Source organism: Gottfriedia solisilvae (assembly GCF_002128405.1).
GTDB classification, from domain to species: domain Bacteria; phylum Bacillota; class Bacilli; order Bacillales; family Bacillaceae_G; genus Gottfriedia; species Gottfriedia solisilvae.
The window spans coordinates 634388-692058 of sequence record NZ_NETJ01000001.1; the positions used below are offsets into that span (position 1 = coordinate 634388).

Here is a 57671-nt window from a genome sequence, read left to right on the forward strand (position 1 = left end):
ATGATATCTGGATTAATTTTCATCTATTTATTCTATCGGGGGAATTGCTTCTTGGAAACATGGGAACTTTTTAGTATTATTGGAACTATTTCCTTTGCCTTAAGTGGTGCAGTCGTTGCTATGGAAGAAGACTACGATTTATTCGGCGTTTATATATTGGGCTTTGCTACTGCCTTTGGAGGCGGTGCGCTTCGTAATTTATTAATAGGTTATCCAATTAACTTTTTATGGAACCAAACAACCAATTTTACGATAGCACTTATTGCTATGACAATCATATTTTTCTTTCCACATCTTTCAATTAAACCATTCAAAAAATTAGAAATACTTTTTGATTCAATTGGATTATCAGCTTTTGCTATTTTAGGTGCGAACTACGCTATGGAATTAAGCCTACCTGTTAGCGCAGTCATTGTTGCTGCAGTTTTAACAGGAATTGGTGGCGGAATCGTTCGAGATTTACTTGCAAAAAGAAAACCAATGGTATTACATTCAGAAGTATATGCATTTTGGGCAATTATTGTCGGTGTATTAATTGGAAATGAGTATATAACAGGTAATCTTCAACAATTATTATTATTTTTTGCAATATTTATATTGAGACTACTGTCAGTACATTATAAATGGAGTTTACCAAAACGATCTAACTTTCAAAATACTAGTGTAAACACAGACAGTCACCTTTAGAGGTGACTGTCTTTTTAATATGAGTTATTTCTAAAAAGCAAAATCTTTTAGATAATTGCCTCTTATATTAACTAAATACTTTCTTTTTTATCGCTAACCGTTAAATCTTTTTCTTCAATTCTCATTAAGATCTCACGATTAAATTCAGATTCTAAAACCAATCTTGTTGCTTGAGATCGTATGGATTTTTCAACTATATTTCGAACGAAACGACCATTACTAAAGTGCTGTCGGTTCTCAATTTTTGCTTTTGAAATAAAATCCCTTAAACGAAATTCTGCTTCTCGAGATAATATATATTCTCGATCAACAAACATCTTTTTAGAAATATCCATTAATTCTTTTACATTATAATCTTGGAATTCTAATATAAAAGGGAATCTTGATTTCAACCCTGGATTAAGACTTAAAAAATAGTCCATTTCAGAAGAATAACCGGCTAATATTAATACAAAGTCACCGTGTTTATCCTCCATATGCTTTACAAGCGTATCAATAGCTTCCTTACCAAAGTCCTTTTCTCCGCCTCGGCCTAACGAGTATGCTTCATCAATAAAAAGGATTCCACCATTTGCTTTTTTGACTAAATCACGTGTTTTTTGAGCAGTATGTCCTATATACTCTCCAACCAAATCCGCTCTTTCTGCCTCTATTAAATGCCCTTTTGAAAGAACGCCCATTTTAAGAAATAATTGACCAATGACTCTCGCAACAGTAGTTTTTCCTGTACCTGGATTTCCTTTGAACAGCATATGCAACACTTGTTTTTCAGCCTTTAAATTCAATTCTTCCCTTTTTTTATTAATAAAGATCCAAGCATATATTTCATGAATCATTGTTTTAATTTCTTCCATTCCAATTAAATGTCTTAGTTGTTCATCGATTTCAACCAATAATTCATGTTTAGGCTTTTGGACTGTTTCAACGATGGAATTTGGAGAAACCTCTCCTCTTTTCATTGTATTTAGCACAACATTTATTTGACCGTTATCCTTCAAACGAATAGGTTGCTCCAAACATGACACCTCTCTTTATTCTGCCGACAAAATCTGATTTTGTTTATGATAATTTCTCGAAATAACTCATAAAGTATCGTATTTTGCGCTTTCCCGAGAAATTTCCTATTTACGTTTTTACTATTATATGTATGAAAATTACGTTTCAAGACAATTTTTCTCTCAAACAATGAGATTTATTGGATAAGTTTTCTAAACTTTACTAAATGTTCCACATAATTTGTTATAATTAAGCAAAAAGAGAAGAGTTGATTCATTTGGCGTTGACAAAACAATTAAAGTTAAACAGTAAAGATGTCATCTTGCAATTTGCCTCTCACTTAAATAGTAAAGGTAGGAAAGAATCTACAATTAAACGCTATTGTTATGATTTAGAAGATTGTTTTCGATATTTTAGAAAAAAAGAGATAAGCCTTGATGCCCTTACAATTAGCAATTTTAATGAATACTTTCAATATTTGACAACTGATCGTAACTATAACGAAAAGACAATGCATCGGATCTATGTTGTATTAAATCAGTTTTATAAGTTCTTACAATTAAATGATCCATCCATTCAAAACATTATTCCCTTCACAAACTATTCTGCTGGACCATCTAGAGCCCTTTCAACGGACGATTTTATTTCCGACAGTGAAGAAAAACAATTACTTTCAATTCTCAAGTCATCAATAGATTTATCAGACAAACAGTTAAAAGCAAGACCTTATTTAATGGATCGAAATGATATTATGATTCGACTTATGCTCTATTACGGATTATCGTTAAAAGAATGTATCGACCTCCAAATGAGAGATATAAATTTTGCGCAAAATGAATTGACTGTACATAGTAAAGATGGCATAAAGAGGTTAATTCGTTTAGAAAAGGAAGATCGCATCCGCTTGTATGAATATTTTGTGACGATTCCAGAGCCAGTAAGACCTCATTACCATTCAACTCATCCACTTTTTGTGGCATTTGATTTTAACCGGATGACTTTTCACTGGGTATATGATGATGATTCCCCGAAAGCACTTACTGAAATTGCTTTTCAAAAAATGCTAAGACTTGAAGTGAAAAGAGCAGGTCTTAGGAAAGGATTATGTTCGCAGCACCTTCGTAATACGTTTATTCTCCGTAAAATGAAGGAAGGTCTGCAGTTAGAAGAACTAAAACAATTAGTTGGATTTAAAACGTCAGTATCATTAAAGCGATTCTTTCAATATTTAGAAGACGATAAATTAATAAACTAATAAAAAGAGTTATGAATATTAAATGGTTCTTTTCCCATCAGTATATTCATAGCTCTTTTTCAACATTAAAGTCTTTCTTTCATTAATTCTGCAATTTCTTTTGATTGGTATTTCTTTTCATTTTCTAAAGCAGAAATTACTTTTTCTCTACGATCAAATGAATGATTTTGACTTAATTTCTTCTTTCCAAGACATTCAGTTACTTCGATTTTCAAACATACAATGCCCGATAATAATTTTTCAACATATTCTTGGTGTTCTTCATATTGCCATTTTTCAGCAAAGTCTTTTTCGAAATAATCAGTAGTATGTAAGACGATTTCTCTCATTTTATTCACTTCATTAATAACACTAACTTTCCCATAAACATGAATCGCTGTGTAATTCCATGTAGACACTGTATTCTTTTCCTCATACCAAGATGCAGAAACGTATGCATGTGGTCCTTGAAAAATGACTAAGCATTCTTCACCTTCTAATGTCTTCCATTGAGGATTCGGTTTTGCTAAATGAGTAATCAAATATAATTTACCTAACTCTTCTTGAACGATAAATGGTAAATGTGTAGCAGCAATTCTATTTCCTTGATCTTGACTATTAGATAGTAAAATTCCAAATCCTGCTTGTTTTATTTCCTTAATCATTTGCTTCATATCTTCTTCTTTAAATTCTTTTGGAATATACACCCATTAACCCCCTGTCTTTTTTTAGTTTACATAATAATGTTATCAATCTACTTGTTCATAAATTAATAAAAATGTTGAGCGAGGCAATCAAAACTTTTTTTTGATTTTAAACGAAATCCTGGAATCAACAAATAAAAGCATTGACCATAGGATCAATGCTCTTTTTTGTACAATTTATATTACATTTCAATTTGTACGTTTTTTGAAGGTACAAACGTTGAAATTGCGTGTTTATATATTAATTGTTGTTTTCCTTCAACATCTAACAATACCGTGAAGTTATCAAAGCTTTTTACTTTCCCTTTAATTTGGAAACCATTTAGTAAAAATACTGTGACTGCTAGATTGTCTTTACGCAATTGGTTTAAGAACTGATCTTGAATATTGATTGATGTTTTCATGTCCTTTTCCTCCTCTTCTACCTCTACCTATATTTATTCGAGATAAAATAACCCTTTCCTTCAAGTAGAGCGAAAATTTCCTGTTTTTTTATATTAAAATTATGTTCATCCATATCAAACCAATGAATGTTCATTTTATTTCTAAACCATGTCATTTGTCTTTTTGCATATCTTCTAGAACTTTGTTTAATTAAATTAATGGCTTCATCCTCAGTTAGAATACCGTCAAAATAATCATAAAGCTCCTTATATCCAATTGCTTGAACAGATTGACAATTTTGAATACCCTTTTCATAAAGCATTTTTGCTTCATTCATTAAGCCAGCATCCATCATCATATCCACTCTTAAATTAATTCGACTGTAAAGTAATTCTCGGTCCATTGTTAAGCCAATCATTATAGCATCATATAAATATTCTGGTTCTTTGTTAAAAGCCGTATCCGAAAATTTTTGACCTGTTAATTTAAAAACTTCAATCGCTCGAATCACTCTTCTAACATTATTCATATGTATTTGTTTAGCACTTTCTGGGTCAACCTCTTTTAACTGATCATGCAATGCTCGATTTCCATATACCATTGCAAAACTTTCAAGTTGATTTCGAAGGTGCTCATCGCCTTCTTGCTCTGCAAATTCATAATCCGTTAGAACGCTTTGAATGTATAAACCAGTACCACCAACGATAATTGGTGTTTTCCCTCTTTTTGTAATTTCATCTATTTTTTCTCTTGCTAAAGTTTGAAAGTCTGCAACTGTAAAAGAAGCTTTTGGATCTAGAAAATCAATTAAATGATGTGGAATACCTTCCATTTCTGCTTCGGAAATTTTAGCAGCTCCTATATCCAATTCTTTATATACTTGTGTTGCATCTCCATTAATAATCTCACCATTAATAGCTTTTGCTAATTCAATACTTAATTTAGTTTTTCCTACAGCAGTAGGTCCTACGATGACTATTACTTTTTGCATATTTACCATTGTAATCACATATACGCCTTTCTATACAACCTATTGCATTATACCCTTGATCATTTTTTTAAATACATAACTTACTTTAGTTATACCATATTTATACAAAAACTCCAAATATTTGTGAAATATATCACATTATTTAAAATTACGTAATATTTGGAGCGTATACACAAATTAATGACATAACCTATCGACAATTTCATCATAGTTTCATTGATTGGTAATTTATAGAATGTTCAAAAATTAGTATAATATAAATAAACAAAATCATAATGTTAGAGGAGATTTACAATGGAAATCAAGAAAGCTAATCCTAATAATGTTTCGCCACCAATTGCTGCATATCATCATGTAACTGTAATACCAAAAGAAGCTGATTTAATTGTACTATCAGGACAAATCGGCAATGACAAAGATGGAATTTTACCTAAAGATATTGAAAATCAGTTTGCAAATGCATTAGAAAATATTAAAGCTATACTTGAAAGTGAAGATGTTGATGTAAAAAATATCTTTAAAATTAATTTTTGGTTGACTGAAACTATTGACCGTACATTTTATATTGAAAAATGGAATGAATTCCATAATGGAAATCCGCCTGCTACAACATTAGCCTACGTTACTGCGTTAGCTAATCCTGACATTAAAATTGAAATAGAAGCTTGGGCTGCACGTTAATGGAAAAAGAAGATCTTTCAGACTGTAATTGAATTTTTTTTACATAGAGATGTATTAGGGGGAAATTGAATGATTGTAAAAACTTTAAAAGGAGTTATGTATTTAATTCTTAGTTTTACATTACTATTCGTCGGTTTTTTAACATATGTAACTTTCACAGATTATAAGCCATCTGAAGTTATACCGCTTAATATCAAAAAAAATAAAGAACAGGTTTTAAAAAAAGGGGTACCATTTTCAATAACTACATTTAACATCGGATATGCAGGATTGGATAAAAATCAGGACTTTTTTATGGATGGCGGAACGATGTCTAGGTCTAGTAGTAAAAAGCAAACATCGAAAAATTTAAAGGCAATTACTTCATTTATTAAAAATGAAGCATCTGATATTAATTTAATTCAAGAGATTGATATGAACTCTTCTCGTAGCTATCATATTAACGAAGTAAACTACCTTACAAAGAAATTACCAGACTACAGTAATACATTTGCAGTAAATTATCAAGTTCCTTGGGTTCCTGTTCCAATATTGCGCCCTATGGGTTCAGCAAATAGTGGTTTATTAACTTTATCTAAGTTCAACATTAAAAATAGCCATCGGTATAAACTAGCAGGTCAAGAAAGTTGGCCTCGTCAGCAATTTGAATTAGATCGTGCTTTTATTGAAAGTAGAATGCCAGTAGAAAACGGAAAAGATCTGATTCTAATCCACCTTCACTTATCAGCGTATGATAAAGGTGGAAAAGTTCGTAAGCAACAATTGAAGTATTTATCTACTTACCTAGAGAAAGAAATAAAAAAAGGCAACTATTTTATTTTAGGTGGAGATTGGAATCACGAAATTCCAACAACAGACCCTACCATATTTGAATCAACAGAAAAATGGCCTGATTGGCTACAAATCTTCCCTTCTAGATTTAAACCAGAAGGCTTCCAATGGGTTACAGATAAAACGATTCCTACCTCTCTTTCAAATGACTTCCCTTTTAAAAAGGGACGAAATTTCCAAGCCATTATTGATGGATTCTTAGTTTCTCCTAATATTACAGTTAAAAATGTAAAAGGACATGACCTAGGATTTGAGAATAGTGACCATAACCCAGTAACTGCAGAGTTAGTATTAAAATAACTATAATAAAACATACAAAAAGCATAAAATGACCTAAGTTTGGTATTTTATGCTTTTTGTATGCAACAAAGGTTTAATTTTATTTAAGGATTTGTATGTTTACATCCGCTTATGATTATTCGATATGAAAATATTATTTTCCTATTTTAAATTTTAAATAAATAACCTCATTGAATTGGAATCTACTTTTAAACTAACTTTTAGTATGAAAAATATAAAAAATAGACCACTAGTGTGGTCATCTTTGCTGAATTAACGCATGCGTTATTTGCTTAAGATTAGTTAGACTTTTTTTCGAGATTTTCAATTAATTTGTCTAATTTATTATCTATATTTTGTAATAATTGTCTGTTTTTATCTTGATTACTAATTCTTCTTATTATTAGCAATCCTAATGCAGCTAATATACCAATTAAAATGATCCAAAAAACAATAGGGGCAAAAGCAAGCACAGGTTCGTAGGTCTCTTTTGTTTCTGTTATCGTGTTCGTAGCATCTCCTGATAAGAAATACATATTTTTCCTCCTAATAGTTTTTCTTGTTAATAGGATAATTCGCTAGAATCTTATTAAACTCCTTTGTTCAACTAAACTGCCCTTTACTTCAACTAAAAATTTTTGTGATTATTTTAATACTCAACCTTACAACCCTTAAATACTTTCGATATTTCACAACAGCACATAAGTTAATAAGCCGTGAATATATTGTTGGTATGTTGTTTAAATTTAATTAGGTTAGGAGTGATTAAGTAATTATGAAGCAACCGATGCGTGTCCTCATTTCCGGAGCGAGCATTGCTGGACCAGCACTTGCTTATTGGCTTCATCGCTTTGGTTTTGAGGTGACTATAGTAGAACGTGCTCCTTCACTCCGCCCAGGGGGATATGCTGTGGATATCCGTGGTGCTGCCATTTCTGTTCTTGAGCGAATGGGTATTCTTGATCAAGTTCGTACATTAGATACTCAAATGACTGGTGTCTACTTCGTGAATGATGTAGGTCAAATTAAAGGTCAAATAAGCGAAGCTAGTATAGGAAATCAGCATGGGATGGATATCGAAATTATGCGCGAGGATCTTGGTAACATCTTATACGAGTTGACCAAGGAAAACATTACATATATTTGGGGCGATTCAATTACTACTTTATATGAGTCTAAAACAGGTGTAGAAGTTCATTTTACAAATGGAAAACCACAGACATTCGATTTAATTATAGGTGCGGATGGGATTCATTCAAACGTGCGCACCTTGATCTTCGGCGATGAAGAACAGTTTAAGCGTACTCTTGGTTGTTATATCTCTATTTTTAATATTGAGAATTATCTTAACCTCGAGCACTGTCAAATGCTTTTTACGGTACCAGGTAAAACTGTTGGTATGTATAGTGCACATGATAAAAAAGAAGCGCAAGGCATATTAGTGTTCCAATCCGATTCGCTGAAGTACGACCGCTATAATCTAGAAGAACAAAAGAACCATATTAACAATGCTTTTGAAGAACTTAAGGGGTGGGAAACACCGTACTTGCTAGAAAAATTGAAAGAAGCTACAGAATTTTATTTTGATGAAATTTGTCAGATTCACATGCCGAAATGGTCAAAAGGTCGGATTACTTTGGTTGGTGATGCGGCTTATTGTCCCTCCCCCCTTTCGGGTCAAGGTACTAGCCTTGCGCTTGTCGGAGCTTATGTACTAGCAGGGGAGCTTAAAGCTGCTAATGGTGATTACACCATATCTTTTGATTCATATGAAAAAGAGATGAGAAATTTTGTTGAAAAAAACCAAAAAATCGGGCTAATAACTGCTGGAGGAATGATTGAAAAATCAAACTTCAAAATTGCAATGCGCAATATAATGTTACGTTTCCCCATATTTATGAACGGAATGTTTAAAATGATTACGAGAATGATAGCTAAAGCTGCCAACGAGATTGAGCTGAAAGATTATTAATCTAGTATGTATATAAAATTGTTTTTAAAAGAAGAGTTAAAACATATTGTTTGAGCTCTTCTTTTATTTACTTAGTAATTCAACGAAAGCATGCGTTAGTTGAAATAGAGATATTTTTTCTTTATGCTATTTTACCTTTAAAGCAAAGGCATAAGAAGCATCTCCGTTTGAAGTATGTTCTTTAATATATCCCTTTATTTGTAGGCGCATTAAAACGATTATATTTATTCTATGAAATGTTTCTTTATCCTCTATGTGTATATTGTAATATCCCGCGTAGATTGATAAAAAAGTTCTTTACTGCATGTAATATTCTTAACAGAAAAAGATAATAAGTTCTTAACAAATTGTATTAATTAACACAAAAAAAGATCCTTATTTTTGAGAAGGATCTTTTTTTCTTATTGCACGAATGCATGAGTTAGTTGCATAATGACTTATCTATTTATCACTTTTTTCATTAGGGTTGAACTCCTTGTCCTTGTTCCGAGTTCATAACTTACATCAAATTTGGAATCTGAAGAATTTGCTAACTATCTAATTTTTAAAATTATTTTCCCTTTAGCTCTTCCTAGTTCCGAATATTCCATCGCCTTTTGAGCATCTTTAAAAGAAAAAACTTTATCAATGATGGGTTTAATTTTACCTGATTCAATATAGTTTGAAATAATACGTAATTGATCTCCACTTGGCTTCATAAACAAAAACGTATATTGAACATTATACTTTTTTTCAAGCATAGTTAATTTATAGCTTGCTGCTGAAAATAACATTGTTTTAAAAAATCCAGAACCATATTCTTTTGCAAACCGAGCGTTTGGCAATCCTGATACGGAAACAATTTTCCCACCTTTTTTTAAGACACTAAATGATTTTTCGAGTGTCTCTCCCCCAAGTGTATCAAATACCGCATCATAATTTTTCAATTTTTCTTCAAATTTTGTACTTTTGTAATTGATAACTTCATCCGCACCGAGAGATTTTACCAAATCAATCCCTTTTGAACTTGCTGTTGTTACAACAGTAGCACCCATTAGTTTTGCGAGCTGAATTGCAAAGGTACCGACACCGCCAGATCCAGCATGAATCAAAATCTTATGTCCTTTCTGTATTTGAAGGATGTCATGCAAGGCTTGAAATGAGGTTAATCCAACGAGTGGGATTGATGCTGCTTCCTCAAAGCTCAAATTTTTAGGTTTTAATGCTATATCCTCTTCATGAACTGCAATATATTCAGCAAATGTTCCCATTTTCTCTTTACGAGGACGTCCATAAATTTCATCCCCAACATTAAAACGAGTTACTTTAGCACCAACCTTCACCACTACACCAGAAAAGTCATTCCCAAGGATAAGCGGCATTTTATATTTTAGTAACAATTTCACTTTTCCATCGCGTATCTTAAAATCAACAGGATTAATACTAGCTGCATGTATTTCTGCAAGTACTTCATTTTCCCCTATTTCAGGTATCGGCATTTCCACCATACGCATCGGGGATTTCCCGTACCTTTCAATAACCATTGCGTTCATTTCCTATCCCTCCAAATAAATGACATTTCAATAAAATTTTTGCATTAACTCTTCGATATGCTTCACAAGATCTTTTAATAAACCTAATTTTGTACGTATATCAATAAAATAAAAATTTTTTGTCCCTTCTTTTCGCATTAAAATTACACCCGCATCTCGCAAGATTCTAAGGTGATGTGAAACAGCAGGACGAGAAAGATGTGTTTGCCTAGTGATTTCACCTACACGCAATCCGGTTTGACAATCCGTACCCATTAACACTAATAAGATTGATTGACGAGTTTCATCTCCAATCGCCAATAGCACTTTTTGACAATTTATAAAATCCTCTTTGATTGTATTTAGTTGGTCATGTTTATTCATTCAATTAAATTCCTCCACAAATTAGTTTAATCGTTTAAGTTGACGAACTATTGTAACGAAAACAATATACTATTGTTGTATTCCCTGCAATATTGAGAAAGTAAATCGAGACGAATCAAAAAAAAACGACTCCCACATATGGAAATCGATTTTTATAGTTTTCTTATGTAACAAACGCAAGAGTTAGTTATATATGAAATCATTATTTTTACTGATTAATATGGAATTACTTAATTGCATTGTAAGTATCTCAAAATCTTTATTTAACAAATTCTTTATGTAAATCTCAATTTCTTTTTTGGAATGCAAAATTAAAATAAATTTATCACTATTTATAAAACCTTTTTCTATCTCTTCAATATTTATCACTTTTCTTGGTCTGTATAAACCTCTATGAATTGAGAGTTTATTATTGTCTATCCTCATATAGTCAATAGTATTAAGTTTAAGAAAATATACCCCTATTACAATGAACCACAAAATAAAGAGCACCACGATTATGAAAGGAATCGTTAGTACCTTAATATGGCTAATTACATCCCATGTTTGATTTACAGTAAATAACAATATTAACAAGTTTATAATAGCACCAAACAAATAAAAAATTCCTGCCTCTTTCGATTGATTAACTTTATATTTGAGTTTCAATTTCATCCCTCCCTCAATTAATTTCTGTATAAAGTTTTAGATACCTTCTTCAATAAACCTACAAATTTACTTAATTAAAAAAGAGCACAATTAGGTGCTCATGATCTTCTACTAACGCATATTTAAAAAGAATTATTAAAATCGGTTCCTTTTTCACTAGTTATCCTTATGAAATTTTATTATTTCTTTCGAATAAAAAAGTATCCCGATTATACCGAGTAAAACTTCTTAGTTTCCCTTTATCTATTTACTATCTGAACTAATAATTGATCCATATGGAATTGTATGTGACTCAGCCGTCTTATAAATTGAACAAACATAAATCTTTTCGTAATTGTTATATTTCCATTTTAAACAAGTATTATTATTCGATTCAATCGATGAATCAGTTGTAAAAAAAATAGTAGCTAGACCGAAAATAGTAAATCCGCCAATTAAGCCACGTTTTATCTCATCAGCATATTCTCGTATCCATAAAATAGTTTTGTACATAGTACCCTCCAAAAATTAAAATAAATATGAGTAATTCATTTTATGATTGTTTGGAGAGAGATAATACTAAACTACGAATAGATTTACTAGAAGAATATTTCAAAAACCATCCTTTCTTAAAAAACGACTGTCCTTAAATTGGACAGTCGTTTTCCTATTTATACAACTAACGAGTGCATTAGTTCCATTGGTTTATTATGAAATTAGCACTGACAAAATTTACTCGAATAGAATACTAAATAGATAAAGCACAAATTTGTATTACTCAATCGGTTTTTCAAAAATAAAAACGGTTACAGCCATGTCCTCTTCAATCTTTGCATCTGAAAATAAATGAAGCAGCTTTGAACCGACGAGTTCCTCCATTCCTTTTGGAACATCTTGCTTATATACATCCCGAATCATTTCGGTTCTGGCACTATGAATTACTTTTTTTCCTTCTTGGGATTGTGAGATAAATTTTTCAGTAGGTGTTAGTATACCACTCATGATCGTTACAGCCATGTTCTCCACAAAATGAGTGAATATTCGCTCTGGTCCCTTTCCAAAAATCTCTTTCCTCATTTTCCGAACAATATCATTAAATGCTGTTTCCTTTTTCCCCATAACCCTTCCCCCTACAATTCAATTCTATAATAATAAATTCAATTTCATAATTTTGTCTTGTTTTTTTAGATACGAAGAGTATAATAATGTCTGTTGAACACAATTTATACGAGTTTTATGAATGGAATTCTAATAAAACATTTTGTTTGAACTCTATTTATTATTCCCAATGGAATGATTCATTAGTAGGAATTGCTAATTGATTACTCCACCACAAGGTATCATCTCATTAGATGATATTTTGTGGTGGAGTTTTTTTGTGTGGAAAAGAAAAAACAAGCTATTCTCTTTTGATACTTTATTTCATCGGTCTTATGTTTTGCTCAATTAGTTTCTTATTATTTTAAGGGGGATTATAAGAATGTCTTGGACAGTTTTACATTTTATCGGAATTATTTCATATGCAGCAAGCGGAGCATTTGTTGCTCTTGAAGCAGAATTTTCTTTTATTGGGGTGTATGCTTTGGGATTAACCACAGCCTTCGGAGGAGCAATGGTCCGAAATTTTATTATCGGTGTCCCTGTTTCTGAATTATGGGTCCATTCCATCATTTTAACTGTTTTAATGACGCTGACAATCATCGTAATATTACCGCAAAATTGGATCAATCATTGGAAACGGTGGAGTTTATTTTTTGATTCGATTGGACTTTCTTCCTTCGCTCTCCAAGGAGCAATGTCCGCCAAAGAAAGTTTTTCAGATGATTTGGGTGTGATGATTTTGGCATCGATGTTTACAGGAATTGGAGGAGGTATGATTCGCGACATTATAGCTGCTCGAAAACCACTCGCTTTAAAAGAAGAAATCCATGCAATTTTAACGATCTTATGTGCAATATGTATTTGGTTGGGTTGGAACACTCCTCTTCAGTTGACTCTGATTGTTCTGCTTGTTATAGCTTTACGCATGTCAGCAATCCACTATCAATGGCGTCTGCACCTACCCTGTCACCATAAAAAAGAATAGTTTGGCATATACTTTTATAGATATTTCCGTTGGTAAAATATCTACACAAATTGAAGTCAATAATATTTAGATTATTTAGGTTGATCACCTAATTTGATTGATATATTTTGTAACATATTCCAATAAATCAACTTAATAAACTTAACTGCCAAATACTTCAATAAAAAAAGTAAAGGTTCTTCATAAATGAAGAACCTTATATGTTCCAAAACTATAAAGACCAGTTTCTTTATAAAATAACTGTTCTTTATATTATTTACATTTCTTTCGCTCCTATGTACCTTTTTTCCCAATAACTATTTTCTAAGGAGGAAATAGTTACCCCTTTTGATGAGGAGCTGTGTATAAACTGATTACCTCCGATATAAATACCCGCATGTGAAGCACCAGGTTTATAGGTTTCAAAAAAGACCAGATCTCCAACTTCTGGATTGGACACCCTTTTCCCCTTTTTATATATTTCCGATACCGTTCTTGGTAAATTGACATCTGTGCTTTCGTCGAAAACGTATTTTATGAACCCGCTGCAATCAAAACCTTTTGGCGTATTGCCTCCCCATACATATGGTACATTTAAATACTTTTTGCTTTTTTTTACTATTACTGAAGATTTATTGTTTGAAACCACTTTAGCAGGTTGAATCTGCTTTTTAACGCCTAATGCTTTATATGTATTCTTACCTACAATACCGTCTGGCTTTAAGCCTTTGCTTTTTTGAAACTTTATTACTGCACCTTTAGTGATTGTTCCGAAATATGTAGTTGAATTTGTTTTAAAATATCCTTTATTCTTTAAAACTTCTTGTAATTGTTTTACTTCTGTATGGGTCATTCCCCTTTTTAATGTACGATCACCTAATGCTGCATTACTAACCAATGGATTTGACAATAACACTCCTGTCGCTACAAATGATGCTATAATCTTTTTCATTTAATAACTTACCTCCGATAAAACCTTTTTTATGATTTTATCATTCTAAAGTTACATGGGTATTTACCTGTATTTACAGTATTATGACAAAAACATTAAAAATACGCGTTTAAATGACAAAAGGTTTTTCTCCCCATATGATGACATTGGCATTCAAGAGAACCATTTAGTTAATAATCAAATGCTGATTCATTGTATCTTTTAACTGAAATAATTCAGCTTTTACGTGTCGCATTATATAATCTTCATCTGAATCCAATTGTTATTCAACAATCTCATGCTTTATTTCAATAAACAGGTAATCAACTTACGATCAGATAAATTTAATAATATTAAACATTTGAAGCAACATTCTCAAAGTTGCATTCAGTTATTTCTATTTCTACACAATCTCCAATTAATAAATACCAAAGTAGATAATAACACTATTGCCGAGACCCAAAAATAAAAGCCAAAGTTATGTTCCGTAACAATGCCTTTAGCAAAATAGAGGATGATCGAATACAGATCATCCTCTACTACCATCCCATATAGAATTTTTCTTGTTCGTAAAATCTTCTTTTATTCATTCTAAAAATGAATTCAATTATGCAGAAAACACCTAAAAATAATAATATTATACTAAGTATATATATTCTGCTATATTACTTTCCATAGTTTTTCATCCTTAAATAAAGATTTATATCTAATATAATATTAACACAATTACTCGAAACATTATTTAACTAATATGCCTATTAGCATAAAAAAGACCGACGAAAACCGTCGATCATTTATGTAACTGATGCATGTGTTAGTTGAATTAAGTGAATTTTAAATCTATATACTTATTAATTTTATTCGTTTATTAAATTCTGTGTGTTGTACTTTTAGTAGACTCCATACACGCCTTTTAAATATATGTATACATCATCCAATAACCAATATCTTCAAATCCTATTCTCTTATAAATTGCTCCTGCTGAAGGATTATCATAGAACAAACATAGTTCTTTACCTTCTTTTAAAAGTTGATTACAAAGCACAAGCATGCACTTTGTTGCATATCCCTTCTTCTTATAGTTTTCAAGCGTAGCGACCGCGATAACCATCGCTGATAAGGAATTTTCTGCTGCTGTCGAGGCTGTTGATACAATTTTTTCATCTTCCTTAATAAAAAATGAGCGTGAAGTACCATCAGTCAAAGTTCGACGTTTTCTTTCTACTGTAATGATAGAATCATTAAATTCTGGAACAGAGTTTAATAATTGTACAAGAGCTTCTGCATCCTGGGGAGAGGCTTGCTCGACATTGGAAAATTCCCCAATATTTTCGTTCGAAGTTAATTTGGTACACTTGGCGTAATATGTTTGCCTTTTTGTTTTTAATTGTTTGTTCAAGTATGGCTCAATTTTTTCAGTGATTTCCTTAAGACCAGACATGAACTTAAAATTATGATCATTAGATATAATCTCTGCAAATCCTTCAGCGTTAAATACATTTGATGCATATGGTATATAGTTTTCTTGATATTTTAACAACACAGCAACAAGTTCGCCACTATCGTTAAACTCTCCCCAAACTTTTTGAAATTCTTGGTTATATCCGTATGCCTCAATATCACCAATAATAAACAAATTTTCAGCACTTCTAGGCTTTAATAAATTAAAACAAGCCTCATGATCATTTTGAGTTAGTCTTCTGATCATAATTCTCTCCCCTTTTAAATAAGCTTTCAACTTAAAATATTCCCATCATTTTACAGTAAAAAGTAAGTGCTGAAAAGAATTATTTTTAATTATTAAAAAACTCCAAAACACTCTTAGCTTATCAAACTCTGGTATTTTTTTATCTAAATTATAGATAGCAAAATAAAAAAGACTAACTTAATTGTCTGCCATATTATCAAACTAACACTCTCGTTAGTTGTATATGATATTAATAATTATATAATAATAACTTCTTCATTGTCTCTTTCTCTCTTTTCTATTGATGTACTTTATATCAATCATTAGGCACACTAAAATATACCTCGATTCTTCAATTCACTACATTTATTATAGCATCGCTCATCTAACTAAACTGCTATTTAGCATAATAAAAAAGCTGATAATCAGCCTTTCGTGATCTTCAACTAATGCGCCAGTTAGTTCAATAACACATAATAAAAAGTACTCTTAATCTTAATACTCAATACCACCAACACACGCCCATAATAACATCAGAAAAATGATTGAAAATAAAACAGTGTTAATATTTTCAAGTAACTTATTCTCTTTTTTAGCTATTATATTTTTTAGCATCTTTATAAATAATTTAAAAAATAAAATTGCTGACAACCAAATTATTAATATAAATAAAACCATATTATATACTCCCTCTGTCTCCTGAAAGATTATTTAATATACCAGTCTATAATAGTGAATTCCTTACTAATTTATATTCAATCTAATTCCAAAGAGTCCTTCTCTTAGCAACTAATCTGCCAATAGTAAAATAAGAAAAATCGACTTTTCAGCCGATTGTGTAGTTCAACTAATGCGCTCGTTAGTTGCATAAGGAATATTATTATGTTTACTTTATTTTTGCGCTTTTTGTATAAAACGCAAGTGCAAATGGAATCAGAGGAGTTAGTGCGACTAACCTTTCCCAATTCTCTCCACCAATATAAAATAGTGTTGGTAGTAAAGCAATTCCACTCCATAGGAATGATTTCCAAGATTTTTTCCAAAGCCCCCATAACAATAGAATCAATCCAAAACTAATTAATCCCCAAACGATAAAACCTAATAGAATGAATCCTATATCTCCCATTTGTTCACTCCTATACCTATTTATTATTTATCTATATATTGTATGATATTGATAGAACAATTGTCCTTCCCATAAATAAAACAAGAGATGAATTTGAACTGCACCCCAATTGTTATACACATCTAACAAATTGGAGGCGCAGTTTTTTTATGGCTACATTAAGGATATTAGAAGTATAACAGTTAACTTTTTTCTATTTTTGAGAGATATTGCCAAGTTCATTTTATTAACACCTCACTAAATATTCCATATAAATGGTTTCTGGAAGGATAAAGCTCACTGTTTTATTTTTTGATAAGCTCTCGATAATGAATGAAACAAAGAAAGAGAATCCTTAGGAAAAGTCCTTTGGATTCTCTTTCTTTTTTTTTGACGCCTATGTTCAAACTCCTTTAAAGTATGGTCAACCTTACGTTTTAGGTCTTCCATTGAGCATTTTTGTAAATGTTCAAATGTTATTAACATCTCGGATTATTATTACGTTCTTCTGTGCATCTTAGGTAAGTAGCACATTTCTTTTTGAAACACTTAGTTACTGTCCCAGATTTAAGTTTATCTTTAAACTTCTCATAGCAGTAACATACTTCATCGTCCTGTAAAGGTTCATTCTTTCGACCAAAGACCATTGGTCCGATATCAGAAGGTTTTAAGTCTTCTATTCTGTTATCTTTTTTGTACTTATCTAAACACGACTTACATATACAAGATCTTCTTACCTCTTTTGGTGATATCTGATTAAATATATCTCTTGGGAAATACTCATCATTACACCAACAAGTCTTCCCACTTGAGCACTTATTCTCATTACCACACATGGGACAGAGCTTAATTGCCATTAAATACCCTCCTCAATAATATGGTTAACAAAAAGAATTACCCTTTAATTCTGTTCAATCATTTAATTGTTTTACTAAATTAATCCTTTGAATTATATCAATCCTTATTTAACTAAACTGCCAAATACTTAAATAAAAAAGGCAGCCATTAGCTGCTCTCTCTCTTCAACTAACGCGCACGTTAGTTACTTAAGGATTTTTAAAATATGTTACGACTCCAATTATTATAATGAAAGATACATAAATTATAAGGAACTTGCCTAAAATTCTCATTAACTTATTGTTATTTTTCTTACCAACTTTCAAAATAATGTAAATAATGAGTGCCATAAAAAAGAGCATATTCAATATGGGTAAAACAGGATAAATGAAATCAAACATTTTATTCTCCTTTCACTTATACCAATGTTTAATATATTATTTCTACGATATATATTTATTACCCTTCACCTTTAAGTTGGGTTATTTTAATCTTAATAACATTTATTAGTTAATTAAAGTAAAGAGCATAGTAAATCAGTATCTGCCAGTTAGTTACATAACCGTATTGAAAAAAGGACTGCCGATAACAGCCCCGATTGTTGTGAAATAAAAGCCCCCGTTACTTAAAGAAGATTGAGGCAATTATACCTCCTATTATGAGTACAAGAATAAGTATCCCCGTACCTTTCCAACCTAAACTACCTACTAAATCCACAAGACTGCCACTGTTTGCTCTATTAAAAGCATCGTTCAGACTACCTGTCGGATTTCTTTTTAATTCTTCTTGTCTTAATCTCTCTCTTTTTCGTTCAGGAGTTTCTTTGTTATCTTGCACTTAAACATCCCCTTGTAAGTTAAACAATCATTCCTTTTATATTTTACCACGTATAACCATTATCCTTGTTGAACTGCCAGGAAAGGACTAAGTTTATATAAATTTTAAAATAGAATATCCTTTGAATTCATAAGAAAAAGCTACCTCAGTAGCTTTTTATCTTCATCTTCATCTGTAGATTGTTTTTTCTTATTTCACATCATGCGTACTAGTTGTTTTCTCTTTAGATAAAAACCAACCGCTTATTGCAATGAGAAGCATAACTGACCAAAAAATTGAATTCCATATTGGTCCTTCAACAAAATCATGTGAAATTATATGCACTGATGGATGCGCAAGAGTATGCATTAATAACTTTACCCCAACCCAACCAACAATTAACATTGCAGCTTTTTCTAGTCTAGGGCGTTTAGTCAATAATGTAACAAAGAATCCTGCTGCGAATCGAATTACTATTAAACCTGCAATAGCTCCTATTATGATTATTATAAATTTTGCTCCATCCATCCCTCCAATTTCACCAAATTGTGTATCGGGTAAATCGATGACAAGAGCTACAGCTGCTAATATAGAATCAACGGCAAATGCGATATCTGCTAAAGCAATTTGAGCTACCGTCATGCGATAGCTTTTTTCTTTTTTCCCTTTTTCATCATTTGGTTTTTTTAATAAATGCTTGATAGCTATGTAAATTAAATAAGCAGCCCCTATAGCTTGAACCTGCCAAACATGGAAAAGAAACGAAATAATAAAAATTGCACCAACTCGAAATATGAATGCTAATAGTAAACCAATATTAATTGCTTTCTTCTGTTGTTCTTCTGGAAGGTGTTTTGCCATAATCGCTAAAACTAAAGCATTGTCAGCTGATAGTAAGCCTTCTAAAAAAATCAAAATAATTAGAACCCAACCATACTCAATTAACAAAGACAGTTCCATATGGGCCTCCTAAATAAAAGTAATAATTCTTAATTGCATATAAGGTTATTGAAGTAATGAAAAATTATCTCTTAAAAGTCTTCGCATAAGCGATCGGAAAGCTCTTCGATCGCTTATGCGCAAATAATATGAAATAAGTGTTTTTGAATTATCTCATTTTATTTACTGTCCTAATTGTTTAATTTGTTCAATGATACCAGCTATTTCTTGAATAGACTTAAACATTTCCGTATTCTCTACAATGGCAGGATCCAGCTTGCCGTCTTCTATATTGTTTAAATAAAGGTCAATCCCCACTAACACTTTATTATTTTGTTCGACCATTTGCTGATGCAGATCCGCAGCCATGTCCGGCGACTGAAGTTCATTAAATTCTTTAATATCTTTTTTCATTTCTTCCAGCTTTGTTTCCAATTCTTTTGCCGCTTGCTGATCACTAACAGCTTGTTCTGCAATTAAAGGAACTTCGTTTCCAAAAGTAATAGCTTCATTTACATAATCCGTTGCTTCATTCACGTACGTTACTGTGTTGTTTACACTCTCCAATGAAGAACAGCCCCCAAGGAGCAAAAATGGGACAGTAGAAAAAATAACCAACCATTTTTTCATTGAGTTTACCTCCGTTTTCGTAAGATTGCCTATACATTTTTAGAAGATTGTGTATACTTGTCTTCAATCTTCTTCTCAATTTTTTCCATTTCCTTCTCATTGCTCATGAGTTCCTTTTTGTTTTCCAACACCAACTGTTTAAATGACAGTTTAATCGTTTTTCTCATCATCCATCACCTTCTTTTACTTAATTTCTAATCAGTATTGAGTTTAAAATCTCTTTTTCATTTTCTCTTCCTAAGTTCATTCATGATGATAGGGATCATTCGTTTTTTTGCCATTTTTATTCCTTTTCGGAATACAGTGCTTTTAAGTATTTTGAAAAGTTTAGACATAGTCGTGCTCCCTTCTGGTACCGATTTTCATGAATCTTAGTGGAGATTCCTCATCTTTCGGAATAAACAACGTGAATTTCTCACAAATGAAAAAACACCTTTACCAATTATCTGGTAAAGGTGTTCAACATAAAAGACCTTTACCAACGACATTGGCAAAGGTCTCGCTTGCAATCGAAATTGCCAGCAAAGCCGAGGATTTGAATCCCGTAATGACGACTTTGCTGTAATAGCTACTCCCCTTTGGAGAAAACACGTTTCATCTATTTGAATTCATCTTAACCCGAAACAACTGATACGTCAAACAAAAACTCTAAAGAAAAAAATTACTTTTTATTCCGCTTTAATGACTAGTGTGGAGGAGCGTCTTCAATTAAATAGTTATTTGAGCATAAATCCACCTTTGACATTGTGAAGCATTACAATTAAACTAATCTGCATTTTTTTAAATAAGAAAAAGAGCATATTCAGATTAAGAAATACGTTCCTCTTTTTACTACCATTCCAGGAGTCTTTGAAATATCACATTATTGTAATTTTAAATGATAACCATGAAAATTAATTTTTTGAACATTTCTATTTAATTATCATCAACTTCAAATTAAACTGTTATTAATAACAACTAGAAAAATGAGGAGTCAATTATGCCAGATTGGTCTTATCACACATTATTTAAACCTTTATTATCAAATCTTCCTGCTAAAAGATCTCGAGAATTTATTCATCAGAGTATGGGATTCATTTCTTCAATCCCGCTTGGAACTAAATTAATTGAATTTTTAGGACATATGAAAACTGATGAAATATTAAAAAAAGAAATACATTCTATTACATTTGAGAATTCAGTTGGTTTATCTTCTTCCATTGATCCATTACTTAATGGAACAAATGCTTTTATGAATTTAGGATTTGGCTGTATTGAAATTGGACCTATTTCAGTTAATAAAGAACTTCATCCAACACCAAACATCCAATTAAAGCATAATCTTTTAAAAGATTTTCAACTTGAAGAAACACTCGGTATACAAGAAACGCTTCAAAAACTTTCAAAGGTTAAAAAAACACATCCTTTATTTGCAAAAGTTCAAGGTTCAATAGATGAATTTCAATTAATAGATTCTCATATTTCAAAATTTGTAGATGTTTATGTTATTGATCTTACCCTATTAAAACAATACGATAAAAATTCATGGCTAGCTTCAAAACCAATTTGTCTCTCAATTGATGTAGGTTCATTATCTGAAATAACGGTAGAAGAAATGAACAAGCTGTTAGACTCGATCATGATACAAAGTGATCCACTCTTATCGGATGTAGAAAATAAACAGCTGCTTATTCATGCGATTAATCAATTACATGCAAACGGCTATGACAAACCAATTTTCACTTCTGGGGGGATTTCTGAACCGATTGATGCAGTTGAATTGTTGGAGGCAGGTGCAAAACTAGTATTTTTATCGCATGGGTATGTGTTAAGTGGTCCAGGTCTTCCTAAACGAATAAACGAAGCAATTCTCCATCGTAAAGATCAACCAATCCAGCATAACAAGGATTGGAATTGGTATTTCTTATTTGGGTTCATCATGTTTGTTGGTGGATTGATCGCATTATTGATTAGTTTAACAACTATCATTCTTCCATATGATGAATATTTTTTAAATACAAATAAAGAGAGCATTATCCAGTTTAATAATAGGATTCTACCATTTATGTCACATGACCGGATGACTCTTTCGGGAACGATCATGTCCGGAGGAATTCTATTTATGTCACTTGCAAGATATGGAATTCGCCCAGGCTATCATTGGGCTACTAAAGCCTCTAATATTAGTGCCATTATTGGTTTTATGGCAATATTCCTTTTTATTGGTTTTCAGTATTTCGATTGGTTGCATGCATTGTTTTGGTTATTTTTATTACCACCTTTTCTGATTGGATATAAAAAAACGCGTAAATTAAAGAGAAAGCCAACCTCACAAAATTTACATAATCATCGATATTGGAAAAATAGTTTAATAGGTCAGCTCGCTTTTATAATACTAGGTTTCGCTCTTTTAATAGGAGGCATACTCATCTCCATAATCGGCATGACGACTACATTTGTAGAGACAGATTTAGCTTATTTATGTATAAGTCCATCACAAATTGATCAATTCAACTTGAATTTAATACCTGTTATTTCACATGACCGGGCTGGTTTTGGTGGCTCACTTGTTAGTGTTGGTTTACTCGTTTTAATGATTTCTTTATGGGGATTTCAACAAGGGAAGCGATGGATTTGGTGGACATTACTTTTTGGTAGTTTACCAGCATTTATCACAGCAATTGGTGTTCATATTTTAATAGGATACACAGATTTTATCCATCTTCTTCCCCCTATCGTTGCACTGCTATTATTAATTGGTGGATTGGTGACGTCTTATCAGTTTTTCCACCTAAAAGACCAATCCAAATAAAGAAGAAAGAAGGCTTTTAATGAATCAATTAGATATTTTTGAATTATATAGTCCAGAATTGGATCGAACGAAAACAATCCGAGTATTTTTACCTTTAGACTATGATACAGATAAAATAAAAACATATGATGTAATCTATATGCATGATGCTCAAAACCTATTTGATCCGAAAACCTCATCATATGGACATCATTGGAAAGTGCCAGAAACGCTAAATGCACTTCAAATATCTAATCAGATAAAAGGATATATTGTAGTCGGAATTGATTGTAATCTTGAAGAACAGAGCCGCAAACGACTTGACGAATACTCTCCTTGGGTCAATTCTAATTTGAGTCAATTTTTTGGAGAAGAAACGTCAGCTGGCGGTGAAGGTTTTCAATATGTAGAATTCTTAGTTAAAACTGTTAAGCCCTATATTGATGAACATTACCGAACAAACACTAATAAAGAAAATACAATTATTGCAGGAAGCTCGATGGGAGCTGTCATCTCTTTAGTTGCCGGATTTTTATACCCTAACATTTTTACGAAAATTGGAGCATTTTCAACTGCAGCGTGGTTTGCAAAGGAAGAACTATTTCAATTCTTGAAAGACCATTTCGAGCAAACATCATCGAAAATCTATTTAGACATTGGTACAAATGAAGGTAATAACGATGACACATCTGGCACAAATGTTTATGTTTCTGATTCAATTGAATTACATGATCTATTCCTCTCCTTGGGTCAATTAAAAGATGATATGAATTTTGTCATTGAAGAAAATGCTAAACATAACGAAATTGCATGGGCGAATCGTTTTCCATCATTTATACTTTGGATGGCAAAATAAAAAGCTGAGATTTTACTCAGCTTTTTTGCATTTTATTCCGTAGATTTTAAATGCTTATTACGCAACGAATAATAAATTGGTAATCCAATTAATGTTAATACAATCCCATAAATAGCCAACATGGTTTGAGTGAATAAAGTATTAATTACGATAAATGCCCCTCCAATGATTGCTATTGAGATGACAACCGGAAAAAAAGGTACTTTGTATGGTCTGTTTAGATTTGGTTCTTTTTTACGTAAGATGATAACTGCAATAAATGTCATAGTATAGAAAATCCAAATTACAAACACAAGCATATCCGTTAATACTTCAAACCCGCCTAGTAACATCATAATAATCGCAACTAATAAAATAAACAATCCTGCATTAGAAGGTGCACCGGTTTCTGTAAGTTTACCAAACCATGTACTAAAAGGTAATTTATGTTCGCGAGCCATCACATAAGGGATTCGCATTCCTGTCATCGTATATCCATTAATTGTTCCAAATACAGAAATTAAAATACCGACGGATACGATTTTCCCTCCAATTTGGCCGAACAATATTTTTGAAACCTCTGATGCGGGTGTTGTTGTTGCTGCTAGTTGATCTGCAGTCATCACCATTAAAAAGGCAATATTAATTAATAGATATACGACCATTACAGCTGACAAACCTAAAACAATTGCTTTTGGTAAATCTCGTTTTGGATTTTTCATTTCTCCTGCAATATTTCCAACATGTATCCATCCATCGTAAGCAAACATCGTTGCTAGTAGTCCTGAACCTAACGCTGTCATAAAAGATTGGTCAGTTCCTGATTCGATTGGAAATAATTGAAATGGTACAGTTCCTTTATGTAGAAAGCCAAAGATAATTAAAATAATCAATGGTATTAGCTTACAAATCGTAAAAATAGTTTGTATTCCACCTGCAGTTTTTGCTCCTAAAAAATTCATAAAAGTAATGAATGATGCAACTATTACTGCTACGATAATGACCTTAAATTTATGTTCATTCGCACTCAATCCAAAAATCGTTACTGCTTGTGTGCCAAAAATGATTGATAGAGCCGCAATATTTGCTGGAAAGTAAATGATTGTTAGTGCCCAACCTAATAAGAATGCTATTAAGTCTCCATATGTATGCTTTAAATAGGCCATCATCCCTCCTGTTTTTGGGATCGCAGCGGCTAATTCCGCTCCTGACAATCCTGCACATATCGTAATAATTCCACCTAACAACCATGCTAGTAATCCTAAACTTGCTGAACCAGTTGAACCATAAACGGCTGTCGCTTTAAAGAATACCCCTGCTCCAATTACTGTTCCAATTACAGTAGTTAACGCTGCAAGAAAACCCATTTCTTTTTTTAAAGCTTGTTCAGTCATCTAATCCCTCTTCTCGTTTAACTACTAAAATTTTATTTAATCTCGTTCCCAAAGAAATGTTCACAAACACTAGATATTCTTTCTAAATCAACATTCCCTCCAGAAATGATTGCAACTACTTTTTTGTCTTTTACATATCGCTCAACCTTCCCAGATAGTAATGCAGCCGTTGCTAATGCGCCGGCTCCTTCTACTACAACTTTTCCTCGTTGAAGTAAGTCTTTCATTGCTACTTCGAGTTCATCTTCACTTACTATGACAATATCATCTACAAGTTCTTTTACAATTTCAAACGTCATTTTCCCAGGTACCTTAACTGCACACCCATCTGCGATTGTCGGTGCAACATAATGACTAACGATCTCACCTGCATCAACAGAAGCTTTCATCCCATGAACATTTTCGGCCTGTACACCAATAATTTGTATTGATGGATTAAACGATTTTAACGCTACTGCAATCCCAGCAATCATTCCTCCACCGCCGATTGGAACAATAACTGTGTCAACATCCCAAAGCTCGTCTAAAATTTCTAAGCCAATCGTTCCTTGACCTGCCATCACATATAAGTCATCAAATGGGTGTATGAATGTTTCTCCAGTTTCACTTCTAATTCTTGCACACTCTTCTTTTGCGTCATCAAAGGTTTCACCATATAAAATAATATTGGATCCATACCCCTCAGTAGCTTCAACTTTTGCTCTTGGTGCTGTTGCAGGCATGACAATTTTACTTTTTACGTTTAATAATTTTGAGGATAATGCAATTCCTTGTGCATGATTTCCTGCAGAGCAAGCAATGATACCATGTTTTTTTTCTTCTAAATTCAAATTTTTAATTTTGTTATAGGCACCTCGAAATTTAAATGAACCTGTTAATTGCATGTTTTCTAATTTTAAATACACTTCTCCACCGGTTTTTGCAGTCATATAAAAAGATTTTACCAAAGGAGTCGTACGTACATTACCACTTAAAATTTCACGTGCATTTTTAATATCTTTAATCGTTAATGAAAGATTTTTTTCTGAAATTGACGACACGAAATACACCCTTCCATCATTTTTTATTTACCAAAAAATAGCATATACATTCAGTTTGCTTCAAAACCGGACAAACCATTCGAGACATAAAAAAAGAAGGAGAACAGTTTCTCCTTCTTTTATCAAACATATTTAATTAAGAAATTACTTCGTTTGCAGATAATTTCACTGCTAATTTTTCTAACATATCTTCAGTCATTTTATCTAAATCAAATTTTGGATCAAAGCCCCACTCTTCTTTTGCAGCAGAACAGTCGATTGAATTTGGCCAAGAATTAGCAATACCTTGTCTAATCGGATCTACATCAAAGTCGATTGTAAAATCAGGTATTTTCTTTTGAATTGCAGCCGCAATTTCTGTTGGTTCAAATGACATTGCTGTAATATTGAAAGCATTTCGGTGCTTTAATTTTTTAGGATCAGCTTCCATTAATTTAATAATAGCGTCGATTGCATCTGGCATATACATCATATCCATATAAGTTCCTGCAGAAATAAATGAAGTATATTTTTTATGTTTTAATGCTTCATAGTAAATATCTACAGCATAATCAGTCGTTCCACCACCTGGAACTGTATCATAAGAAATTAATCCTGGGAATCTAACCCCACGTGTATCAACTCCGAATTTTTCAAAGTAATAATCACATAGTAATTCTCCAGCTACCTTAGTTACACCATACATAGTTGTTGGGCGTTGAATTGTGTCTTGTGGTGTTTGATCTTTTGGTGTACTTGGTCCAAATGCACCGATTGAACTTGGCGTAAAGAATTTTAAGCCTAATTCTCTTGAAACTTCCAATGCATTCACTAAGCCACCCATGTTTAAGTCCCAAGCTAATTTCGGTTTCGCTTCAGCAACTGCAGATAATAATGCAGCTAAATGGATGAATGTATCAACTTCATATTTTTTAGCAATTTCCAACATTTTATCTTGATCCATCACATCTAATATCTCAAAAAGACCTGTTTCAGTAATCGGACTTCCATCAATACGACGGATATCCGTTGCGATTACATTATCAATTCCGTATTCTTGTCTTAGACGGGTGGTTAATTCTGAACCAATTTGGCCTAAACAACCTGTAATTAATATTTTTTTCATTCACTTACTCCACCTTTAACTATGATAAACAACTAGTAATATTATTGTATATGTTATTGAATTACGTTTAGTTCGCGTCCAACTTTTTCATAAATCGCTAATACTTCATCAAGCATTTCTTTCGTATGAGCTGCAGTCGGCATATTACGAATTCGCCCTGTACCAAGTGGAACTGTTGGGAAAACGATAGATTTAGCATATACGCCTTCTTCATATAAACGTTTAGAGAATGTTTGAGTAAGGTTTTCATCACCGATAATACATGGAGTAATTGGTGTTTCCGAATCTCCAATGTTAAATCCAAGTTTTGATAGACCTGCTTTTAAATAATTGCCATTTTCCCAAAGTTTTTCGATTGTCTCTGGCTCTTCTGACATGATTCGAATAGCTTCAATACATGCCGCAGCTGCTGCAGGTGTTAATGAAGTTGAGAATAAAAACGGACGAGCACGAACTTTTAACCAGTCAATTAATTGTTGTGATCCCGCAACATATCCACCAACTACTCCTACTGCTTTAGAAAGTGTACCTATTTGGAAATCAATTTTATCTGATAAACCAAAATGTTTTACTGTCCCTGCTCCATTGCCCATAACGCCTGAACCATGAGCATCATCTATATATGTGATTAAACCGAATTCTTCTGCAATTTTTACGATTTCAGGAATATTTGCTACATCTCCATCCATTGAAAAAACGCCATCAGCTATGTACATAACTTTTTCATACTGTCCACTTGTAGTTGCTTCTCTTGCTTTCTCACGTAAATCATCCATATCTTGGTGTTTTACTCGAATGATTTTTGCACCAGAAAGTCGGCAACCATCAATAATTGAAGCGTGATTTAATTCATCAGAAAGGATTGCATCTTTTTTACTCATTACTGCTGAAATTGCACCCATATTACAATTAAACCCTGATTGGAAAGCGATCGCAGCTTCTGTTTTCTTAAACTTAGCAATTGTTTTTTCTAATTCCTCATGAATATCCATCGTACCATTTATTGTACGAACAGCACCTGCTCCAACGCCATATTTTTCAGTAGCATCTAATGCAGCTTTTATTAAGCGTGGTTCAGTAGCAAAGCCTAAGTAATTGTTTGAAGATAAATTAATAAATGTTTTGTCTTCAATTTTAATTTTCGATTCATTAGATCCTTGAAGTGGGTTAATCTCGTTGTAGAGCCCTTTCTCTTTTAACTCTTGTAATTGTGGAGTTAAAAATGCTTCCAATGTCTTACTTGACATATTACCAGCTCCTTCATCGTAATTGATTCATTTATTTTTTAGTTTAATGGTTAGGATTAGCCTCTTTTTTGTTTATTTTATACTTAATTAATTTAAATATAAAAAAATAATGAATAAAGCGCTTATTTATTTTCCAAATTTCTGTATAACCTAAAATAAAAATCAACTTGTAAACCGTTTTCTCGAGGCGTTCCGAATACAATTATAAATCGGACAACTAACATTAGGAATACTTTTGTCTAAATTTATAAGAAATAAATCAACTTTTTTTATATTTATTGTTTTTCTTAGCATTAACAACTGATTTTTCCGAACAATTGATACTTTATTCAGAACATTAAGATTATTAAATGTACAAAAAAGCTGAATGGATTTCCATTCAGCTTCCCTCTTAATATTATATTAGTAAATTAAATAATGTAGGATTATTATTTATTTCCATGAACTGAATGCCATGCAAATTCATTCGTTCTAATAATGCAGCGTAATCAGATTTTGATGCCAATTCAATCCCAACTAAAGCAGGACCATTGTCTTTATTATTCTTTTTTGTGTATTCGAATCTTGTAATGTCATCATTTGGTCCTAATACTTGATCAAGAAATTCACGTAATGCTCCAGAACGTTGTGGGAAATTGATAATAAAATAATGCTTCAAGCCTTCGTGAATTAATGAGCGCTCTTTTATTTCCTGTAAGCGATCAATATCGTTATTTCCTCCACTTACTATACAAACTACATTTTTACCCTTTATTTCGTCTTTAAATAGTTCCAGAGCTGCAACAGAAAGTGCTCCTGCTGGTTCTGCTATGATTGCATTTTTATTGTAAAGCTCTAAAATTGTTGTGCATATTTCTCCTTCAGGTACAGCAACAACTTGATCTAATACTTCCTTACATATCTCATACGTCATATACCCAACTTGCCCTACGGCAGCACCATCTACAAATTTTTCAATTGTTGGAAGCTTTACGACTTGCCCATTAGATATTGATTCTGCCATTGACGCAGCTCCGAGTGGTTCAACACCAATAATTTTTGTTGAAGGACTAATTCCTTTTATGTAAGTACCCACACCTGCGCTTAATCCACCGCCTCCTATTGCAACAAATAAATAGTCAACAGGTCGATCAATCTCATTTAATATTTCAACTGCCACTGTTCCTTGTCCAGCAATTACATCTAAATCATCAAATGGATGAATAAACGTCATGTTTTGTTCATCACAGTAGTCTTGAGCATTTTGATTTGCTATATCAAACGTATCTCCAACTAAAATCACTTCTACATAAGCACCACCGAAAAATTTAACTTGTGATACTTTTTGATTAGGAGTTGTTGTTGGCATAAAAATTTTGGCATGTACTTGAAGTTGATTACATGTATAAGCTACGCCTTGTGCATGATTCCCTGCACTAGCACAAACGACCCCATTTTGTCTTTGAGCTTCGTTTAAATTACTAATTTTATAATAGGCACCTCGAAGCTTAAATGATCGAATGATCTGTAAATCTTCTCTTTTTAAATACACATGACTATCATATTTTTCACTTAGCATGTCACTAATCTGCAAAGGAGTTTTGTTTGTTACCTCTTTTAACGTATTATAAGCTACTAATATTTCTTCAATCTTGACGGTGCTTTTTACTTTTTCCATTTTACTACCTTCCCTTTGCAATTTATTAGGTTCAAAATTTTATATAATCTCCATTATAGTAAAAGTTAAAAGAATAATAAACAGAAAATTCAATATTTTTATTACAATTTTATTAATAAAATATATTTAATCTTATGAAATCAATCGTAATGTTATCTTTTAAGATGTAATATGCTATGATTCTTATATGAAAATATAAACTTATAGGTGGATATAAAAATATGGATAATCATACTTTATTATTAATTGATGGTTTCAATTTGTTAAGTAGAGGCTATTTTGCCACATCTTATGGCAGAAGTGATGATCAGCTTTCTAAAACAAAAGACGGTGTTTATACAAACGCATTACGCGTGTTTATTCCAAAATTATTTAGCCTGATTCGTGAACATGAAGTTAGTCATGTGGCAATTACTTGGGATGTAAAAAGAGAAGAAACTGATCGTAGAATTAAGTATGATTTTTACAAAGCGACTCGCGGAGAACTACCGATGCCACTAATTGAACAATTTTTGACTTTAAAGACAGTTTTAGAAGAAATAGGAATTGCCCAATTAGAAATGTCACCATATGAAGCAGATGACTTAATCGGAACTCTTTCAAATAAATGGAGTCATTCGATTCAAAATAAATGCTATATTTATAGTAATGATCGTGACTTACTACAATTATTAAATGAACATACTTCTCAAATTATCGCCCAAAAAACAGGTGAAATCATTTATTCTATCGAGCATTTTAACAATGATTATGGAATTCATCCGAAACAATGGGTTGATGTAAAAGCATTATTAGGAGATTCGAGTGATAATATTCCTGGATGCCCTGGTGTTGGTGAAAAATCAGCTATTCCATTAATTCAACAATATCAATCAGTTGAAGAACTATATGAAAATATGGAAAATCTAGACCCTAAATTTAATCGTTATAAAAAGAAATTAATTGCCGGTAAAGATTCAACCATTATTAGTAAAGAATTGTCAGCAATCATGATTGATATTCCTCATTTTGAAGATTATACATTTGAGGATTTAAAGTTAAGTATTAATGAAGATAACTTAACGAATAAACTACAAGAATTGGAAATTCGCATTAGAAGATAAACTATATAAATAAACTAATTTTAATAAGTATTTCAGTTATTGTGGAGAAAACCTAAAATAAAAAGCTACATTACATTTTAATTCACACAGTAAACAATAACGAAAAAGCTCAGAGTATTTATATGACTCTGAGCTTTACTTTGTATAAGTTTTATTCCATTAAAGCCTTCTTTAATAACATATCGTCAAGCGTTAATTTTGCTGAGGATAATCTTTCTGTACATACCATTAAGCATTACTGGATTATCTTCTTTAACTGATAAAGCATCTTTATTTTTCTCACATAATTTTTCAAAGTTAATCCCTATGTCAGTACCTAATAATTTAATGATCGGTCTAATTGATTTTTTTAAAAGAGAAAGTCCTTTGTCTTTTGGTGTAAATTTATCAAATATGATAACTTCTCCATTTGGCTTCAAAACTCTCAACATCTCTTTAAGGCACTTATCTGCATCTGGAACAACCGATAAAACAAGACTTCCTATAACTACATCAAAACAACTATTGCTAAAATCCATAGCTTGAGCATCCATTTTTATAAATTGTATTGAAGAGTTCTTAAATTTATCTCTAGCCTTTTTAAGCATATCATCAGAATGGTCAATTGCTATAATTTCCAATCCATTGTGATTAATCAGTTCCAAATCTGCCCCTGTTCCAACTCCAACGAATAGTATTTTTTGATTTTTAGCAAATTGCTTTTCTTGAAATATCTCTTTTCTTGCTTTCAGAAATAGCCCTGTGTTAAAAAACTTATCGTATACAGGGGACCAAAGTTTATATATCAACCCGTTCCACCAATTGTCCATTTCAATCACCTCATTTTATGAACAGCATACGCCATTAAACTGCCCGTTAACGGAACAAGAATTATTTTTCTTCTCATTTTATTTTAACATAAATTTCCAAATACCAACCCTAATCGAAAATAAAACCTCTAATGCTTATATTCATTAGAGGTTTTATTTTGATTATTGAACTGACACTAATTCTTTTTCTTTTACATTTACTTTTTTTACGATATCGCGTGCAATCCACACACCACATGCACTTGCTTGTGCAAGACCTCGAGTAACTCCCGCTCCGTCTCCACCTAAGTAAAGACCAGAGATTTCGCTCTCAAAGTGTTCATTTAATTTTGGACGAGCTGAGTAGAATTTCGCTTCAACACCATAAAATAATGTGTGTTCTGATGCAATACCAGGTGTTACATGATTTAATGCTTCTACCATTTCAATTAAGCTCTTCATTGTATTATATGGTAAAACTAGACCTAAATCACCAGGTACAGCTTCTTTTAATGTTGGCTCTAAGAAGCCTTCTTTAATTCGTTTTTCTGTAGAGCGTCTTCCTTTTAAAATATCACCATATTTTTGAACGATAACCCCACCATGTGAAAGCATGTTAGCCAAACGTGAAACCTCGTGAGCATATTCATTTGGTTTATCAAAAGGCTCTGAGAATTGGTGAGATACTAAAAGTGCAAAGTTAGTATTCGGACTTCCAAGCTTAGGATCTTTATATGCATGACCATTTGCTGTCATAATACCTGAATGGTTTTCGACTACAACATGACCTGATGGATTACTACAGAATGTTCTGACTTTTGTTCCCACTGATGTATTAAATACGAATTTACCTTCATATAAATGCTTATTGATCTCTTCCATAACAATATCAGAAGTTTCTACACGTACACCAATATCTACTTGGTTTGTAGTCATTTTTAAACGACGTTTTTTCATTACTTCTGTTAACCATTTTGATCCGTCTCGACCTGGTACAATGACAACTTTCTCAGCTGAAAGTTCTTCGCCATTTTTTAATTTGATTCCTTTAACAATATGAGAACCATCTACTTTTTCAGTAATTAAATCCTCAACTTCTGTTTTATATTTCATATCAATTTTCGTTTTTAAGTATTCAAATATGCTTTTTAAAATCTCAAGATTTTGTTCTGTACCTAAGTGTCGAACTTGAGCACGTAATAATTTTAATCCTGCAGCGTAACCACGTCTTTCAATATCTCTTACTTCATCAGTAAGTGGATCTGTAATTGACTCTGTTGCACCATGTTGTAAGTTGATATCGTCTACATATTTAATTAAGTCTACTACATCAGAAGGAGATAAGTAGTCAGTCATCCAACCACCAAATTCACTAGTGATATTAAACTTACCATCTGAGTATGCGCCTGCTCCACCAAAACCATTTGTGATTGAACATGCTGGTAAACAACCTGAAAAATCTTTTTTACCTGCTGCTGGCGGACATTTTTCAATTTTCTTTTGTAGAATTGGACAATGTCTTGCGTATATATCATGACCTTTATCGACTAATAAAATTTTTGCGTTCGGCATTTTTAACGTTAATTCATAACAAGTAAATACTCCTGCTGGACCTGCTCCAACCACTATAACATCATACATATATTTATACCCCCATTTAAGGACTGAGTTTTTTAAATTTTAAGTTAAGTTCTGATCAACCTAAAATAGAATACCATCATTATGAAACGGTTTCAAGTAAAAATACGAACATTTTTATATTTTTATTACAAAATATTCGTTAATAAATAATTTATATACAATATTTTACATATAATAGTAATTTCTATTAGGTTTTCATCCATTATTTGATAAATCAAAAAAAGTATGGAATAGTGTTTATTCCATACTTCTTCCTTATATTAATGCTTTTTGGAAACTTGCAATTAAATCTTCAACATCCTCTAAACCAACTGAAACACGAATTAATGTATCCTTTACACCAAGTCTTTCTCTAACATCCTTTGGAATTGCTGCATGTGACATCTTCACAGGATAAGAAACAATTGTTTCTACGCCACCAAGGGACACTGCTACTGCGACATTTTCTACTTTTTGTAAAAAACGAATTGTTTGATCAATCGTTTTTAAAGTAAATGACAATACCGCTCCCCCGCCACTTGCTTGCTCAAAATGTATATCATGTCCTGGATGTTCTTTCAGACCTGGATAGTATACCTCTTCAACACATTCATTTGTTAATAACCAATTTGCTAATTTTTGTGCAGTTTGTTCATATACATCCATCCGAACTTTTAATGTTTTCAGACCTCTTAATGTTAACCAACAATCCTGTGGACCTAAAACTGCACCGAATGAATTTTGTATAGTGTATAAATCTCTTGCCAATTCTTCAGATTTAACAACCGCTAAACCACCAATTACATCGCTATGTCCTGCGATAAATTTAGTCGCACTATGAACGACGATATCAGCACCCAAATCTAAAGGTTTTTGAAAATAAGGTGACAGAAAACTATTATCAACAATTACAATTACATCATTTCTTTTCGCAATCTTAATTGCTTCTCTTAAATCAGTAATTTTCAGCAATGGGTTTGAAGGCGTTTCTAAATACAGTCCCTTTGTATTTGACTTGATTGCTGATTCGATTTCACTGATTTCTGACGCATCTATAAATGTAAATTCAATTCCAAATCGATTTAATACTTTAGTCGCTATACGAAACGTTCCTCCATAAACATCTTCACAAATAACAATATGATCTCCTGCTGAAAAAAGAGAGAGAACTGAGGAAATCGCTGCCATTCCTGATGAAAAAGCAAATCCTCTAACGCCGTTTTCTAATTGAGCAATCGTATTTTCTAAAGCTTCTCTCGTCGGGTTTCCACTTCTTGCATAATCATATTTACCTATATTTTCAATATTGGGTTGATGGAAAGTTGATGCTTGATAAATCGGAATGCTTAAAGCACCTGTAAAAGGGTCAACTTCATTACCATTATGAATTAATTTCGTACCAAATTTCATACTCATCACCCTAATGCATTCTCTAAATCGATTAGTAAATCATCTATATGTTCTATACCAACAGATAATCTTAATGTATGGTCATCTAGACCAAGCTTTCTTTTAAATTCCTCTGGCATTTCTGAATGGGTTTGAGTATGTGGGTAAGTAATCAGTGACTCTACCCCACCTAAACTTTCAGCAAATGTTATGACTTTTACACTGCTAAGCACTTTCTCTACAATACTTACATTTTTCACTTTAAACGAAATCATCGCTCCAAAGCCACTAGCTTGTTCTTTTATAATTGAATAGCCTTTGTGATTTGGAAGTCCTACGTAAAATACGTCTGTTACATTTGGATGGTTTTCTAGAAACTTTGCAAGAGTGATCGCATTTCTTTGACAATATTCCATTCTTACATGTAATGTTTTAATTCCTCTTAAAATGAGCCATGAATCAAATGGTGCTAAAGTAGCGCCTGTTGATTTTTGATAAAAGCGAATTCTTTCATTTGTTTTCTCCGAGTTTGTCACTACAAATCCCGCTAAAGTATCATTATGACCTCCTAAATATTTCGTACCACTATGAACAACGATATCTGCTCCTAATTCGATTGGTCTAAAGAAATACGGCGTTAAAAAAGTATTATCAACGATCACAACGATATTTCGTTCTTTGGCAATTTCAACAACTCGTTTTAAATCAGTTACTTTCATCATTGGATTTGAAGGTGTTTCAATAAAAATACCTCTTGTGTTTTCTTTAATAGTGTCTAGTATATTATCAATTTCCGTAGTATCAACAAAATTATGCTCAATCCCATAAGGCGAATAAATTTCTTCAAATAAACGATATGTACCACCATATAAGTCATCCGAAACAATTACGTGATCGCCTTTTTTAAATAAACTAAGTACTGCCGTGACTGCAGCATTACCTGTAGAAAATGCTACTCCAAACTCTGCATTTTCTAATTTTGCTACTGTGTTTTCAACTTCTTCTCGGGTAGGGTTTTGTAATCGAGCATAATCATATCCGGTCGATTGGTGAAGTCCCTCATGTTTAAATGTTGCTGATTGATAAATTGGGTAACTTATTGCACCTGTTAATGGATCATATCCTTTACTACCATGTACTGCAACTGTCTCAATTGATTTTTGTTTCGATTTTGAAACCACATTCGTATTTGTCATATTGAAATCCTCCATTTATCAAACTGTCTAGTTCCAGACGTTAGCTGCTCGAGGTCATTAGCCAAATCTCAGTAAAGGTTAAAAAACGCCCTTTTCTGATCTTCGTCTAATGCTTGTCGCTGCTGAGCGAACGCCTTCCACATTTCAAAACAAAAAACCACTTCCTAAAAAATAAGAAGTGGTTATGTCTCAAAATAAACATATCGTCCTTATCTTCCAGGTTTATACCTGCAGGATTTAGCACTTTCTAGTATAAAACTAGAGTTGCCGGGTTTCGTCGGGCCAGTCCCTCCACCGCTCTTGATAAGAATATTTAATTTTATAATTACAAGTATATTAATAAATCTGACAATTATCAATCATTATTTGAATTTTTTATTTTTTAATACATTATTACCTATTTATTTCCATTCGTCTGGCAATAGATTTTGATAAAGCATACTTTGATATCGATCATCGATTAATAATAATGAACCTTCATCATCTTCAGAACGTATGACACGTCCACCAGCTTGCATTACTTTATTCATCCCAGGAAACACATATGAATAATAATAACCGTTTTTACCAACTTCATTAAAATGATCTCTTAGAATATTTCTTTCTAAACAAAGCTGTGGTAAGCCTACACCGACAACTACTACTCCATTTAATCGATCACCTTTTAAGTCAATTCCTTCTGAAAAGATTCCACCAAGTACAGCAAATCCAACAAGTGTTTCTGCATTGTTTTGATCAAATTTGAGTAAAAAATCTTCTCGTTCCACTTCAGTCATCCCATTTTCTTGAACTATTATTTTTACATCACTATACTTCTCATTAAACAATTCCACACTTTGGCTCAAATACTGATAGGATGGAAAAAAAACTAAATAATTGCCTTTTTTAGCTCTAATATTTTCATAAATAGATGATACTAATTGGTCTAATGTTTTTGAACGGTCATTAAATCTTGTTGAAATCGGATTTACTTCAACCTTTAACTGTTCTTTTGAAAATGGTGAGTCTATTTTAATTGTATAATCACGTTCAATATCACCAAGCATATCTTGAAAATATTGAAGAGGTGTTAACGTTGCTGAAAAATAAATTGTAGAGTGAAATTTTTTGATTACATCATTTACGATTGTTGACGGATCAATGCAAAATAATTTCATGTGAACTTCACTTTTAAACATTTCTAAATACGATACATATTTTTCATCATAGTAACTAGCAATCTTTAAAAAATTTTGGGATTCAAAATATGTATCTAACAACAATTGCTTACGATCAGGATCCTCTTCATCTGGTAGACTTAATTCTGCAATCTCTACAAACGCCCTTATTAAATCAACAAATTCATCATCTAAATTACCCCAGACTGGCATTTTTTGATCTTGCCATTTTTTTCGAAGATTAATGAAAGATTGATTGATAAGACTCACGCTCTCAACTAGTGCTACATTAATTCCTTTATATTGCCTTTTTAATTCTAGAAACTTTGACTTATATAAACTCGAAGAATACATGTCTCTACCGCGATCAACAAGATTATGTGCCTCATCTATTAATAAAACTGAATTTCGTTTATGTTCATCAAATAATCTTTTAAGTGATACTCTTGGATCAAATATATAATTCACATCACAAATAATCGCATCTGCTGTATTTGTTAAATCTAGTGAATATTCAAAAGGACAAACTGTATGTTTTCTTGCATATGCTTCTATTTTCTCTCGACTAAGCAATTTTTCATTAGATAAAATATCTAACACAGCTTCATTAATTCGATCATAATAGCCATTTGCAAACTCACAATAATCCTTGTCACAAATCGTTTCTTCTTTGAAACATATTTTATCTTTGGCTGTTAGCGTTGTACATGACATACATAAACCTTGTTCAGTCATCCGGCCAAATGCTTCTTCTGCAACTGTGCGAGTGATTGTTTTAGACGTTAAATAAAATAACTTATTCGTTGTGGCATCACCAATTGCTTTCACTGCTGGAAAAATAGTAGAAACTGTTTTTCCAATTCCTGTAGGAGCGACAGCAAATAAATTATTTCCATCTTGAATCGATTGATAAACAGCTCCCGCTAACTTTCTTTGACCATTTCTAAAGGATGGAAATGGAAATCTCAATTCTTTTATAGAATCATTCCGTTTTTCGATGTGATCGTATTTCCATTTAGCAAATGGGTAATAAATTTTGATCACATTTTGAACGAACTTGTACAATTCTTGCTGAGAAAATGCTAATAAAAACCTCTTTTTCTCTTCAGTATGAATATTTACATACGTTAGCTGGATTGATATATGTTCAAGGTTTAATTCTTTACAAATTAGATAACCATAAACTTTTGCTTGTGCCCAATGAACGGGATAAGAGTTTTCATCATATAAGCTAACATCTTTTGCTGTTGATTTTATTTCTTCTATTATATATTTTTCATCTCTAAACAAGAGACCGTCACAGCGACCTTCTATTTGAAACGTTAAATCTTCATATTTAATTGTTCCAGAAGTCATTCTTTCCTTAAAATCTGACTCATTATATAAATTTTGAATTTTTTGATGTGCTTTTGTTCCATCTACTAATGAAACAGTATTTTGGTACCCTATATCAATACTTCCGCTTTTATGAGCATACTCAACTAGCGAACGTACAGATACTTTTATCAAATTTCCCATTCTGAGTACACTCCTTTTTTATTATATTTTACCACAAATAGTGATCATATGTTCGCTTTATATATAAAATCGAATTAAGGGGTAATGTTTAAAGTCCCAATTCCAAACAGTAACAGCCTTTTATTAAAAGTGGACTATTAAAATGAATAATAAAAAGACTGCTAAATTTAGACAGTCTCTATCTTAAAATTCTACTTATTTATCAAATCTCTCATCAGTCGGTATTCTCTTATGTTTTTCATTAATTATTTTTTTGTTAAGTATTCTAACTTCCCCAACCATTAATAATCTCATATCTTCAACAATATACTTAGCTAACTCTTCGTCAGAAATGTCATCTCCTTCAATATCAAGACGAAAATCCTGCCCTTGTAATCCGCCACCATTAGTAAACTCGATTTCAAAGTCAAATTGAACTCTTTTATCCATATTCAAGCCACCTTAAGTTAGAATTGATTTTAATTATATATTCATATTCAAGTTAATTGAAACAATGACCTTTTGATCTTCCCTGCATTTCTCCCATGGATCATTGTGTATTTCATTCATTGTTTACTTTTTCTTCTATAATCAATTTTTTATTCGGCCTGTTCCTTCCAGTATTTTAGTACTTCTCTCTCTTGAATTTCATATCGGTCCTCCCCATCAAAATAGAAGTCTTGACCACATTGACTATTTGTCACTTGTATCGTTTGATAGTTTAACTCTTTCCCATTGTCCAATGTAAAGCTACCAGTGGACGCATAATACGTACACTTCTCGTCAATAGCGGTTCTTTTCCCTTTTTCGTCAACATAGAAATATTTATTAGATATTGTTGCGCCCTCATCAAACCTAAAAAGCGAAGACGTTAAATACACACCATAACGATTTATATTAGTACCTTCTAATTGTTTTAAAGATGCTTCAATTACCGGGATAACGGAATATGTCCCCTCTTTTTCTAGGACAGGTGTATCAGTTACATTATAGAAGACCGTAATCGTTCCTTCAAAACCATTTGGAATAAGAAACAACTCATTTGTATCTGGTACTTCTTGAGTAGAACAACCGCCAATTATAAATATAGCAATAATTAACATTAAACATTTTTTCACAGTTATTACTCCTTCTTACTGATCTTACTTCTATATAATAATAAATTGTTGTAATATCTTTTTTAAACAAATATCTTATAGAACTATGTTGGAAGTTAGCACAATTAAAAATAGACTGCGGTAGCAGCCTATCGTATTGCAACTTACGTTTTCTTTAGTTGCATAAGGAAGAATGAACCTTTGCGTTAAAGGAATTATTTACTATACGTTGATTTCCAATTCTCACTCCAAGATTGGTAATCTACAACATCTAATAAATAAGGATTACCATATGACAAATTGCAATTTCCATAAAGTAAGTGACAGCTTTAACATATTATTATTACTTCTCATTAACATTCTCCTTCTTCTGAAACTTCATATGTTGTTAAGAGTAATGTTCTGAAAATAATTGTTATCCGTTTTTTACTTTTTCCTTATTCCACTAAACTTCCATTTACTGCAATAAAAAATGAGCCATAATTATGACTCATGATTTTCTACAATTAGACAATTAGATTAATCCCTATTTTACGCCACTAACAAGTTGCCTCATGGAGTTTAACTGAGAAGATAGCTCATTAAACCAATCCTCATCCCCCGTTGAGAGTGCCAAGTCAATTAGAAAGCGAACCTGTTCTTTGTTTGCCACTTTCGAATCAGGCATTTTCTTTACGTTTTTATTTCTCATGTGAATGGTTTTTCCAACTGTCGTTTTATTATCTGAAGTAATTACATTTACCTTTACTATTTCATCAAGATTAGTAAGTGAATCAATATAACCTATTACTAATTCTCCATCCGCTGATTTACCTTTAACCCAGTCACCTGTTTTTAAAATAGTTTCATTATTTATATTCATTTTTTCCACCTTCTTATATAGAGTTATAAGTTAAAAATTTTGTGATCATAACAACACTTACGTTGAACTGTAATGTTTTTTATTACAATTTGATTAAAAGAAGGCATAGCCTTCACTTTTTTAGCTGCTCACTTCTCACATTTGATATGATCGACAATGTCCTTTATAGTGTATTGCTTTAAATATCCCCCAAGATGTTCTTCTGCACCTAAGAAAATATTAAAAAGAACATTTTGCATATTTGCCCCAACAACACATTTTCCATTTGATTCAGGGCACTTAGGCTGCAATGCCCCCTCAGAGGTGATCATGTAAATATCCCATAGATTCACTTCATTCAAATCTAAGGCAAATATAAATCCACCACCAGTTCCTTCTTTCGATTGTATAAATCCATGCTTTTTTAACAAACTAAGCACTTTACGAATACGTACTGGATGGACACAGGCACTCTCTGATATTGCATCACTTGTAGACATCCGGTCCGGCTGCAGCGCAAGATAAGTTAAACTATGAATGGCAAGTGTGAAATCACTGTTCATGCCCCTGCCTCCTAAAAATTTACTTTATATTCTTTGATGATATTATTTAGTACTGTAATACTATGTGTTACAGATTTGTTTGTCAAGAAAACTGACATTTCTCTACTATCAATGTTACTTATTAATTAGCTACTTCTTGTAATCTATTGTATGAGATTGTTCTTAGCTTACGAGGAAGAAAACTACGAATTTCATCCTCATTATAACCAACTTGTAATCTTTTTTCGTCTTGAATTATTGGCATGCGCAACATTTTGGGATTATTTATTATTAATTTATATAATTCATTAAGCGGGAGCGATTCAATATTTATATTTAATTCCTGAAACGTTTTTGATTTATTCGATATAATCTCTTCCGTTCCAGTTTCTGTCATGCGAAGAATAGATTTAATCTCCTCATGTGTAAGTGATTCATTCATAATATTTTTAACACTATATTCAATATGATGTTCATCTAGCCATGCTTTTGCTTTGCGACAAGATGTACAGCTTGGTGTTACATATAGATTTACCATTCTTTTACACACTCCTAATATTTAAAATGTAATAATAAAAATTACAGTTAGGATAAAAAAGTAATAATGTATTAATAAAATAAATTAAGTTGACCTCTTTACTCAATTTATATGAGTATACTGTAATTTTATTCTTTACAGTTAAAAGTGTCAACTATATTTTTTAAGTTTACATATGGGGAGTGTTTTCTACTTATAGGAAATAATTTTTGCTACAATATTAGTCTAATTATAAAAATTTGATAAATTAGTAAAATCAATAAAAAAACAAATAAATAGATAACATAAAAGCACGGATAGAATTAATAGTTCAAAAAACAGAAAAACCAAACATATGGCTTCTCTGTTTCTCGTTTTTCAAATACTCTCTTCTTACAAGTTATTTAAAGTAGATTTATTCATTTAAGCTTGGACAAATTCCGGAATCGGGTCATTAAATTCATTCCAATCCAATTCCATCTCATCTTTAGTTAATAAACATTTATCAAGTGATTCTTCAATCAGGCTTCGATTCAAATCGATTCCAATTAAAACAAGTTCAGTAATGCGGTCACCAAAGATATCATCCCATTTATTGTCTAATAATTGATCTTCTTTTCTCATTTCCTCTTGTTCTATTTGTGTTAATGTAACGATCCACTCACCTGCTCCTTGAATTGTAATGGTCGATCCTGCTTGTGATAACATTCCAACCATATCATTTCTTGATGCTAACCAAAAGAATCCTTTTGCTCTTACAATATCAACTGGCCAATTCTCTAACCATTGATATAAACGTTCAGGATGAAATGGTTTTTTACGACGGTAAACGAATGAGCTTATTCCGTACTCTTCGGATTCTGGGATATGGTCTTCATTTAATTCCTTAATCCATCCTGCTGCTTGACTTGCTTTATCAAAGTCAAATAGGTGAGTATTTAATACAGAGTTTAATTTTACATTTGAAAATGTTGTAGGAATAATTTTTGCTTCGGCATTAATTTTCATTAAAAAAGCAGTTAATTCTTTTACATCATGGTCTTCTATTAAATCAATTTTATTTAAAATGATGATATCGGCAAATTCTGCTTGTTCAAGAAGCAGATCTGCAATTTCACGTTTATCTGTTTGATCTGTTCCCTGTTGACGATCTATTAACGATTCACCTGATGAATAATCCTCCCAAAAACTGTTCGCATCAATTACAGTTACCATTGTATCTAATCGGGTTTTGTTAGTTATATCGATTCCTAACTCATCATCCACATAAGTGAACGTTTGTGCCACAGGAATTGGTTCACTGATGCCAGATGACTCGATTACTATGTAATCTATTCCTCCTGCATCAACTAATCTTTCAACTTCTTTCATTAGATCATCTCTCAAAGTACAACAAATGCATCCGTTTTGCATTTCCACTAACTTTTCTTCGGTACGTGAAAAACCTCCATTTTTTACAAGTTGAGCATCAACATTTATTTCACTCATGTCATTTACAATAACAGCAACTTTTAAGCTTTCTCGATTAGTCAAAATATGATTTAATAAAGTGGTTTTTCCTGAACCTAAAAATCCACTTAATACAGTAATTGGCACCTTCATTAATAACTCTCCTAATTATAAACTAAACGAATTAAAACGTAATAATTACGAATTACATCGATCGATAATCATTATAAACCGTATTGGTTACGTTTTGCAAGCAGGAAATAGAACCGTTGCTTCTACAAAACAGTAAATATAACATTGATTAGTATATTTACTGATCAATTCAAAGATTTATTTCTTATTCAACTAAACTACCAGTTTGTTCAAAAAAAAAAGCCGCATATGCGACTCGAGATATTCAACTAAAGCGCTCGTTAGTTGAAATAAAGGAAGCTATAATTTACACTTCTTATTTATTTTTTATTATGTTCTCTAATCTGATACTCTTCCATATTACAAGGATATAAATTAAAATTTCTTTTTTTCAATATCATTCGTAAACGGTCACAATTATTCCATCCATATTGTTACCCGAAATTTCATAATAGCTATTATCATTTACGTTAATCTCTCTCCTTTGAAATATAGGGTAATAAGTAATCTTGTATTTTTTCCGATTAATTCTAGCAGTAATTTGTTTTTCTTCTTTTAGGTAATCTAGATATTCTTCTAAAGCAAAATTCTTATCCTTCATAATCGAACTATGTGGCAAACCAACATAGCGTATATGCCAAGGTTCATATTGAATTCCTGTTACATCCGTTTTATCCCTCGGATAGCGTAAAATGAACCCATATTTCCAAGCATTATTTTCTATCCACTTTCCTTCGGGCGCTTCCGTCATCTTCATCTGAGTTGATCCTACATCTAGAGATAACCCCAAATTGTGCTCGCTATAGCCGGCTGGCAAGGCATAGGCAGAACCCATTTCTTGATATAGTATACTTTGTTCCTCAAAGTCTCGAAAGCCACTAGTAATGCAGAAATTACGAACTCCATCTTTTTCTGCTGCAGTAATCAGCTCTGAAAATCTACGCGCTATTTCCTCTGACAAATAAATTTCGCTATCGATCAATTCGAATCCCTTTGTCAATTCATTGTGTGTAGATAGATTTATTACATCCGATCTAATACTTTCTGGGTGAACTGGAATTTTACTGTTGACCAAAAGCAGATTTCCCTGATAGATTTGTTCTACTGCTATCTCTTTTTTGGTAATTTTTTCATAAGTCCTTTTTCCCTCTACTTCATCATATACCTTTTGTTTTTGTTTTTGAGTTACTACTTTTGGTTCAAATAACGGTTCAATATTTATGACAGTTAAACAAATGCACAATAATAATAATACTAGAAATCCCTGCTTCTTCATTTTTCAGTTTTCTCCTTATTCTTCTTTGGGAGGGATTGCTTTCAATAACTAAAGAATAAAAAACCTTGGATTGTATGAGATCATACGATCCAAGGTTTCACGTCCCCAAAAAACGATAAGGGTGATTCGATATGGTTTAATTTGCTCCTTCTGGTGCCGTTGGATTTTTCTCAATCTCAACGATTTCCCCGGTTTTGGAGTTTACAGATGCGGTGTAAAGATCGTTCCACTTAATTCCGATTTCTCTGCCTGCCTTTAAATTTTCTTTCGCTTCGATGAGTTCAGCATCGGAATATGTGTATTTTTGATCTTCAAAGGTTACAAAATAGAACGTTCCTTCCATATCTACTCGGTCGCAGAAAGTCCCGGAGGCAACCATGCCATTTAATGAAACCTTAAATTTTTCTTCAATCGCTTTTTTCGCAATCTCTATAGCTTCCTCATCATTCATATCTTGACTTGTTCTTTTTGAAGCCATATATGGCGAATCTTGGATTTGTGAAATTTGGTGATGTTGACCTATGACCTCCACCTTTTTGGCATCGGTACCTGAAAAAGCAAATGTCGTCATAACGCCGTTTGTTGCAACCAATGCCGTTGCTATACCCGCAGTGAATGTTGTTGCGAAAATCTTTTTTTTCATCCTTCATTACCTCCAGCATTTTAATTAGTGTTTCGTAGCTACAAACCTAGTATGATGGAGCAGTATTATGAACTAATCTTCAAGTTGTTAAAGAGTTGTAAAATAAATAGAAACCCTCGTATATTCATTTTCTTTTGAATCAATTTGTATTTTTGCATGATGAAGTTGGGCGATCTGATTACAAATAGATAAGCCAAGCCCAATCCCACCTAGTTCTTTTGAACGGGACCGGTCTACTACATAAAATGCTTCTGTAATTTTCGCAATGTCCTTCTCAGGTATGCCTCTTCCATAATCCAATACTTCAAGTACAACACCTTCGTGGTAATGGTAACTTCTCAATAGGATTTCTTCCCCGTACAATGAAGCTTTTATGCTGTTTTCTACTAAGTTAATTAACAAAGACTGCAATAGTTCTTGGTCTCCGTAGACTACCTCAGCAATACACTCATATTTGATTTTCATCTGTTTTTCCTCTATATGATGTCGTTCCATGTTTACCACATATGAAAAAAGCTTCTCTATATTAACAGGTTCCAAGGTAATCTGTTCACTCTTCAAATATAACATTTGCATCATTTTTCCTGAAAGGACATCCAGCCGTGCAATATGCTCATAAATGTAATGGACCGCCATTTTCCTTTCTTCCTCATTAAAATTAGCATGATTTAAAAACTCGCTATATCCCTTGATAGCCGTAATGGGTGTTTTCAGTTCATGCGTGAGGTTGTTGATGAATATTTCTTTGTCTTCACTCACCTTTTTAATCGTTTCAATATGATTGGAAACAGCATCAACCATCCTGTTAAAATCTTGTGCTAATTCTCCAAACTCGTCGTTCCCTCTTATTATTACTCTTTGATCATAAGCACCTGCAGAAATCGCCTTTACACCTTTATTTAACTTGCGAATGGGTGCAGTTAATTGAAATAATAAAAAAATAAGCGCTGCCGATAAAATCAAAGAAATCACAAAACTCAATGTAATAAAATACTGCCGTAGTGTAACATAATATTCCTGTAAATAATCAGAATTTCTGGAGATAACTAGTTTTAAATCCTTGAAATCCATTTTCCCACCGATAAACAGCCATAGCTCATCGTTCATCTTTCTGTATACGGTTTTGTATGGATCTCCATTCTGTTCTGCCCGATCCCCTACAAATTGATAGGCATTTGAAAAGATTAATTGATCCGCTTGGTAAATCTCTAAAAGGATATCATCTTTATAATAATGTGCAGCGAAATTAGCAATCACAGGTTCATAGTTGATATTTCCAGTATCTTCAGTATACTCACTCAGTATATAGCTTAATGATTTTTCGATGCTCCTAAACTCGGTCACTCCTCTTGAGATATCCAGCTGTTCGTTTAGTTGGTAACTCTTTTTTAAAAGTCCATAGGCTCCAAGGTCGAAAGCGATTAAAAATACAATCAACACAGACAGATACGTTTTCTGCCAAAATTTCATCTCTACACCTCTAGCCTGTAACCGTATTTATAAACCGTTTTGATCCGGGTCTCCCAATTTAGTTTCTTTCTAAGCTTCTGAATATGCACGTCAACAGTTCTTGTGTCCCCATAAAAATCGAAGCCCCAGGTTTGCTCAATAATTTTCTCACGGGAAAGCGCGATATTTTTATTTTGTATAAGAAAATCCAATAAGCGGAATTCCTTATTTGTCATTTCTATTTCTTGTCCATGAACAGTCACTGTATGCTTTTCCAATTCAACAACGGTGCCATCCAGCCTAAATTCGTTTGCGACCTTTTGGTTTCTTCTTAAAATGACATGGATACGAGCGATAAGTTCCACTGCTTCAAAAGGCTTGATTATATAATCTTCCGCTCCGATCTCCAAGCCATGCACTTTATCAGTAACCTTATTTCTTGCAGTCAAGAAGATAACCGGTACGTTACGTTTCACAATATCCTGTACGATTTCAAACCCGTCTCTGCCAGGCAGCATCACGTCTAGGATAACTAGATCGATTCGTATCTCATTTAATGTTTTCAAAATTTGATCTCCACTATATAATTGGACATACTCATGCCCGACCATCTTTAAATTTACGGCAATCAAATCGTTAATTGCCTTCTCATCATCTACAATCAGTATTTTCGCCATAAGAATACACCTCCCCTACATGTTAGCAGGATTCTATCATAGAGTTGTAAACGAGTTGTAAAAAATTTAATTTCCCTATAGTCTAACCCCTCAGTACAAATAACATTAAATAAGAAATCATTTATTTCTTTTTTTAATAAGTCTATATTTATATATTTTTTCCAGCTCTTGTGTCACTGATATAAAGTAACTAACGCATGGAGTCCTATACGAAGGTTTAATCCATGAACAGCTGCTTCTTTTCTTCTTTATTTAAACAAGTAAAAAATTTTTTATGAACTCTCAATTCCTTCTCTTTTTTTGGGAAGATTCTTTCAAACCAGGTTACTGCCATCGGAGTATGTTCTGGCTGTTCATTAATTTTATCCAAAAACCATTCATACTCTGCAATTACCTCATCATTAATTAGTGAAATGTCCATATTTCTGCATGTAAAATCAAGCACTGCTACGTCTTTTGCAGTTATACATTCATCTAATTTCTTTACTACTCCAATTTCAGACGGCATGCGTTCATCATTTAAAGAAACAAAGAAATATATATAATTTGGTAATCTAAATAATCCTTTTTTTGTATCTTTTTTATTTGCGATATATAGCCAATCGCCTTTATTAGCAAAACAATTAAATTCTTCTTCATTAATACCAATTAACATTTTTTCATATTTTTTCATAGGTCACCTCTTTAAATCTATATGTTTATTATAGCAATTTTAAATAATTCCTTATTGAGGTAATCTGCCAGTTAGCGCAAAAAAAGAGTCGCCAAAGGCAACTCTGGCAACTCTTGATCTTATTTAACTAACGCTCTCGTTAGTTCAAGAATGGGATTTAATATGTTGACCAGTTGTATATATTCCTACATTAGGTCCGATCATACAGTTATTACCAATAATTATTTCTGCCATATCTAAGTTTGTACAGTTTTAGCCAGCATAAAAATTATCTCCTGCGTGTATGTTTTCTCCTAAATCACAATGGAAATTATGCTCAATACTAGGATTCTCCTTTGACTCCATTTTAAATCTACTAACTTTTCGATAGTTCTCTACAATATTTCTATTATAAATTTTATTAATTTATTAAGAAGTTGCATAATTAAGAATAAGTAGTGCGATAAAAATGGTACTATATAAACCAACCTTTTGAATTCTAGTTCTTTTTTTAAACCATTTCCATCTTCTGCTTTCAAGATGAAACATTGAATAATCTATAACGCTTAACAATATCGCCCCAATTGCAAACTAATTTGAATCCACCTTATATAGAATTTGGTTAATTAATATATGCATATTCTAGTTGGATGAAACAATGAACTTGTGAACTATACTTGAAGGTCCAGACCAACGCCACAAACAGTAACAAAACAATAAAAATACCAAATTATAATACCTATATAGATGATTACAATGTAATGATCGGTACAGGTTATTTACATGTTTCTAATCCAACTAGAGCATTTGTAACTTGAACAAAGAGTACTAGTTTGGAATAAATGCTTCAATTTCATTTGACAAAATAGAAGTATCCCATGGATGCCAAAAATAAGTTTTCCCGTCAAATTGCATATCAAACTGATAAGCTATTGGTTCGCCTGTATATAAAATAATATCAAAATATGTAGGGTCACCTTTTGTTGTCTCGGGTATGAAATTTGGATTCTCTTTACTACTACTCAAAATTTTTAAGAAAGCATTTAATTTGTCTCTATCTTGTATCTCCATTATCATTTTCGAATTAGGTGCATAACCTTTATAGATTTCTATCGCATTCACTTTTTCAATTGGTACACTCTTAAAATGCCATCGATAGTCAGTTTTATCTCTTGCATAATAAACACTATATCCGTTGATTGCATTCTTGTCTTTTAATGCGAGTAAGTCAGAGTTTCCTTCAATTGAATAAATTTCTGTACCTTTCTCATGAAATGCAGCATCTCCGTTTTTGATCTTGTACCCCGAATTCGTGACATTGTCTGCTACTTTAAACTTTACTTCCCCTATTTTTTCACCAATGAACTGCTCATCAGCTAAAATACCCGAACGGATTCCTTCGTACTGTATACCATCCCATTTCACGAAGTCAATCCAATCAATGATTGCTTGACCACCTAATAGATTAGATCGACAACCTACTAATAGGAATAACAATAAGATAACTAATACTAAAAACTTATTTAATCGTCTCATCAGTACCCCCTCAATTTTAAAACTTTTCACATACCTTCATTTTATTATTCTTTATTACAGTTAATTAGTGTTTTTTCATAAAATAGATGTTAATGAAATGATTAACCTCTATTTGTTAATGCATGCTTTTACAAGATAAGTTAAACTTTCTTCCTTATTTTACACTCCTAATGAAGTTAACATTGAAATTGCAGCTTTTAAATCAATATCATCTTCTAAATGCTTCGGACTCCATGGAATATAAATATCTGGTTGAATCCCTATTCCTGACATTCCTTTCCCTTTTTCAATTCGTGATAGTCGGGAAGTAGGATACATTAATTCAAATTCGTTATTCCATTTCATACAAACTAAATTGGTATAATCGTTTAATCCTTTTGTTGGTCTTCCAATAACGGTTACCTTGCTAGATTGCTTGCAAATCTCTACAAAAGAGTCTCCTGAACTACCACACATACAATCTGTTAATATAACGATCTTATTGGGTGTTTTTTTCCCTTTGAAAATAGTGGTAGGAAAGAGTTCTTCAAAATTAAATTCTACAAAACCTTTTCCTTTATTTCTTTCCCATTCTTTCTTCATGACATTTAAAAATAATAGTGTTTGTTTATCTTGAGTATTTTCTATGTCTCTATCAAGTTCGATTAATTGGCGTACAGTGTTTTCATTCGTACAATTGAATAGCATCTTATCCTCTGGATCTTCCAGATTTATCCCTTCTTCAGGCATAATATAAGAAAGAAGTGGATAAAAACTTGCGTCACTACCTCCATAATTTGTTCGAACATCGATAATCCAATGCTCAGTTGATTCTAGTAAATTATCATTTTCATTTAACATGTTTGAAATTGCTTCAGGATCCATAAAATCTGTAATCGTCATTTTTAATATATTCTCTGATATTGACCTAACTGAATACGTAGGAGAATAAGGAGATTTATCATATAAGTAAAATTGAAAAAGGCTTTGATTACCATTTAAATCTTCTATTTCTCCATATTTATATAAAGAAAGGATGTGCGCCCAATTTTCCCGTTCGGCAGATTCATGGAACAACAATCTTTTATGTAATTCAACTAATTCAGGAACTGTTATGCCTTCTAAAGATTTGAAGAACATACCACATTTTAGCCTATTTTCACTACTAACTTCAGTCACATATAATCTATCATCATATCGACGCACTTGAAAACCAAGTTCTAATTTTCTAGTTTTAACTGAATCGTTCTGTAAGAAGTATACATGCTGATCCTTGAAATCTAATAAATAATCCTTAACAATCTCAGTAAACAATTCCTTTGTTAGTTTATTACTCACTTTTAAATCTTTTATTTTCTGTAAAAAGTAATTAGGGTTATCCCAGCCTTTTTTGTCTTTAAAACCAGAATAATCTTGATGCATAATTTGTACAATTTCTTTAAAAATAGATTCCATCTAATTCACCTCTTATACTTAAAACATTCTATTAGAAGAATTCTATTTTTATCCAAAATTTTCCTTTTTTGTTTAACTAACAGTATGCGCAATAAAAATTAGTTCAATCTACTAATTTAAAACTATAACTGTCATGTTTCGAACGAGGTATTTTAGAAATTGAAAAGTTTTTCTCGCCTATTTTTAATGTTTTTACAATTGTACGATTATCTACTGTTACTTTTAATTTCGATTTGACATTTGTTTCATTACTTACTATTAATAACAACTGATTTGAATCATCACTCTCAATATCAAGTACATAAGCTTCCAATGAACTATCTGAATTATTATCGTAATCTGATATTAAGTAGTTTCCTGATATTCTTTTCGTAAAATGAATGAAGCCAGGCTTATTTTTATAAAGATAAGGAACTATTCGATTCTTCTTTATATCTATAATTTTTAAAACTTCAATTTCTTCTTGATTCTTACCTCGCTCACTTAGTTGTATGGACTTTGTAATTGACTCTTTATCATTGCCATAAATATCAGCATCTGAATTTTGTGTCATAAATTGATAGGAATAGACACATACAATGATTAAACATAATATAATACCAATTTTTGCCTTTAACATATTAAAATCCCCAATTCTAAAAGATACAATTATAACCAAGTTATCATTTTTGAAATGGATTATATATGTTCATTTGAAAATGGAATATATTAACAAAGAGTGGTATCAGTTATTACTACTTATCTGAATAAATAAAAAAGAAACTTCATAATCCAAAGTTTCTTTTAATTTATTAAGAAGTTACATAATTCAGTACGATTAACACTATACAAACAGTACTATATAAACCAACCTTTTGAATTCTAGTTCTTTTTTTAAACCATTTCCATCTTCTGCTTTCAAGATGAAACATTGAATAATCTATAACGCTTAACAATATCGCCCCAATTGCAAACCAAGTTATATTTGACATCAAATTCTCCCCAAAAATTTTATATCAGTATACTTCTGTATAAATTTTCCAATCCCTTCTTACTAATAGTTGAATGTTGAATGTTTAAGAAGCATAATCTAAAAAACATTTGTCATAATTTTATATATCGAACCAAGTTAAAATAAAAAAGCCAAGGCAGAATGAAACTCCCATGGCTTACTTACAAGTTGGTAATATTTTATAAATTACTATTATTAGACTTAAATGTCTTCTAACATATTTTGTCCTTCTTTATTTTCATTAAAGGTAAGTACTTCATGAACTGGCTGATAGGATTCACCGTAAAAATGCGTGTCTCTGTATGTGTGAATCATGTTATATGTCTTTTTCATGGCTTTATAAATGAGATCCTCACTCTCATTATTAGGTGACCAATATAAGATTTCCATTGAATTTATTTCTTGTGTTGCGAGTGATCGTCTACTGTATCCTATAGATTGGGCGTGCTCAAATCCTTCTCTTTTATAAAAACGCAGTCTTTTTTCTGTATCAGTATCATCATAATTAACCGGCTCGACCTCTAAAATAATCGGTTTGCCTTTCTTTTTTAACTGATCAAGTAGTTTATTACCCAAGCCCTGTCCACGTGCATCCTTGGAAACAAATAAATAATCAATAAATACAAAATCATCAAGTTCCGCATACATAAGAACATGATGCGGGCCCTCGTCCTTATGATAAATATCTGACCGCTCTTTTAATAAAGTCTCCATATGCTCCCTTGATTTCATTTCTTCTATGGGAAAATATTGATTCAGTTTTTCATACCAATGCATTTGTTTTCTCCCTTTCTGCCTGCCTGAACGATTGTGCCATGTTTTAGAAAATTAAAAGTGATATTAATTAAACCTTTAAAGGAAGTATTTGAAGTATTTACCATTTTCATACCCGAAAGTTCTCATGCAAAAGGTGCATTTTTTGTTCTCGATTCATTTTTTAATATTTTATCCGCGATCATAATCCCACAAATCATCTCAAAGTGTTTCTGTTTAGTAGCCTGAATATATAATTACATAACCATTTAATAATAATGTAAACGATCGCAATGAAAATAAAAGTAATAATCAATCCAATTATTATTCCTACTACCGGAAGATTTTCAAAGATTCCATGATATACAACAAAATAACTATCGTGAAAACCAAAATCGTGGTTAGATTTTGGTTGAAATAGACTTAATACTAACTTAATGTTTATAAATAAAATAATGAGATGAACCATCAATGAAAATAGAATAGATTGAATAACTGTAGATTTTAACATATTTTTCCTCTTTTGGTTTTTTCACTAATTTTACCATTTTTATAATATTCTGTCAGATGAGACAAAAAAAAGAGTCACCTTTATGACTCACACGTATTAATCTCAACTATTTGAATTTCTCTATTTGTCTCCTACTACTAACTATTAAAACTACCTAATATCATAAAATCTACAAGAGCACCGCTCACTGGATTTTCTGATCCTAATACATTAATTCCTAAAACGGTAACACCACTAATATTCGTAACATTAGCAGAAACATATTTTCCAGAAACATTTTTCTCACGCATTTGAACTCTTGGTCTTGCGTTAATTGAAGGGTTTGTGGAATATACACTTGCTACTGCGTAATCGATCGTTGTTAATAATGGATTACCACTCGCTAATCCATTGTCTGTAAAATATAATGTCGCTACACCATTTGCGTCGGATGTAGCTTGTCCATAAATAATTCGCTTAACTTTTTTAGGATTTGATTCCCCTGCTTTCAACACCTGAAAAGAAGTCGGTGCCAGCGAAAATATTTCAATGCCCATAGCTACCCTCCCTATGTAACCATTGTATTCTTATGAAAGATTGTCCTAATCCACTAATATTCTATGTTTAGTTTATAAGTTTGTTACTTTAAAGTGCCTTGGTGGTTCCTTTTTAAACTAAAACGGCTACCATTAATTTCTGAAATAAACGCCATTTTTCAATTTTATTTCACACATCTTTATAAGTTTTTAACTCTCTATCTATGCTACTTTCCATTTAAGCATAAAAAAAAGGCTAGCATTGCTAACCTTCTTAGTTTTTTTAACCTATAATAATGGAATTAATTCTTTGGATAAAGAATCTCATCAATAATTCCATATTCTTTTGCTTCTTCTGCGCTCATGAAGTAGTCTCTATCTGTATCCTTGGCAACCTTTTCAACTGATTGACCTGTTCTGTCGGCAATGATTTGATTTAGATGCTCACGTAACTTTAATATTCGACGTGCAGATATTTCAATTTCTGTTGCTTGGCCTCTTGCCCCTCCTAGTGGTTGGTGAATCATGATTTCACTGTTTGGAAGAGCGTAACGTTTACCTTTCGTTCCTGCTAGCAAAAGCATTGCACCAAATGAGGCAGCCATTCCTGTACAAATTGTTTTAATTTCTGGCTTAATATATTGCATTGTATCATAAATGGCGAATCCTGCTGAGGTCGATCCACCAGGGCTATTTATATACAGAGAAATTTCTTTATCAGGATCATCAGCAGCTAAAAATAATAATTGCGCCACAACACTATTCGCAACATGGTCATTAATTTCATCGCCAATAATAATAATTCGATCTTTTAACAAACGGGAATAGATATCATATGAACGTTCACCACGACTAGAATTTTCAATAACATAAGGAATTGTACTCATTTATAAATCCTCCTTAAAAGCTTTAATTGGCTATGCTGCCATACAGAGAGTGCTTGAAGGAGTTTGAGTTCGACGTGCCTGGAAATTACGTAATAACATTTTAGGACTTTCTACAATACAATCTAATGAAGGAATAGCCTGGATGAGAACAGTAGGATCCTGAACTTCTAACGCTTCATGAAAAAGTTTATCCAGCTGTTCGCGGTCTTCAACATCCCAGAAATATTCAACAGAAAAGGATTGTTCTTCTTTATTTGTTTTTTCTAATCGCTTTTTTGCACGATGTAGGCTAGATTTTATTGCCATTTCTGATGTTTCTAAAATGTCCGCAATTTCCTTGAATCGATATTGAAATGCTTCTTTTAGAAAAAAGATTACTGCTTGTTTTGGCGTAAAATTCTGAAGTAGTAGATCCACACTATTCATTTTATCTACAATTTGATCATTTACTGCAGTTTGTGAATGTTCGATATCAGGACTAATTGTTTCATCTTTTCTTTTACGTAAAGTATCAATCCAATGATTGTAAGCAATTTTATTTAATAAAGCTGAAGTCATTTTTTCACGCTCATAATACTTTACTGCTTTAAAAAATGTTTCCTGTGCGATATCGTCACCATCCCATTCATTTTGAGCGAGAAAACGGCAATACCGCTGCAATTTTGGATAGTGTTCCATCCAATAATATTCCTCAGACCTTTCACCCTGAATTCCCTTTTCTATGCTGTGCAGGCCAAGCTTACTAGACATTCATGTTCACTCCTTTATCACACTCTCTATCCTATAAACGTATTAAGAAGGATAAAAAGATACGGGGTCAAAAAGTTTTTTTTATTTAATGTATGTAATTTATTTAAAAATTCTTCTATCATTATCTTTTGATTTATACTTTATAGCATACTAACAAGGAAAAAATAATTAGCAACTTATTGGAGTAGGCAGAATTAATATTAAATTATTCACCTTATTGACTCATTATAACACCGAATACTTTCCCTTTACTTTAATTAACTTTCAACTAAAAAAGCAACAACCCAAGAGAGTTGTTGCTTTTTTTTGAAAAATACTTAGTTTAATTGCGACGATCATCAAACCATCCGATTAAATGCTGCAAGCGTTCTAAGCGGTGTTTTGGTTTTCCAGAGCGAGAAAGATCATGATTTTCATCCGGGAAACGTACTAGTTTTGTTTCCACTCCTAGACGTTTTAGAGCAATATACCATTGTTCTGCTTGCTCCATTGGACAGCGTAAGTCTTGTTCACTGTGCATGATCAGGATCGGTGTTTTCACATTACGTGCATGATGAAGTGGTGATATCTCTAAAAGCTTAATCGCATCGTCCCATAAATCAGCATGTCCATGCTGCCATTCTGTGAAAAAGAAACCAATATCACTTGTGCCGTAGAAGCTATGCCAGTTACAAATACTGCGTTGCGTAACAGCTGCTTTAAAGCGATCTGTACGTGTAACAATGACGTTGGTCATGTATCCACCGTAACTGCCACCTGTCACAAATAAATTATCATGGTCGATGTAGTCATAGTTTTCTAAACCATAATCTAGACCCGCCATTATATCTTCATAATCCATGCCACCGTAATCACCGATAACAGCATTAACAAACTCATGGCCATAGCCTTGACTTCCTCTTGGGTTTGTATATAGTACTACATATCCTTTAGAGGCCATTAATTGCATTTCATGATGTAACCCATTTCCATAAGCTGTTGCGGGTCCCCCATGAATTTGGAGGATCAATGGATATTTTTTTCCTTCTTCAAAACCATATGGCTTCAGAATCCAGCCTTCAATTTCCTTATTATCTGTACTTTTGTATTGAAAATTTTCAGGAGAACTTAAAAAGACCTCGGCAAAAAGTTCTTGATTCCAATCAGTTAATTTACAAAATTTATTCATTTCATGTAAATCTTGAGTAACCAGGTCTCCTGGAGAATGAGGAGTAGCAAGAACAAGTAAAGCTTGGTCATCATTTACAATATCATAAGAAGTAACGACTGAATCATTTGGAGAAAGTGGAGACGAAACTTCACCATCCAAATTCACACTAAATAACTGACAATCTCCACCAACGGTTGCATTAAAGTAAATAGTATAGCTAGCCTGGTCCCAAATAAGTCGTTGCTCTGCTGTATCATACTTTGCATCAACACCAACAAGATTTCCAACTGTATAATCAAATGTTTCTGTTAAATTTGTCAATTCACCCGTCTCAATAGAAAACAGTAGAACATTCGCATTTCCCTGACTTCTTTCACCACGAGCATGCCCAACAACAGTTAGCCATTTGCCGTCTGGTGAAACTGTAGGTGCCATAATATATCCATTTGCTTGATAGAAGAGTGTCTCTTCTTTTGAGTCAATATCAAACTTCCAAATCGCAGGAAGGTAACCCCACTCTTTATCTTCTGCTTTCGTACCAATATAGAATACGCTTTTCCCATCAGGGGTAAAACGAGGTTGGGAAAAATCATGCTCCCCATCTGTAATCTTCCGATAAGACTTTGACCCGATATCAAATAAATACACATGCTTATGTTCATCACTATAAATACCAGCTCCATCACCTTTGTAACGAAGTCTAGTAATTACCTTTACATCACTTTTTTCTTCCTTCTTCTCTTCTTCGTTTGAAAGTTTGAATTCTCCATTGATCGTAAG

58 protein-coding genes and 1 riboswitch (1 of these 59 cut by a window edge) are annotated in these 57671 nt (G+C 32.3%); of the genes, 10 read left to right on the plus strand and 48 right to left on the minus strand.

Translation table 11 applies throughout. The annotated features are described in order from the left end of the window. The first annotated feature begins 51 nt into the window (after window positions 1-51). Window positions 52-687 carry a trimeric intracellular cation channel family protein gene (locus CAB05_RS03145; RefSeq protein ID WP_235821351.1) on the plus strand — a complete coding sequence of 212 codons (636 nt, stop codon included), beginning with the start codon at window positions 52-54 and terminating at the stop codon, window positions 685-687. Window positions 688-758: 71 nt separating this feature from the next. Here CAB05_RS03145 and spoVK read toward each other — a convergent pair whose 3' ends face one another. Then, window positions 759-1703 (minus strand): stage V sporulation protein K, encoded by a 945-nt coding sequence (gene spoVK, locus CAB05_RS03150; RefSeq protein WP_087998353.1) that lies wholly within the window; start codon window positions 1701-1703, stop codon window positions 759-761. A 263-nt stretch (window positions 1704-1966) separates the two neighbouring features. Between spoVK and CAB05_RS03155 the strand changes: the two genes are divergently transcribed. Next, a complete protein-coding gene (locus CAB05_RS03155) occupies window positions 1967-2938 on the plus strand; it encodes a tyrosine-type recombinase/integrase (protein ID WP_087998610.1) in 972 nt (323 codons plus the stop codon). A 65-nt stretch (window positions 2939-3003) separates the two neighbouring features. On the opposite strand, the gene CAB05_RS03160 is transcribed toward CAB05_RS03155, so the two are convergent. The 3 genes from CAB05_RS03160 to miaA all read right to left on the minus strand — a co-directional run bounded on the left by CAB05_RS03160 (window position 3004) and on the right by miaA (window position 5011). Further along, window positions 3004-3624, minus strand: a complete 621-nt coding sequence (locus CAB05_RS03160) for an FMN-binding negative transcriptional regulator (RefSeq protein WP_087998354.1) — start codon at window positions 3622-3624, stop codon at window positions 3004-3006. Between the two features lie 179 nt (window positions 3625-3803). Beyond that, a complete protein-coding gene (gene hfq / locus CAB05_RS03165) occupies window positions 3804-4025 on the minus strand; it encodes an RNA chaperone Hfq (protein ID WP_056470298.1) in 222 nt (73 codons plus the stop codon). 23 nt (window positions 4026-4048) lie between these two features. Further along, entirely contained in the window at window positions 4049-5011 is a 963-nt protein-coding gene (gene miaA / locus CAB05_RS03170; protein ID WP_371870397.1) for a tRNA (adenosine(37)-N6)-dimethylallyltransferase MiaA, read from the minus strand. A 279-nt stretch (window positions 5012-5290) separates the two neighbouring features. On the opposite strand from miaA, the gene CAB05_RS03175 reads away from it, so the two are divergent. Both CAB05_RS03175 and CAB05_RS03180 read left to right on the plus strand, forming a co-directional pair. Next, window positions 5291-5677: a RidA family protein gene (locus CAB05_RS03175; RefSeq protein WP_087998356.1), complete on the plus strand. Its 387-nt coding sequence runs from the start codon at window positions 5291-5293 to the stop codon at window positions 5675-5677. 69 nt (window positions 5678-5746) lie between these two features. Beyond that, the gene (locus tag CAB05_RS03180; RefSeq protein ID WP_087998357.1) at window positions 5747-6808 is read left to right on the plus strand and encodes an endonuclease/exonuclease/phosphatase family protein; all 1062 of its coding nucleotides are present in this window, start codon (window positions 5747-5749) and stop codon (window positions 6806-6808) included. A 278-nt stretch (window positions 6809-7086) separates the two neighbouring features. On the opposite strand, the gene CAB05_RS03185 is transcribed toward CAB05_RS03180, so the two are convergent. Beyond that, window positions 7087-7323 (minus strand): DUF4083 family protein, encoded by a 237-nt coding sequence (locus tag CAB05_RS03185; protein WP_087998358.1) that lies wholly within the window; start codon window positions 7321-7323, stop codon window positions 7087-7089. Window positions 7324-7562: 239 nt separating this feature from the next. Between CAB05_RS03185 and CAB05_RS03190 the strand changes: the two genes are divergently transcribed. Then, window positions 7563-8759 carry an FAD-dependent monooxygenase gene (locus tag CAB05_RS03190; protein ID WP_087998359.1) on the plus strand — a complete coding sequence of 399 codons (1197 nt, stop codon included), beginning with the start codon at window positions 7563-7565 and terminating at the stop codon, window positions 8757-8759. A 533-nt stretch (window positions 8760-9292) separates the two neighbouring features. Here the strand turns inward: CAB05_RS03190 and CAB05_RS03195 are convergent. The 5 genes from CAB05_RS03195 to CAB05_RS03215 form a co-directional block, all read right to left on the minus strand. Then, complete coding sequence (locus CAB05_RS03195) at window positions 9293-10291, minus strand: NADP-dependent oxidoreductase (RefSeq protein WP_087998360.1); 999 nt, start codon at window positions 10289-10291, stop codon at window positions 9293-9295. A 27-nt stretch (window positions 10292-10318) separates the two neighbouring features. Beyond that, the gene (locus tag CAB05_RS03200; RefSeq protein ID WP_087998361.1) at window positions 10319-10654 is read right to left on the minus strand and encodes an ArsR/SmtB family transcription factor; all 336 of its coding nucleotides are present in this window, start codon (window positions 10652-10654) and stop codon (window positions 10319-10321) included. Between the two features lie 183 nt (window positions 10655-10837). Then, complete coding sequence (locus CAB05_RS03205; protein ID WP_087998362.1) at window positions 10838-11302, minus strand: hypothetical protein; 465 nt, start codon at window positions 11300-11302, stop codon at window positions 10838-10840. Between the two features lie 243 nt (window positions 11303-11545). Continuing rightward, window positions 11546-11794 (minus strand): hypothetical protein, encoded by a 249-nt coding sequence (locus tag CAB05_RS03210; protein WP_087998363.1) that lies wholly within the window; start codon window positions 11792-11794, stop codon window positions 11546-11548. Between the two features lie 261 nt (window positions 11795-12055). After that, window positions 12056-12400, minus strand: a complete 345-nt coding sequence (locus tag CAB05_RS03215) for a Na-translocating system protein MpsC family protein (protein ID WP_087998364.1) — start codon at window positions 12398-12400, stop codon at window positions 12056-12058. A gap of 361 nt (window positions 12401-12761) precedes the next feature. Here CAB05_RS03215 and CAB05_RS03220 point away from each other — a divergent pair, with 361 nt between their 5' ends. Then, the gene (locus CAB05_RS03220; protein WP_087998365.1) at window positions 12762-13367 is read left to right on the plus strand and encodes a trimeric intracellular cation channel family protein; all 606 of its coding nucleotides are present in this window, start codon (window positions 12762-12764) and stop codon (window positions 13365-13367) included. 256 nt (window positions 13368-13623) lie between these two features. Here CAB05_RS03220 and CAB05_RS03225 read toward each other — a convergent pair whose 3' ends face one another. The 8 genes from CAB05_RS03225 to CAB05_RS03270 form a co-directional block, all read right to left on the minus strand. Continuing rightward, on the minus strand, window positions 13624-14298 hold the full coding sequence (locus tag CAB05_RS03225) for a C40 family peptidase (RefSeq protein WP_087998366.1): 675 nt from the start codon (window positions 14296-14298) through the stop codon (window positions 13624-13626). A gap of 892 nt (window positions 14299-15190) precedes the next feature. Next, complete coding sequence (locus tag CAB05_RS03230; protein ID WP_087998367.1) at window positions 15191-15985, minus strand: GNAT family N-acetyltransferase; 795 nt, start codon at window positions 15983-15985, stop codon at window positions 15191-15193. An 865-nt stretch (window positions 15986-16850) separates the two neighbouring features. Further along, on the minus strand, window positions 16851-17090 hold the full coding sequence (locus CAB05_RS03240) for a hypothetical protein (RefSeq protein WP_235821352.1): 240 nt from the start codon (window positions 17088-17090) through the stop codon (window positions 16851-16853). A 458-nt stretch (window positions 17091-17548) separates the two neighbouring features. Then, a complete protein-coding gene (locus CAB05_RS03245) occupies window positions 17549-17926 on the minus strand; it encodes a cysteine-rich CWC family protein (RefSeq protein WP_087998369.1) in 378 nt (125 codons plus the stop codon). Window positions 17927-18527: 601 nt separating this feature from the next. Continuing rightward, window positions 18528-18743 (minus strand): DUF6366 family protein, encoded by a 216-nt coding sequence (locus tag CAB05_RS03255; protein ID WP_087998371.1) that lies wholly within the window; start codon window positions 18741-18743, stop codon window positions 18528-18530. A gap of 189 nt (window positions 18744-18932) precedes the next feature. Beyond that, the gene (locus CAB05_RS03260; protein WP_087998372.1) at window positions 18933-19682 is read right to left on the minus strand and encodes a TerC family protein; all 750 of its coding nucleotides are present in this window, start codon (window positions 19680-19682) and stop codon (window positions 18933-18935) included. Between the two features lie 162 nt (window positions 19683-19844). Further along, complete coding sequence (locus CAB05_RS03265; RefSeq protein ID WP_235821353.1) at window positions 19845-20228, minus strand: DUF6376 family protein; 384 nt, start codon at window positions 20226-20228, stop codon at window positions 19845-19847. Between the two features lie 92 nt (window positions 20229-20320). After that, window positions 20321-20458, minus strand: a complete 138-nt coding sequence (locus tag CAB05_RS03270; RefSeq protein WP_142283043.1) for an FbpB family small basic protein — start codon at window positions 20456-20458, stop codon at window positions 20321-20323. A 254-nt stretch (window positions 20459-20712) separates the two neighbouring features. Between CAB05_RS03270 and CAB05_RS22020 the strand changes: the two genes are divergently transcribed. The 3 genes from CAB05_RS22020 (at window position 20713) to CAB05_RS03280 (ending at window position 23917) form a co-directional block, all read left to right on the plus strand. After that, window positions 20713-20856, plus strand: a complete 144-nt coding sequence (locus CAB05_RS22020) for a hypothetical protein (RefSeq protein ID WP_217348559.1) — start codon at window positions 20713-20715, stop codon at window positions 20854-20856. Between the two features lie 414 nt (window positions 20857-21270). Beyond that, a complete protein-coding gene (locus CAB05_RS03275; RefSeq protein WP_087998375.1) occupies window positions 21271-23082 on the plus strand; it encodes a dihydroorotate dehydrogenase in 1812 nt (603 codons plus the stop codon). A 19-nt stretch (window positions 23083-23101) separates the two neighbouring features. Then, complete coding sequence (locus tag CAB05_RS03280; RefSeq protein ID WP_087998376.1) at window positions 23102-23917, plus strand: alpha/beta hydrolase; 816 nt, start codon at window positions 23102-23104, stop codon at window positions 23915-23917. Between the two features lie 32 nt (window positions 23918-23949). Here CAB05_RS03280 and CAB05_RS03285 read toward each other — a convergent pair whose 3' ends face one another. The 5 genes from CAB05_RS03285 to ilvA form a co-directional block, all read right to left on the minus strand. Continuing rightward, on the minus strand, window positions 23950-25290 hold the full coding sequence (locus tag CAB05_RS03285) for an APC family permease (RefSeq protein ID WP_087998377.1): 1341 nt from the start codon (window positions 25288-25290) through the stop codon (window positions 23950-23952). Between the two features lie 32 nt (window positions 25291-25322). Continuing rightward, the gene (gene tdcB / locus CAB05_RS03290) at window positions 25323-26321 is read right to left on the minus strand and encodes a bifunctional threonine ammonia-lyase/L-serine ammonia-lyase TdcB (RefSeq protein WP_087998612.1); all 999 of its coding nucleotides are present in this window, start codon (window positions 26319-26321) and stop codon (window positions 25323-25325) included. A 145-nt stretch (window positions 26322-26466) separates the two neighbouring features. Beyond that, entirely contained in the window at window positions 26467-27435 is a 969-nt protein-coding gene (locus tag CAB05_RS03295; RefSeq protein ID WP_087998378.1) for an L-threonine 3-dehydrogenase, read from the minus strand. A 53-nt stretch (window positions 27436-27488) separates the two neighbouring features. Further along, window positions 27489-28682, minus strand: coding sequence for a glycine C-acetyltransferase (locus tag CAB05_RS03300; RefSeq protein WP_087998379.1), 1194 nt, complete (start codon window positions 28680-28682; stop codon window positions 27489-27491). 397 nt (window positions 28683-29079) lie between these two features. Continuing rightward, the gene (ilvA, locus tag CAB05_RS03305; RefSeq protein WP_087998380.1) at window positions 29080-30339 is read right to left on the minus strand and encodes a threonine ammonia-lyase IlvA; all 1260 of its coding nucleotides are present in this window, start codon (window positions 30337-30339) and stop codon (window positions 29080-29082) included. 221 nt (window positions 30340-30560) lie between these two features. Here ilvA and CAB05_RS03310 point away from each other — a divergent pair, with 221 nt between their 5' ends. Then, on the plus strand, window positions 30561-31442 hold the full coding sequence (locus CAB05_RS03310) for a 5'-3' exonuclease (protein WP_087998381.1): 882 nt from the start codon (window positions 30561-30563) through the stop codon (window positions 31440-31442). 185 nt (window positions 31443-31627) lie between these two features. Here CAB05_RS03310 and CAB05_RS03315 read toward each other — a convergent pair whose 3' ends face one another. From CAB05_RS03315 to CAB05_RS03445, 25 genes are all read right to left on the minus strand, one after another. Next, window positions 31628-32251 carry a class I SAM-dependent methyltransferase gene (locus CAB05_RS03315; RefSeq protein ID WP_087998382.1) on the minus strand — a complete coding sequence of 208 codons (624 nt, stop codon included), beginning with the start codon at window positions 32249-32251 and terminating at the stop codon, window positions 31628-31630. A 162-nt stretch (window positions 32252-32413) separates the two neighbouring features. Continuing rightward, entirely contained in the window at window positions 32414-33871 is a 1458-nt protein-coding gene (locus CAB05_RS03320; protein ID WP_087998383.1) for an NAD(P)/FAD-dependent oxidoreductase, read from the minus strand. Window positions 33872-34126: 255 nt separating this feature from the next. Next, window positions 34127-35260, minus strand: coding sequence for a trans-sulfuration enzyme family protein (locus CAB05_RS03325; protein ID WP_087998384.1), 1134 nt, complete (start codon window positions 35258-35260; stop codon window positions 34127-34129). 5 nt (window positions 35261-35265) lie between these two features. Then, window positions 35266-36435 carry a trans-sulfuration enzyme family protein gene (locus CAB05_RS03330; protein ID WP_087998385.1) on the minus strand — a complete coding sequence of 390 codons (1170 nt, stop codon included), beginning with the start codon at window positions 36433-36435 and terminating at the stop codon, window positions 35266-35268. Between the two features lie 206 nt (window positions 36436-36641). Further along, window positions 36642-36745: riboswitch (SAM riboswitch) on the minus strand. Window positions 36746-36836: 91 nt separating this feature from the next. Then, window positions 36837-39110: a helicase C-terminal domain-containing protein gene (locus tag CAB05_RS03335; protein ID WP_087998386.1), complete on the minus strand. Its 2274-nt coding sequence runs from the start codon at window positions 39108-39110 to the stop codon at window positions 36837-36839. Window positions 39111-39305: 195 nt separating this feature from the next. Beyond that, a complete protein-coding gene (locus CAB05_RS03340) occupies window positions 39306-39539 on the minus strand; it encodes a cyclase (protein ID WP_087998387.1) in 234 nt (77 codons plus the stop codon). A gap of 149 nt (window positions 39540-39688) precedes the next feature. Then, window positions 39689-40207 carry a DUF6843 domain-containing protein gene (locus CAB05_RS03345; protein WP_087998388.1) on the minus strand — a complete coding sequence of 173 codons (519 nt, stop codon included), beginning with the start codon at window positions 40205-40207 and terminating at the stop codon, window positions 39689-39691. A gap of 505 nt (window positions 40208-40712) precedes the next feature. Then, window positions 40713-41048: an IDEAL domain-containing protein gene (locus tag CAB05_RS03350; protein WP_087998389.1), complete on the minus strand. Its 336-nt coding sequence runs from the start codon at window positions 41046-41048 to the stop codon at window positions 40713-40715. A 128-nt stretch (window positions 41049-41176) separates the two neighbouring features. Beyond that, window positions 41177-41590 (minus strand): RrF2 family transcriptional regulator, encoded by a 414-nt coding sequence (locus tag CAB05_RS03355; protein WP_087998390.1) that lies wholly within the window; start codon window positions 41588-41590, stop codon window positions 41177-41179. A 121-nt stretch (window positions 41591-41711) separates the two neighbouring features. Further along, window positions 41712-42107, minus strand: coding sequence for a transcriptional regulator SpxA (gene spxA / locus CAB05_RS03360; protein ID WP_087998391.1), 396 nt, complete (start codon window positions 42105-42107; stop codon window positions 41712-41714). 402 nt (window positions 42108-42509) lie between these two features. Further along, entirely contained in the window at window positions 42510-43688 is a 1179-nt protein-coding gene (locus CAB05_RS03365) for a GTP-binding protein (protein ID WP_087998392.1), read from the minus strand. 376 nt (window positions 43689-44064) lie between these two features. Next, window positions 44065-44943, minus strand: a complete 879-nt coding sequence (gene vanY / locus CAB05_RS03370) for a VanY-A/VanY-F/VanY-M family D-Ala-D-Ala carboxypeptidase (RefSeq protein ID WP_087998393.1) — start codon at window positions 44941-44943, stop codon at window positions 44065-44067. A gap of 136 nt (window positions 44944-45079) precedes the next feature. Then, complete coding sequence (locus tag CAB05_RS03375; protein ID WP_087998394.1) at window positions 45080-45586, minus strand: hypothetical protein; 507 nt, start codon at window positions 45584-45586, stop codon at window positions 45080-45082. A gap of 87 nt (window positions 45587-45673) precedes the next feature. Continuing rightward, entirely contained in the window at window positions 45674-47056 is a 1383-nt protein-coding gene (locus CAB05_RS03380; protein ID WP_087998395.1) for a sensor histidine kinase, read from the minus strand. A 2-nt stretch (window positions 47057-47058) separates the two neighbouring features. Beyond that, window positions 47059-47712, minus strand: a complete 654-nt coding sequence (locus CAB05_RS03385) for a response regulator transcription factor (protein WP_087998396.1) — start codon at window positions 47710-47712, stop codon at window positions 47059-47061. A gap of 217 nt (window positions 47713-47929) precedes the next feature. After that, window positions 47930-48385 carry a hypothetical protein gene (locus CAB05_RS03390; RefSeq protein ID WP_087998397.1) on the minus strand — a complete coding sequence of 152 codons (456 nt, stop codon included), beginning with the start codon at window positions 48383-48385 and terminating at the stop codon, window positions 47930-47932. An 807-nt stretch (window positions 48386-49192) separates the two neighbouring features. Further along, the gene (locus CAB05_RS03400) at window positions 49193-49900 is read right to left on the minus strand and encodes a hypothetical protein (protein ID WP_087998398.1); all 708 of its coding nucleotides are present in this window, start codon (window positions 49898-49900) and stop codon (window positions 49193-49195) included. Window positions 49901-50059: 159 nt separating this feature from the next. Beyond that, the gene (locus CAB05_RS03405; protein WP_087998399.1) at window positions 50060-51334 is read right to left on the minus strand and encodes a S41 family peptidase; all 1275 of its coding nucleotides are present in this window, start codon (window positions 51332-51334) and stop codon (window positions 50060-50062) included. A gap of 103 nt (window positions 51335-51437) precedes the next feature. Further along, on the minus strand, window positions 51438-51953 hold the full coding sequence (locus tag CAB05_RS03410; protein ID WP_087998400.1) for a hypothetical protein: 516 nt from the start codon (window positions 51951-51953) through the stop codon (window positions 51438-51440). A 172-nt stretch (window positions 51954-52125) separates the two neighbouring features. Continuing rightward, window positions 52126-52305 (minus strand): hypothetical protein, encoded by a 180-nt coding sequence (locus CAB05_RS03415; RefSeq protein ID WP_087998401.1) that lies wholly within the window; start codon window positions 52303-52305, stop codon window positions 52126-52128. 221 nt (window positions 52306-52526) lie between these two features. After that, complete coding sequence (locus CAB05_RS03420) at window positions 52527-53102, minus strand: GNAT family N-acetyltransferase (RefSeq protein WP_087998402.1); 576 nt, start codon at window positions 53100-53102, stop codon at window positions 52527-52529. 624 nt (window positions 53103-53726) lie between these two features. Next, a complete protein-coding gene (locus tag CAB05_RS03430) occupies window positions 53727-54125 on the minus strand; it encodes a hypothetical protein (protein ID WP_087998404.1) in 399 nt (132 codons plus the stop codon). Window positions 54126-54406: 281 nt separating this feature from the next. After that, window positions 54407-54991: an ATP-dependent Clp endopeptidase proteolytic subunit ClpP gene (gene clpP / locus CAB05_RS03435; RefSeq protein WP_087998405.1), complete on the minus strand. Its 585-nt coding sequence runs from the start codon at window positions 54989-54991 to the stop codon at window positions 54407-54409. A gap of 30 nt (window positions 54992-55021) precedes the next feature. Further along, window positions 55022-55741: a sigma-70 family RNA polymerase sigma factor gene (locus tag CAB05_RS03440; RefSeq protein WP_087998406.1), complete on the minus strand. Its 720-nt coding sequence runs from the start codon at window positions 55739-55741 to the stop codon at window positions 55022-55024. Window positions 55742-56063: 322 nt separating this feature from the next. Next, window positions 56064-57671, minus strand: partial view of a S9 family peptidase gene (locus CAB05_RS03445; RefSeq protein WP_087998407.1) — the 3' portion only. The gene runs 384 nt beyond the window's last position; only the last 1608 of its 1992 coding nucleotides appear in the window; its start codon lies off the right edge, out of view; its stop codon occupies window positions 56064-56066.

Excerpts from the sequence above, each read along its gene's own strand:
- CAB05_RS03270 (WP_142283043.1), bottom strand. The coding sequence starts at position 20,458 with ATGAGAAAAACGATTAAACTGTCATTTAAACAGTTGGTGTTGGAAAAC.
- CAB05_RS03415 (WP_087998401.1), bottom strand. The coding sequence starts at position 52,305 with ATGTCAAATATAACTTGGTTTGCAATTGGGGCGATATTGTTAAGCGTT.
- CAB05_RS03405 (WP_087998399.1), bottom strand. The coding sequence starts at position 51,334 with ATGGAATCTATTTTTAAAGAAATTGTACAAATTATGCATCAAGATTAT.
- spxA (WP_087998391.1), bottom strand. The coding sequence starts at position 42,107 with ATGGTAAATCTATATGTAACACCAAGCTGTACATCTTGTCGCAAAGCA.
- CAB05_RS03365 (WP_087998392.1), bottom strand. The coding sequence starts at position 43,688 with ATGAAGGTGCCAATTACTGTATTAAGTGGATTTTTAGGTTCAGGAAAA.
- CAB05_RS03175 (WP_087998356.1), top strand. The coding sequence starts at position 5,291 with ATGGAAATCAAGAAAGCTAATCCTAATAATGTTTCGCCACCAATTGCT.
- CAB05_RS03310 (WP_087998381.1), top strand. The coding sequence starts at position 30,561 with ATGGATAATCATACTTTATTATTAATTGATGGTTTCAATTTGTTAAGT.
- CAB05_RS03295 (WP_087998378.1), bottom strand. The coding sequence starts at position 27,435 with ATGAAAAAAATATTAATTACAGGTTGTTTAGGCCAAATTGGTTCAGAA.
- CAB05_RS03330 (WP_087998385.1), bottom strand. The coding sequence starts at position 36,435 with ATGACAAATACGAATGTGGTTTCAAAATCGAAACAAAAATCAATTGAG.
- hfq (WP_056470298.1), bottom strand. The coding sequence starts at position 4,025 with ATGAAAACATCAATCAATATTCAAGATCAGTTCTTAAACCAATTGCGT.
- CAB05_RS03275 (WP_087998375.1), top strand. The coding sequence starts at position 21,271 with ATGCCAGATTGGTCTTATCACACATTATTTAAACCTTTATTATCAAAT.
- CAB05_RS22020 (WP_217348559.1), top strand. The coding sequence starts at position 20,713 with ATGAAAAAACACCTTTACCAATTATCTGGTAAAGGTGTTCAACATAAA.
- CAB05_RS03220 (WP_087998365.1), top strand. The coding sequence starts at position 12,762 with ATGTCTTGGACAGTTTTACATTTTATCGGAATTATTTCATATGCAGCA.
- CAB05_RS03320 (WP_087998383.1), bottom strand. The coding sequence starts at position 33,871 with ATGTATGATGTTATAGTGGTTGGAGCAGGTCCAGCAGGAGTATTTACT.
- vanY (WP_087998393.1), bottom strand. The coding sequence starts at position 44,943 with ATGAAGAAGCAGGGATTTCTAGTATTATTATTATTGTGCATTTGTTTA.
- CAB05_RS03325 (WP_087998384.1), bottom strand. The coding sequence starts at position 35,260 with ATGAAATTTGGTACGAAATTAATTCATAATGGTAATGAAGTTGACCCT.
- clpP (WP_087998405.1), bottom strand. The coding sequence starts at position 54,991 with ATGAGTACAATTCCTTATGTTATTGAAAATTCTAGTCGTGGTGAACGT.
- CAB05_RS03410 (WP_087998400.1), bottom strand. The coding sequence starts at position 51,953 with ATGTTAAAGGCAAAAATTGGTATTATATTATGTTTAATCATTGTATGT.
- CAB05_RS03355 (WP_087998390.1), bottom strand. The coding sequence starts at position 41,590 with ATGAACAGTGATTTCACACTTGCCATTCATAGTTTAACTTATCTTGCG.
- ilvA (WP_087998380.1), bottom strand. The coding sequence starts at position 30,339 with ATGGAAAAAGTAAAAAGCACCGTCAAGATTGAAGAAATATTAGTAGCT.
- CAB05_RS03440 (WP_087998406.1), bottom strand. The coding sequence starts at position 55,741 with ATGTCTAGTAAGCTTGGCCTGCACAGCATAGAAAAGGGAATTCAGGGT.
- CAB05_RS03180 (WP_087998357.1), top strand. The coding sequence starts at position 5,747 with ATGATTGTAAAAACTTTAAAAGGAGTTATGTATTTAATTCTTAGTTTT.
- CAB05_RS03280 (WP_087998376.1), top strand. The coding sequence starts at position 23,102 with ATGAATCAATTAGATATTTTTGAATTATATAGTCCAGAATTGGATCGA.
- CAB05_RS03315 (WP_087998382.1), bottom strand. The coding sequence starts at position 32,251 with ATGGACAATTGGTGGAACGGGTTGATATATAAACTTTGGTCCCCTGTA.
- CAB05_RS03210 (WP_087998363.1), bottom strand. The coding sequence starts at position 11,794 with ATGTACAAAACTATTTTATGGATACGAGAATATGCTGATGAGATAAAA.
- CAB05_RS03390 (WP_087998397.1), bottom strand. The coding sequence starts at position 48,385 with ATGAAAAAATATGAAAAAATGTTAATTGGTATTAATGAAGAAGAATTT.
- CAB05_RS03215 (WP_087998364.1), bottom strand. The coding sequence starts at position 12,400 with ATGGGGAAAAAGGAAACAGCATTTAATGATATTGTTCGGAAAATGAGG.
- CAB05_RS03340 (WP_087998387.1), bottom strand. The coding sequence starts at position 39,539 with ATGGATAAAAGAGTTCAATTTGACTTTGAAATCGAGTTTACTAATGGT.
- CAB05_RS03225 (WP_087998366.1), bottom strand. The coding sequence starts at position 14,298 with ATGAAAAAGATTATAGCATCATTTGTAGCGACAGGAGTGTTATTGTCA.
- CAB05_RS03240 (WP_235821352.1), bottom strand. The coding sequence starts at position 17,090 with ATGGGAGATATAGGATTCATTCTATTAGGTTTTATCGTTTGGGGATTA.
- CAB05_RS03245 (WP_087998369.1), bottom strand. The coding sequence starts at position 17,926 with ATGGCAATTAAGCTCTGTCCCATGTGTGGTAATGAGAATAAGTGCTCA.
- CAB05_RS03420 (WP_087998402.1), bottom strand. The coding sequence starts at position 53,102 with ATGCATTGGTATGAAAAACTGAATCAATATTTTCCCATAGAAGAAATG.
- CAB05_RS03400 (WP_087998398.1), bottom strand. The coding sequence starts at position 49,900 with ATGAGACGATTAAATAAGTTTTTAGTATTAGTTATCTTATTGTTATTC.
- CAB05_RS03190 (WP_087998359.1), top strand. The coding sequence starts at position 7,563 with ATGAAGCAACCGATGCGTGTCCTCATTTCCGGAGCGAGCATTGCTGGA.
- CAB05_RS03260 (WP_087998372.1), bottom strand. The coding sequence starts at position 19,682 with ATGGAACTGTCTTTGTTAATTGAGTATGGTTGGGTTCTAATTATTTTG.
- CAB05_RS03195 (WP_087998360.1), bottom strand. The coding sequence starts at position 10,291 with ATGAACGCAATGGTTATTGAAAGGTACGGGAAATCCCCGATGCGTATG.
- CAB05_RS03200 (WP_087998361.1), bottom strand. The coding sequence starts at position 10,654 with ATGAATAAACATGACCAACTAAATACAATCAAAGAGGATTTTATAAAT.
- CAB05_RS03380 (WP_087998395.1), bottom strand. The coding sequence starts at position 47,056 with ATGAAATTTTGGCAGAAAACGTATCTGTCTGTGTTGATTGTATTTTTA.
- CAB05_RS03385 (WP_087998396.1), bottom strand. The coding sequence starts at position 47,712 with ATGGCGAAAATACTGATTGTAGATGATGAGAAGGCAATTAACGATTTG.
- CAB05_RS03375 (WP_087998394.1), bottom strand. The coding sequence starts at position 45,586 with ATGAAAAAAAAGATTTTCGCAACAACATTCACTGCGGGTATAGCAACG.
- CAB05_RS03335 (WP_087998386.1), bottom strand. The coding sequence starts at position 39,110 with ATGGGAAATTTGATAAAAGTATCTGTACGTTCGCTAGTTGAGTATGCT.
- CAB05_RS03430 (WP_087998404.1), bottom strand. The coding sequence starts at position 54,125 with ATGGGCATTGAAATATTTTCGCTGGCACCGACTTCTTTTCAGGTGTTG.
- CAB05_RS03300 (WP_087998379.1), bottom strand. The coding sequence starts at position 28,682 with ATGTCAAGTAAGACATTGGAAGCATTTTTAACTCCACAATTACAAGAG.
- CAB05_RS03185 (WP_087998358.1), bottom strand. The coding sequence starts at position 7,323 with ATGTATTTCTTATCAGGAGATGCTACGAACACGATAACAGAAACAAAA.
- CAB05_RS03285 (WP_087998377.1), bottom strand. The coding sequence starts at position 25,290 with ATGACTGAACAAGCTTTAAAAAAAGAAATGGGTTTTCTTGCAGCGTTA.
- CAB05_RS03230 (WP_087998367.1), bottom strand. The coding sequence starts at position 15,985 with ATGATCAGAAGACTAACTCAAAATGATCATGAGGCTTGTTTTAATTTA.
- CAB05_RS03350 (WP_087998389.1), bottom strand. The coding sequence starts at position 41,048 with ATGAATATAAATAATGAAACTATTTTAAAAACAGGTGACTGGGTTAAA.